This is a genomic window from Piscibacillus sp. B03, from assembly GCF_052246295.1.
In the GTDB taxonomy this organism is placed as follows: Bacteria; Bacillota; Bacilli; order Bacillales; family Alkalibacillaceae; genus Piscibacillus.
In genome coordinates this window covers 1-57021 of record NZ_JBQQCO010000016.1, presented here as the reverse complement: position 1 = coordinate 57021, position 57021 = coordinate 1, and the positions used below count along the sequence as shown (strand labels likewise).

The 57021-nt window shown below is 37.9% G+C and carries 67 protein-coding genes, 1 other RNA gene and 2 riboswitches (1 of these 70 only partly in view); of the genes, 56 read left to right on the top strand and 12 right to left on the bottom strand.

Annotated elements, in window-relative coordinates; translation table 11 throughout:
* Positions 1–1750 carry the 3' portion of a ribonuclease R gene (gene rnr / locus ACTWQB_RS11715; RefSeq protein ID WP_443139369.1) on the top strand. Its footprint begins 455 nt before the window's first position, so the window shows 1750 of its 2205 coding nt (coding positions 456–2205); its start codon lies beyond the left edge, outside the window; its stop codon occupies positions 1748–1750.
* 130 nt (positions 1751–1880) lie between these two features.
* Here the strand turns inward: rnr and ACTWQB_RS11710 are convergent, their stop codons facing one another.
* On the bottom strand, positions 1881–2744 hold the full coding sequence (locus ACTWQB_RS11710) for a GNAT family N-acetyltransferase (RefSeq protein ID WP_443139368.1): 864 nt from the start codon (positions 2742–2744) through the stop codon (positions 1881–1883).
* A gap of 134 nt (positions 2745–2878) precedes the next feature.
* Between ACTWQB_RS11710 and smpB the strand changes: the two genes are divergently transcribed.
* The 3 genes from smpB to ACTWQB_RS11695 all read left to right on the top strand — a co-directional run bounded on the left by smpB (position 2879) and on the right by ACTWQB_RS11695 (position 4693).
* Positions 2879–3340: an SsrA-binding protein SmpB gene (gene smpB, locus ACTWQB_RS11705; RefSeq protein WP_443139367.1), complete on the top strand. Its 462-nt coding sequence runs from the start codon at positions 2879–2881 to the stop codon at positions 3338–3340.
* Positions 3341–3415: 75 nt separating this feature from the next.
* Positions 3416–3775: a transfer-messenger RNA gene (ssrA, locus tag ACTWQB_RS11700) on the top strand.
* Between the two features lie 21 nt (positions 3776–3796).
* The gene (locus ACTWQB_RS11695) at positions 3797–4693 is read left to right on the top strand and encodes a TIGR03943 family putative permease subunit (RefSeq protein WP_443139366.1); all 897 of its coding nucleotides are present in this window, start codon (positions 3797–3799) and stop codon (positions 4691–4693) included.
* A gap of 62 nt (positions 4694–4755) precedes the next feature.
* Here the strand turns inward: ACTWQB_RS11695 and ACTWQB_RS11690 are convergent, their stop codons facing one another.
* Complete coding sequence (locus tag ACTWQB_RS11690; protein ID WP_443139365.1) at positions 4756–5001, bottom strand: hypothetical protein; 246 nt, start codon at positions 4999–5001, stop codon at positions 4756–4758.
* Between the two features lie 348 nt (positions 5002–5349).
* On the opposite strand from ACTWQB_RS11690, the gene ACTWQB_RS11685 reads away from it, so the two are divergent.
* The 4 genes from ACTWQB_RS11685 to ACTWQB_RS11670 all read left to right on the top strand — a co-directional run bounded on the left by ACTWQB_RS11685 (position 5350) and on the right by ACTWQB_RS11670 (position 7607).
* Positions 5350–5433 (top strand): YjcZ family sporulation protein, encoded by an 84-nt coding sequence (locus ACTWQB_RS11685; RefSeq protein ID WP_443139394.1) that lies wholly within the window; start codon positions 5350–5352, stop codon positions 5431–5433.
* 71 nt (positions 5434–5504) lie between these two features.
* Positions 5505–5612, top strand: coding sequence for a YjcZ family sporulation protein (locus ACTWQB_RS11680; RefSeq protein ID WP_443139364.1), 108 nt, complete (start codon positions 5505–5507; stop codon positions 5610–5612).
* 132 nt (positions 5613–5744) lie between these two features.
* Positions 5745–5834 carry a YjcZ family sporulation protein gene (locus ACTWQB_RS11675; protein WP_124223574.1) on the top strand — a complete coding sequence of 30 codons (90 nt, stop codon included), beginning with the start codon at positions 5745–5747 and terminating at the stop codon, positions 5832–5834.
* A 96-nt stretch (positions 5835–5930) separates the two neighbouring features.
* A complete protein-coding gene (locus ACTWQB_RS11670) occupies positions 5931–7607 on the top strand; it encodes an acyl-CoA dehydrogenase family protein (RefSeq protein ID WP_443139363.1) in 1677 nt (558 codons plus the stop codon).
* Between the two features lie 148 nt (positions 7608–7755).
* Here the strand turns inward: ACTWQB_RS11670 and ACTWQB_RS11665 are convergent, their stop codons facing one another.
* Positions 7756–8622 (bottom strand): DMT family transporter, encoded by an 867-nt coding sequence (locus ACTWQB_RS11665; protein WP_443139362.1) that lies wholly within the window; start codon positions 8620–8622, stop codon positions 7756–7758.
* Between the two features lie 117 nt (positions 8623–8739).
* Between ACTWQB_RS11665 and ACTWQB_RS11660 the strand changes: the two genes are divergently transcribed.
* Complete coding sequence (locus ACTWQB_RS11660) at positions 8740–9708, top strand: cation diffusion facilitator family transporter (RefSeq protein WP_443139361.1); 969 nt, start codon at positions 8740–8742, stop codon at positions 9706–9708.
* Between the two features lie 11 nt (positions 9709–9719).
* Here ACTWQB_RS11660 and ACTWQB_RS11655 read toward each other — a convergent pair whose 3' ends face one another.
* Positions 9720–10925: an MFS transporter gene (locus ACTWQB_RS11655; protein ID WP_443139360.1), complete on the bottom strand. Its 1206-nt coding sequence runs from the start codon at positions 10923–10925 to the stop codon at positions 9720–9722.
* A 121-nt stretch (positions 10926–11046) separates the two neighbouring features.
* On the opposite strand from ACTWQB_RS11655, the gene ACTWQB_RS11650 reads away from it, so the two are divergent.
* The 3 genes from ACTWQB_RS11650 to ftsW all read left to right on the top strand — a co-directional run bounded on the left by ACTWQB_RS11650 (position 11047) and on the right by ftsW (position 15151).
* Complete coding sequence (locus tag ACTWQB_RS11650; RefSeq protein ID WP_443139359.1) at positions 11047–12180, top strand: zinc-dependent alcohol dehydrogenase; 1134 nt, start codon at positions 11047–11049, stop codon at positions 12178–12180.
* A 74-nt stretch (positions 12181–12254) separates the two neighbouring features.
* Positions 12255–13865 carry an ABC-F family ATP-binding cassette domain-containing protein gene (locus tag ACTWQB_RS11645; protein ID WP_443139358.1) on the top strand — a complete coding sequence of 537 codons (1611 nt, stop codon included), beginning with the start codon at positions 12255–12257 and terminating at the stop codon, positions 13863–13865.
* 116 nt (positions 13866–13981) lie between these two features.
* Positions 13982–15151, top strand: a complete 1170-nt coding sequence (gene ftsW, locus ACTWQB_RS11640) for a putative lipid II flippase FtsW (RefSeq protein ID WP_443139357.1) — start codon at positions 13982–13984, stop codon at positions 15149–15151.
* 442 nt (positions 15152–15593) lie between these two features.
* On the opposite strand, the gene ACTWQB_RS11635 is transcribed toward ftsW, so the two are convergent.
* Genes ACTWQB_RS11635 through ACTWQB_RS11620 form a run of 4 tightly spaced genes read right to left on the bottom strand, consistent with a single transcriptional unit; the run spans position 15594 to position 18767 of the window.
* Complete coding sequence (locus ACTWQB_RS11635) at positions 15594–16004, bottom strand: Fur family transcriptional regulator (protein WP_443139356.1); 411 nt, start codon at positions 16002–16004, stop codon at positions 15594–15596.
* A complete protein-coding gene (locus ACTWQB_RS11630; RefSeq protein WP_443139393.1) occupies positions 15994–16860 on the bottom strand; it encodes a metal ABC transporter permease in 867 nt (288 codons plus the stop codon). Before ACTWQB_RS11630 ends, ACTWQB_RS11635 begins: the two co-directional genes overlap by 11 nt.
* Before the next feature lie 12 nt (positions 16861–16872).
* Entirely contained in the window at positions 16873–17628 is a 756-nt protein-coding gene (locus tag ACTWQB_RS11625; RefSeq protein WP_443139355.1) for a metal ABC transporter ATP-binding protein, read from the bottom strand.
* A gap of 11 nt (positions 17629–17639) precedes the next feature.
* Positions 17640–18767, bottom strand: coding sequence for a metal ABC transporter substrate-binding protein (locus ACTWQB_RS11620; RefSeq protein ID WP_443139354.1), 1128 nt, complete (start codon positions 18765–18767; stop codon positions 17640–17642).
* Positions 18768–18925: 158 nt separating this feature from the next.
* Between ACTWQB_RS11620 and ACTWQB_RS11615 the strand changes: the two genes are divergently transcribed.
* The 10 genes from ACTWQB_RS11615 to ACTWQB_RS11570 all read left to right on the top strand — a co-directional run bounded on the left by ACTWQB_RS11615 (position 18926) and on the right by ACTWQB_RS11570 (position 28350).
* Positions 18926–19318, top strand: coding sequence for a DUF302 domain-containing protein (locus ACTWQB_RS11615; RefSeq protein ID WP_443139353.1), 393 nt, complete (start codon positions 18926–18928; stop codon positions 19316–19318).
* Positions 19319–19752: 434 nt separating this feature from the next.
* Positions 19753–20670 (top strand): proline dehydrogenase family protein, encoded by a 918-nt coding sequence (locus tag ACTWQB_RS11610; RefSeq protein WP_443139392.1) that lies wholly within the window; start codon positions 19753–19755, stop codon positions 20668–20670.
* A 131-nt stretch (positions 20671–20801) separates the two neighbouring features.
* Positions 20802–23204 (top strand): 3-hydroxyacyl-CoA dehydrogenase NAD-binding domain-containing protein, encoded by a 2403-nt coding sequence (locus tag ACTWQB_RS11605; RefSeq protein WP_443139352.1) that lies wholly within the window; start codon positions 20802–20804, stop codon positions 23202–23204.
* A gap of 51 nt (positions 23205–23255) precedes the next feature.
* Complete coding sequence (locus ACTWQB_RS11600) at positions 23256–24431, top strand: acetyl-CoA C-acetyltransferase (protein WP_443139351.1); 1176 nt, start codon at positions 23256–23258, stop codon at positions 24429–24431.
* Between the two features lie 20 nt (positions 24432–24451).
* Positions 24452–26236, top strand: a complete 1785-nt coding sequence (locus tag ACTWQB_RS11595) for an acyl-CoA dehydrogenase family protein (RefSeq protein ID WP_443139350.1) — start codon at positions 24452–24454, stop codon at positions 26234–26236.
* A 142-nt stretch (positions 26237–26378) separates the two neighbouring features.
* Complete coding sequence (locus tag ACTWQB_RS11590) at positions 26379–26594, top strand: hypothetical protein (RefSeq protein ID WP_443139349.1); 216 nt, start codon at positions 26379–26381, stop codon at positions 26592–26594.
* Positions 26595–26715: 121 nt separating this feature from the next.
* On the top strand, positions 26716–27072 hold the full coding sequence (locus ACTWQB_RS11585) for an arsenate reductase family protein (RefSeq protein WP_443139348.1): 357 nt from the start codon (positions 26716–26718) through the stop codon (positions 27070–27072).
* Positions 27073–27152: 80 nt separating this feature from the next.
* Positions 27153–27536, top strand: a complete 384-nt coding sequence (gcvH, locus tag ACTWQB_RS11580; RefSeq protein WP_443139347.1) for a glycine cleavage system protein GcvH — start codon at positions 27153–27155, stop codon at positions 27534–27536.
* Between the two features lie 53 nt (positions 27537–27589).
* Positions 27590–28036: a toprim domain-containing protein gene (locus ACTWQB_RS11575; protein ID WP_443139346.1), complete on the top strand. Its 447-nt coding sequence runs from the start codon at positions 27590–27592 to the stop codon at positions 28034–28036.
* A 2-nt stretch (positions 28037–28038) separates the two neighbouring features.
* Entirely contained in the window at positions 28039–28350 is a 312-nt protein-coding gene (locus ACTWQB_RS11570; protein WP_443139345.1) for a thioredoxin family protein, read from the top strand.
* Here ACTWQB_RS11570 and ACTWQB_RS11565 read toward each other — a convergent pair.
* Positions 28347–28766, bottom strand: a complete 420-nt coding sequence (locus tag ACTWQB_RS11565) for a TlpA disulfide reductase family protein (RefSeq protein WP_443139344.1) — start codon at positions 28764–28766, stop codon at positions 28347–28349. The two genes, ACTWQB_RS11570 and ACTWQB_RS11565, sit on opposite strands and share 4 nt — an antisense overlap.
* An 86-nt stretch (positions 28767–28852) precedes the next feature.
* A riboswitch (SAM riboswitch) is annotated at positions 28853–28962 on the top strand.
* A gap of 123 nt (positions 28963–29085) precedes the next feature.
* A riboswitch (SAM riboswitch) is annotated at positions 29086–29193 on the top strand.
* A gap of 93 nt (positions 29194–29286) precedes the next feature.
* On the opposite strand from ACTWQB_RS11565, the gene ACTWQB_RS11560 reads away from it, so the two are divergent.
* From ACTWQB_RS11560 to sufB, 9 genes are all read left to right on the top strand, one after another.
* Positions 29287–30315, top strand: a complete 1029-nt coding sequence (locus ACTWQB_RS11560) for a methionine ABC transporter ATP-binding protein (RefSeq protein ID WP_443139343.1) — start codon at positions 29287–29289, stop codon at positions 30313–30315.
* Positions 30305–30973 carry a methionine ABC transporter permease gene (locus ACTWQB_RS11555; RefSeq protein WP_443139342.1) on the top strand — a complete coding sequence of 223 codons (669 nt, stop codon included), beginning with the start codon at positions 30305–30307 and terminating at the stop codon, positions 30971–30973. The genes ACTWQB_RS11560 and ACTWQB_RS11555 overlap by 11 nt, the downstream gene beginning before the upstream one ends.
* A gap of 56 nt (positions 30974–31029) precedes the next feature.
* Positions 31030–31854: a MetQ/NlpA family ABC transporter substrate-binding protein gene (locus ACTWQB_RS11550; protein WP_443139341.1), complete on the top strand. Its 825-nt coding sequence runs from the start codon at positions 31030–31032 to the stop codon at positions 31852–31854.
* A gap of 66 nt (positions 31855–31920) precedes the next feature.
* The gene (locus ACTWQB_RS11545) at positions 31921–32238 is read left to right on the top strand and encodes a hypothetical protein (RefSeq protein ID WP_443139340.1); all 318 of its coding nucleotides are present in this window, start codon (positions 31921–31923) and stop codon (positions 32236–32238) included.
* Between the two features lie 260 nt (positions 32239–32498).
* Positions 32499–33284: a Fe-S cluster assembly ATPase SufC gene (gene sufC / locus ACTWQB_RS11540; protein WP_443139339.1), complete on the top strand. Its 786-nt coding sequence runs from the start codon at positions 32499–32501 to the stop codon at positions 33282–33284.
* Positions 33285–33305: 21 nt separating this feature from the next.
* Entirely contained in the window at positions 33306–34613 is a 1308-nt protein-coding gene (sufD, locus tag ACTWQB_RS11535) for a Fe-S cluster assembly protein SufD (RefSeq protein ID WP_443139338.1), read from the top strand.
* Complete coding sequence (locus tag ACTWQB_RS11530; protein ID WP_443139337.1) at positions 34613–35833, top strand: cysteine desulfurase; 1221 nt, start codon at positions 34613–34615, stop codon at positions 35831–35833. Before sufD ends, ACTWQB_RS11530 begins: the two co-directional genes overlap by 1 nt.
* Positions 35823–36272: a Fe-S cluster assembly sulfur transfer protein SufU gene (gene sufU / locus ACTWQB_RS11525; RefSeq protein WP_443139336.1), complete on the top strand. Its 450-nt coding sequence runs from the start codon at positions 35823–35825 to the stop codon at positions 36270–36272. The genes ACTWQB_RS11530 and sufU overlap by 11 nt, the downstream gene beginning before the upstream one ends.
* 39 nt (positions 36273–36311) lie before the next feature.
* Positions 36312–37709 (top strand): Fe-S cluster assembly protein SufB, encoded by a 1398-nt coding sequence (sufB, locus tag ACTWQB_RS11520; protein ID WP_443139335.1) that lies wholly within the window; start codon positions 36312–36314, stop codon positions 37707–37709.
* Positions 37710–37775: 66 nt separating this feature from the next.
* Here the strand turns inward: sufB and ACTWQB_RS11515 are convergent, their stop codons facing one another.
* From ACTWQB_RS11515 to ACTWQB_RS11505, 3 genes are read right to left on the bottom strand one after another with little or no spacing between them, the layout of a single operon-like run.
* A complete protein-coding gene (locus ACTWQB_RS11515; protein WP_443139334.1) occupies positions 37776–38819 on the bottom strand; it encodes a tyrosine-type recombinase/integrase in 1044 nt (347 codons plus the stop codon).
* 15 nt (positions 38820–38834) lie between these two features.
* Entirely contained in the window at positions 38835–39296 is a 462-nt protein-coding gene (locus ACTWQB_RS11510; protein ID WP_443139333.1) for an ImmA/IrrE family metallo-endopeptidase, read from the bottom strand.
* Positions 39297–39307: 11 nt separating this feature from the next.
* Positions 39308–39919 (bottom strand): helix-turn-helix transcriptional regulator, encoded by a 612-nt coding sequence (locus tag ACTWQB_RS11505; protein WP_443139332.1) that lies wholly within the window; start codon positions 39917–39919, stop codon positions 39308–39310.
* A 268-nt stretch (positions 39920–40187) separates the two neighbouring features.
* Between ACTWQB_RS11505 and ACTWQB_RS11500 the strand changes: the two genes are divergently transcribed.
* The 25 genes from ACTWQB_RS11500 to ACTWQB_RS11380 form a co-directional block, all read left to right on the top strand.
* Entirely contained in the window at positions 40188–40385 is a 198-nt protein-coding gene (locus tag ACTWQB_RS11500) for a helix-turn-helix domain-containing protein (protein WP_443139331.1), read from the top strand.
* Between the two features lie 5 nt (positions 40386–40390).
* The gene (locus ACTWQB_RS11495; protein WP_443139330.1) at positions 40391–40591 is read left to right on the top strand and encodes a hypothetical protein; all 201 of its coding nucleotides are present in this window, start codon (positions 40391–40393) and stop codon (positions 40589–40591) included.
* A complete protein-coding gene (locus ACTWQB_RS11490; protein ID WP_443139329.1) occupies positions 40588–40803 on the top strand; it encodes a hypothetical protein in 216 nt (71 codons plus the stop codon). Before ACTWQB_RS11495 ends, ACTWQB_RS11490 begins: the two co-directional genes overlap by 4 nt.
* Positions 40804–40838: 35 nt before the next feature.
* Entirely contained in the window at positions 40839–41105 is a 267-nt protein-coding gene (locus ACTWQB_RS11485) for a hypothetical protein (RefSeq protein WP_443139328.1), read from the top strand.
* A gap of 15 nt (positions 41106–41120) precedes the next feature.
* Positions 41121–41345 carry a hypothetical protein gene (locus ACTWQB_RS11480; protein WP_443139327.1) on the top strand — a complete coding sequence of 75 codons (225 nt, stop codon included), beginning with the start codon at positions 41121–41123 and terminating at the stop codon, positions 41343–41345.
* A gap of 20 nt (positions 41346–41365) precedes the next feature.
* Positions 41366–41626 (top strand): hypothetical protein, encoded by a 261-nt coding sequence (locus tag ACTWQB_RS11475; protein ID WP_443139326.1) that lies wholly within the window; start codon positions 41366–41368, stop codon positions 41624–41626.
* Between the two features lie 106 nt (positions 41627–41732).
* Positions 41733–42110, top strand: coding sequence for a hypothetical protein (locus tag ACTWQB_RS11470; protein ID WP_443139325.1), 378 nt, complete (start codon positions 41733–41735; stop codon positions 42108–42110).
* Positions 42107–43282, top strand: coding sequence for a DUF2800 domain-containing protein (locus tag ACTWQB_RS11465; RefSeq protein ID WP_443139324.1), 1176 nt, complete (start codon positions 42107–42109; stop codon positions 43280–43282). The genes ACTWQB_RS11470 and ACTWQB_RS11465 overlap by 4 nt, the downstream gene beginning before the upstream one ends.
* A 23-nt stretch (positions 43283–43305) precedes the next feature.
* Positions 43306–43848 (top strand): DUF2815 family protein, encoded by a 543-nt coding sequence (locus tag ACTWQB_RS11460; protein WP_443139323.1) that lies wholly within the window; start codon positions 43306–43308, stop codon positions 43846–43848.
* Between the two features lie 54 nt (positions 43849–43902).
* The gene (locus ACTWQB_RS11455; RefSeq protein ID WP_443139322.1) at positions 43903–45888 is read left to right on the top strand and encodes a DNA polymerase; all 1986 of its coding nucleotides are present in this window, start codon (positions 43903–43905) and stop codon (positions 45886–45888) included.
* 12 nt (positions 45889–45900) lie between these two features.
* Positions 45901–46317: a hypothetical protein gene (locus ACTWQB_RS11450; RefSeq protein WP_443139321.1), complete on the top strand. Its 417-nt coding sequence runs from the start codon at positions 45901–45903 to the stop codon at positions 46315–46317.
* Between the two features lie 103 nt (positions 46318–46420).
* The gene (locus ACTWQB_RS11445; RefSeq protein WP_443139320.1) at positions 46421–46816 is read left to right on the top strand and encodes a hypothetical protein; all 396 of its coding nucleotides are present in this window, start codon (positions 46421–46423) and stop codon (positions 46814–46816) included.
* Between the two features lie 181 nt (positions 46817–46997).
* The gene (locus ACTWQB_RS11440; protein WP_443139319.1) at positions 46998–47411 is read left to right on the top strand and encodes a 3D domain-containing protein; all 414 of its coding nucleotides are present in this window, start codon (positions 46998–47000) and stop codon (positions 47409–47411) included.
* Positions 47408–47860: a class I SAM-dependent methyltransferase gene (locus ACTWQB_RS11435; protein WP_443139318.1), complete on the top strand. Its 453-nt coding sequence runs from the start codon at positions 47408–47410 to the stop codon at positions 47858–47860. The genes ACTWQB_RS11440 and ACTWQB_RS11435 overlap by 4 nt, the downstream gene beginning before the upstream one ends.
* A gap of 108 nt (positions 47861–47968) precedes the next feature.
* Positions 47969–48613: an HNH endonuclease gene (locus ACTWQB_RS11430; protein WP_443139317.1), complete on the top strand. Its 645-nt coding sequence runs from the start codon at positions 47969–47971 to the stop codon at positions 48611–48613.
* Positions 48614–48617: 4 nt separating this feature from the next.
* Entirely contained in the window at positions 48618–48938 is a 321-nt protein-coding gene (locus tag ACTWQB_RS11425) for a nucleoside triphosphate pyrophosphohydrolase family protein (RefSeq protein WP_443139316.1), read from the top strand.
* Positions 48931–49167 (top strand): hypothetical protein, encoded by a 237-nt coding sequence (locus ACTWQB_RS11420; RefSeq protein ID WP_443139315.1) that lies wholly within the window; start codon positions 48931–48933, stop codon positions 49165–49167. Before ACTWQB_RS11425 ends, ACTWQB_RS11420 begins: the two co-directional genes overlap by 8 nt.
* Before the next feature lie 23 nt (positions 49168–49190).
* Complete coding sequence (locus tag ACTWQB_RS11415; protein WP_443139314.1) at positions 49191–51635, top strand: VapE domain-containing protein; 2445 nt, start codon at positions 49191–49193, stop codon at positions 51633–51635.
* A gap of 311 nt (positions 51636–51946) precedes the next feature.
* On the top strand, positions 51947–52225 hold the full coding sequence (locus ACTWQB_RS11410) for a VRR-NUC domain-containing protein (protein WP_443139313.1): 279 nt from the start codon (positions 51947–51949) through the stop codon (positions 52223–52225).
* A 4-nt stretch (positions 52226–52229) separates the two neighbouring features.
* Positions 52230–53615: an SNF2-related protein gene (locus tag ACTWQB_RS11405; RefSeq protein ID WP_443139312.1), complete on the top strand. Its 1386-nt coding sequence runs from the start codon at positions 52230–52232 to the stop codon at positions 53613–53615.
* Positions 53616–54149, top strand: a complete 534-nt coding sequence (locus tag ACTWQB_RS11400) for a hypothetical protein (RefSeq protein WP_443139311.1) — start codon at positions 53616–53618, stop codon at positions 54147–54149.
* A gap of 239 nt (positions 54150–54388) precedes the next feature.
* Positions 54389–54787, top strand: a complete 399-nt coding sequence (locus tag ACTWQB_RS11395) for a hypothetical protein (protein WP_443139310.1) — start codon at positions 54389–54391, stop codon at positions 54785–54787.
* A gap of 67 nt (positions 54788–54854) precedes the next feature.
* Positions 54855–55199: an HNH endonuclease gene (locus ACTWQB_RS11390; RefSeq protein WP_443139391.1), complete on the top strand. Its 345-nt coding sequence runs from the start codon at positions 54855–54857 to the stop codon at positions 55197–55199.
* 107 nt (positions 55200–55306) lie between these two features.
* On the top strand, positions 55307–55636 hold the full coding sequence (locus ACTWQB_RS11385; protein WP_443139309.1) for a P27 family phage terminase small subunit: 330 nt from the start codon (positions 55307–55309) through the stop codon (positions 55634–55636).
* Position 55637: 1 nt separating this feature from the next.
* A partial coding sequence (locus ACTWQB_RS11380; protein ID WP_443139308.1) for a terminase large subunit domain-containing protein occupies positions 55638–57021 on the top strand: 1384 nt, incomplete at its 3' end.

Genomic DNA, 57021 nt, shown 5'->3' with positions numbered 1-57021 from the left:
CATTGCGGATGATAAGCGTATTCCAAATGATATTTTTATCCGTGAAGGAAACTCAGGTGGCGCTGTTGATGGTCATAAGGTAATTGTTAAAATTACAGAATATCCAGAAGGTCGCAAAAGCGCTGAGGGTGAAGTCATTAATATCTTAGGTCATAAAAATGATCCAGGTATCGAAATTTTATCGATTATTCATAAACATGGCATTAAAGCTGAGTTTGATCCAGAAACGATTAAGCATGCTAATGAAGTACCGGATCAAATCTCTGAAAGCGAAATTGAAAACCGCCGTGATTTACGTCAAGAACAGATTGTTACAATTGATGGTGCTGACGCGAAAGACTTAGACGATGCGGTTCGTGTTAAGAAACTTGAGAATGGTAACTATTTATTAGGTGTTTATATTGCGGATGTTTCTTATTATGTTGAGGAAGGTTCTCCAATTGATGAAGAGGCATTTGAACGTAGTACAAGTACTTATTTGACAGACCGTGTCGTTCCGATGATTCCGCACCGTTTATCGAACGGAATTTGTTCACTGAATCCACAGGTGGACAGGCTGACTCTAAGTTGTGAGATGGAAATTGACTCAAGTGGTGATATCGTTAGTCACGAGATTTTCCAAGCGGTGATTAATACAACAGAACGAATGACGTACGTTGATGTTAATAGTATTTTGGATGGCGATGAAGAACTAAATCAACGCTACGAGCCATTAGTGCCAATGTTTAAAGACATGCATGAGCTTGCTCATGTTTTACGAAAGAAGCGTATGGCTCGTGGGGCAATTGATTTTGATTTTAAAGAAGCGGAAGTTTTAGTGGATGAACAAGGCGACCCAATTGACGTTGTCTTACGTGAACGCGGAGAAGCTGAGAGAATTATCGAGGACTTTATGCTAGCAGCTAACGAAACAATCGCAGAGCATTTCCATTGGATGGAAGTACCATTTATTCACCGAATTCACGAAGATCCAGATCCAGGTAAACTACAAACGTTCTTTGAGTTTATTGCAAACCTTGGTTACCAAATTAAAGGATCTATCGATACCATTCATCCAAAAGCCTTACAAGGTGTACTTGATGAAATTAGAGGAAGCAAGGAAGACTTGATTGTCTCAAAACTAATGCTCCGCTCTATGCAGAAAGCACGCTATGCACCTGAGAGTATCGGCCACTTTGGGTTGGCGACGAAGTTTTACACACACTTCACGTCCCCAATTCGTCGTTACCCTGACTTAATCGTTCACCGATTAATTAGAAGGTACATTATTGAAGGTGATATCGGGTTAGATACTCAAGATGAATGGAAAAATAAGCTTCCTGATATTGCTCGTCACACGTCCGAAATGGAGCGTCGTTCGATTGACGCCGAACGTGAGACGGATGACCTTAAGAAAGCTCAGTTCATGAGCAATAAAATTGGTGAAGAATTTGACGGGATCATTAGCTCGATTACCAACTTCGGTATGTTTGTCGAGTTACCGAATACGATTGAAGGACTTGTTCACGTTAGCTACTTGACTGATGATTACTACCATTTTGATGACAAACATCATGTCATGATTGGTGAGCGAACAGGAAACATCTTTAGAATTGGTGATGAAGTTCGAGTACGTGTTGTCAGTACGAATATTGAAGAGCGCGTCATCGACTTTGAAATCGTTGGAATGGAACCTAAGAAGAAAGAAAAAGAAGACAAAGTCATTAAAGCAAAGAAATTAAATAAAAAGCCAAAGAAGAGTAAGAAATAAAAGAACGCCACAGCTCGCTGCTGTGGCGTTTCCAGTGATTTATGGGGAAAAATTCTATTTTATAGGGAATTTTTCTGATTTATGGGGAAATTTTTGATTATATGGGGAAAAAATTAATTTTATGGGGAAATCATACCCAAATCCCATGCAGCACCCATGGATCTTGAATCTCAAATGCGTCATCATGCGTATCTTTTCTAGAGACATCAGTTAAATCAGTTCTAATTTTTATATCTTCACCATATTTCTCTTTGAATAGCTCGTGTACTTCAAACACCGTCTCCCACAGGCCAGGTTGCTTGAACATATCATTCCATAGATAAACAACGTGCGCATAATCATATTTTTTCTGGTCGTAATAGACGATTAGCACTCGATCTTCATTAGGATTTTTATAGAAATACCAATTCTTAATTTCGTCATCTTTAAATAAGTTAGGTGACGCTGGGAATGGATAATAAGCCTGGTAAGGAAAAATAATATTAGAATCATTTTCGATGCTAGAAACCCATTCACGTTTTTCTTCAAGAGATGTTACAGGTGTCCAGGAAGCACCGGGTGTGTTGTTAAGTCTTTCTGGATTGACTAACGTTGATGCGTGTAATGCTTTTAGTGGTGGAAGCTGAACCTTTTCCAACACTCTTAAAGCAGAAAAGTTGTGCCTCTGTGTGTTAGCTCCAATCCATTTAATCTCAGGCATTTTCTTAATCTGTTCAATCACATATTGAATGAGTTGTGTTGCATAGCCTTTACCTGTGTAACGTAGGTCACTTCTTAATCGGCCAAGCATGGCGTACTGTTCAGCAAAAATTGTATATCCAGCTATGGATACTAAATCGTTTTCTACAAAAAGGCCATACACTTGATGTTCGTCACTTGTGATGAGGCGGTCGAAAATACGTATAATATAATCATCTTTAATACCTGTTTGCATCTTTTTATATAAGTCTAAATCACTCATTGTTAACGGTCGAATTTGAATGGTGTCAATCACATTGCATCCCCCTATCTTACATTTCCTAATTACTAATAGTGCCATATTCATTTTGTACTTGTCTATTAAAAAGATTAGTTTGAATCACCGTTTGTTTTTGGTAAAATAACGTTATGCAGTGAGGAGGAAGTAAGATGGCGAAAAAAGATTCGAATGCCATTGCAACAAACCGAAAAGCTAGTCATGATTTCTTTATTGAAGAAACGTATGAAGCAGGCATGGTTCTAAAAGGAACTGAGATTAAGTCCATTCGCGCAGGTCGGGTTAATTTAAAAGATGCCTTCGCTAGGATCTCAAATGGTGAGGCCTACGTTCATAATATGCATATATCACCGTATGAACAGGGGAACCAATTTAACCATGAGCCGACACGTGCTAGAAAACTTTTACTTCATAAAAGTGAAATCAATAAATTAATTGGTAAGACGCAACAAAAAGGGTACTCACTTGTGCCTTTAAAGATTTATATTAAAAATGGAGTTGCTAAGTTACTCATAGGATTAGGTAAGGGTAAGAAAAAATACGACAAACGTGAAGATCTAAAACAAAAAGCGATGAAACGTGATGTCGAGCGCGCTTTAAAGGACAATTACTAAACAAGTATTTCCATTTTCAAATGTGTATGAGCGTGTTATAATGAGTATACAAACGAATAAAGATTCATTTTATCCGGGGACGTTCCGGATTCGACAGGGATAGGTCGAGCTTAAGTAGCGAGCCGAGGTGACGACTCGTTAAACGTCATTCAGTTAATAATAACTGGCAAACAAAACGATTTCGCTGTAGCTGCGTAAGCAGATTCTACAGGATCCTTCCTGCCATCGCCCGTGTGGCAGATTGAAGGGTCTCAAACTAAGCGGGCTACGCTAAAGGCCACCGTCTGAGGTCTTTAGAAGAGATTAATCAGACTAGCCACTCGGAAGCCTGTCGGTAGGCTGAAGAGTCGGCGAATGATAATATACCGACTACGCTCGTAGAAGCTTAAGTGTCGTTATCCTTGGACGTGGGTTCGATTCCCACCGTCTCCATATAAAAAGCACCGAAACGATTCGGTGCTTTTTTGTGCTTCATTAAATTTCCATCCCTTGGAGTTACTAAATTACACAGGCGAAATTGCTAGGTTTATTAACCCTAAATATGCTCTAATGAGTCAAATTGCAGCTGGGATCTTTATTCTGCTGTTTTTGGTTCAGTTAAGTAGGGTTTGGCAAGACACCAAGCATAATCATGATCATTGTGGCCACGATTGCGGACATGACCACGGCGAGCATGATCCATTTCCTAAAAAGGCTATTAGTTATTTAATTATCATATTTCCGTTATTAACGGGGTTCGCTTTACCGCCTGCTGTTCTTGATTCATCAATTGCCGCTAACAAGGGTAGTGTGTTATCCAAAGCAGCAAACAGTCAAGAGAATACCGTATCAGAACCTCAGGAAACGAATGATGAACCGGACTTAGAGGATGAAATAAATACACCAGATGAAGTGCCCGACGACTTTGACAACTCAGAGGAACATGGCGAAAAAGTTTACAATGATAATTATTTATCTCAAAAGGAATTTGACAAGAAAATGAACCAATTAAAAGATTCAGGTTTAATTGATATGACTGATGATATTTACTCACCGTATTATGAGGAAATCTCAGAAACAATAAAGCTGTTTGGTTTTGTTTATAAAGAGGATGGTTTTAACGAAGATCAATTAGTGGTTTCTAGATTCTTAATCACTCATTGTGTTGCAGACGCAAGTATTGTTGGCTTTCTCAGTGAATTTGATGAAGCATCTACATTTGAAGAAGATACTTGGGTAGAAATTGAAGGAACGCTTGATGTGGCAACTTATAACGATTTAGAGCTACCAATGGTAAAGGTAGATCAAATAAAAGAAGTAGGAGAGCCGGATGAGCCGTATATTTTTCCAGTTAGAATCCAAGCAGTTGAATAACAAATGAAGTAGAAGCCGAACCTTAGGTTATCCTAGAGTTCGGCTTATTTAAATCGTCGATATTATACTACCTTAATAAGTTTTTTCTTAACAATAATATATAAAACATAAACAATAATAAATATAGCCATTACTATAGCTACCAATGTTATGATTGGATACTCACCTACACGTTTCACTGCCACACCAACAAAAGCCCAAGCATAAACTAGAGGATAAATTAAGTCTTGCATTTTAATAGAGAGCCACACTGCAAAAATGGCTAATAAAACTAGTAGCAATAATGTCCACTGTATTTCATAGTTCACATAAAATGAGTTTGTCCGTTAATAGGCAAAGCAACTGATAAATAGTTAACATATAACACGATGGCTAACGCAATACCATTTAATATAACTAATTTCCTCATTCAAGTCCCCCTTCTTATACTTGTCCTAATTTAACAGTATGAAAATTTTGTGGAAAATTATATATAATTAGTTCCTTTATAGGTACGTGCATAATTACATTCGTGATGTACACCTTCACTCATAGGTTATCTCACCAATTCAATGTCCCTAGATGATAGTTGTCTATACAATTTTAGTTTAATTGACATAAAGGTAAGTAGACAGAGAAATAAAGTTCTCTGATCCGAGTGTGAGAGGGGGATTATAATGGGCTATAACTATGGTGGAAACTTTGCGTTGATTGTTGTGTTGTTTATCCTGTTAGTTATTGTTGGCGCTGCTTGGTACTAAGCCAAATTAGAACTTTGGCCCGTTTCAATTCAAAATCATCTCCATAAGTTAACATTGAAGGGGGTTAGATCGTGAGTAACTGCGGTTTTGGAGGATACAGAAGAGGTTATAACGATTTTACGTTATATCTTGTACTGTTTATTTTACTAGTCATAGTTGGAGCAACTTTCTATTGCTAAAATAAATGCCTTATCAACACTAGTTGGTAAGGCATTTATAATAAAATAGACTTAAACCTGTGCGTTCGCCTTATCAATGTTGTTAACGAAACATATATTGTTATTGAAAATCGAAAAAAGGGGGATTTACTCATGTCAGGAGGACACGGATACGGCAGTGGCTTTGCGTTAGTTGTCGTGTTATTTATCTTATTAATTATCGTAGGTGCTGCTTGGTACTAAGATGAGGAAAGAAAAGGCTGCGAGGATTCGCAGCCTTTTTTATGTACATAAATGTTATAATAATAGTATGAATTTTTAGATAAAAGGGGTGGCTAAATGAGTGCTAACTTTTATACAGAAGACGTATTGTTACAACGGATTCTTAAAAAATTATTAAACCCTAGCTTGTTCGACTATGCGAACCGAGAGTTGTCTAAGTTTGGTGAACGTGTTGCGACAGACATAGATGATCGGGCGAAGCACACGGATCGAGAAGGGCAGCCTCGGCTTATTAAGTATGACAAAATGGGAGAAGATGTCTCCCACGTATGGGTGAACGAAGGTTATAAAAAAACCGTTGAGGAAACGTACAACACTGGTATTGTTGCTTATCCGCATAAAGACATTCCAGATCTAAGTGAAAAAGGTAATTACATATACTCTTATGCCCAAGGTTATTTACTGTCACAGTCCGAGCCTGGCTTTTATTGTCCTGTTACGCTAACGATGGCGACAGCCTATTTAATCGATCATTATGCAGATGATGAACTGAAGGAGCAGTTTCTCCCACATGTCTTATCAACTGGTGATGTAGAACTGTATGAAGGGGCCACTTTTTTAACTGAACGGCAGGGAGGTTCGGATGTAGGAGCAAACGTCGTTGAAGCGGTTCAAGAAGGAGAGCAATATCGTTTGTATGGTGAGAAGTATTTTGCCAGTAATGCTGGGATGTGCGGTATTGCGATGGTGTTAGCACGTATGGCAGGGGCGCCAAGTGGTACTAAAGGGCTGAGTTTATTTTTGGTGCCATGGGAAGAGAATCGTCGGGAACAAAAGTTAAGTATTCGTCGGCTAAAAGATAAGCTAGGTGTAAAAGCTGTTCCGTCAGCTGAAGTTGAATTTCATGGCGCTAAGGCCTATTTAGTTGGAGACCCTAAGCAAGGATTTAAATATATGATGGAGGCTTTAAACTTATCTCGAGTCTGTAATGCGATTGCGTCTGTTGGAATAATGAGACGGGCATATGTTGAGGCGAGAGATTATGCAGAGGATCGAGCGGCGTTTGGCAATAAGCTGACTCAGTACCCAATGGTGAAGGAGTCACTCGCTAAACTGGTGACTAAATTAGAGGTTGAGACTTATGCCACGTTTGAAGTAGTTCGGCTATTTGATCGTGTGATAGCGAATGCGAACGCAACAGAACCGGAGAAGGCTTTGTTACGTTTGTATATTGCCATTATGAAAAAAGAAACAGCTGAGCAGGCGATTAAGTTCTCTCATGAGGCCATTGAAATGCATGGAGGAAACGGTTATATCGAAGACTTTGTCATGCCACGGCTATTACGAGATGCTCAAGTGCTTACCGTCTGGGAAGGTACCGCCAATATTTTAGGCTTGGAAGTTTTACGGTTGTTAGAAAAATATCATGTGCATGAGTTGTTTTTAGAAGACCTTGATAATCGATTGTCACAGATAAACTCTCGAGCGAAGAATTTAAAAAATGTCGTGAAGAATAAAATGAACGATTTAGAGAGAGCCGTCTATAAACTTTCGCAGGCAAGCGATGAAGTCAAACTCATGTATCCGAAAAAGCTAGCAAAAGAGATGGGCGATTTATTTGAAGCGGTCGTCGCTCTTGAGCAAATTGAAGAAGGCGAAACTTTTGATCGTGATTACGCTTTAGCTGAACTGTTCATACAGCAAACATATCATTCGGAACAATATGAAGAGGATCCACTTGCACTAAAGTATTTTGACTTATTAGTGAAACATAACAACCCTGTGTCCATTTAAGGCACAGGGTTTGTTGTTAAAAAGTTCGATAAATTTGATTTAGGGGTAGATAAAAACGCGGTTTTTACTTCGTCGACAAATTTCGCGGTAGATATTTTTGAAAATGGGGTAGATAAATCGCAAAAAAGGGTAGATAAATAAACAAAATCTACCCCCTTCTGTAGCGACCCGTAATATAAATCCCGATAAAAATAAATAACATTCCTGACACCAAATTCACGGTAATCGGTTCGTTTAAAATGAAAAAGCTCGCTATAATCGCGGTAATAGGTATAATATAAGCAACCGTCGCGGCGAATTCGGGTGTCCCGTTAATAATCATGTAATACAGCAACAAGTGGGCCAGGCCGGATCCTATCGCACCTAGCGCTAACACAATCAAAGTCGTTTCTAAATTAAAAGTCGAAAAACTTGGCAAATCGTTCATAGCACCCCCAACAAGGAGCCCAACGATTGATGCCACAAATAAGGAGACAGTAATCGTGATCACTAAGTCTTCTCTTTGGAGGTGCTTTTTTAAATACTGAGAGCCAAAAGCATAAAAAATCGTTGCTAATGTCATCGTTCCAATACCAATAAAATGGCTTCCAAACAGTTGATGAATTTGAAATTCAGTTAACACAACAATACCAAAAAAACCTATTAAAATGCCTAGCCACTGTCGTTTCAATAGATGCTTCTTAAAAAATAAAAAGCCTATTAATGCTGTAAATAAAGGCGTTAATGCATTAATGACAGAAGTTGTATTGCTATTAATGACTGTTTCGCTCCATGCCAAAAATCCCCACGGAATTCCAGCGTTAATCACTCCTAGGATGATTAAATGTTTATATGGAATAGGAGTTTCCCTAGAACGTAATTTAAATAAAAAAACAGGCAACAAAAATAATGCGCCAATGAAACATCTTAAAAAGACCATTCCCCAAACGCCAGTATTCTCGACTGTCATTTTTATAAAAATAAAAGTCAAACCCCAAATAACGCTCAAACTAATTAATGCTAAGTATACTCGCATGTTATTCACCTATATTTAATATATTGCTGCAACATCGAAGCGTGCCTGAACATGGAGTATCAAATCGGCGGTATTGAGAAAAATAACACTAATACTTAGAAAAGAAGGGATTCAATTATGTGGGAATTACTGAAAAAGGGGAATAAATCATCAGGAGTTTCGGCCTTAGGAAATGTAGGACTGGCTACGATTAAATGGATTGCAGCTGTTATTAGTGGGAGTGGGGCGATGCTAGCGACTGCGATTCATTCTACGGCTGACGCCTTGAATCAAGGGATGGTGTATTTTGGAAGCGCCCTAGCTGAAAAAGAGCCAACAAAACGGTTTCCGACTGGCTTTAACCGGGTGGTGAACTTATTTGTTCTACTAGCCGTTATTGTTGTTTCTATTATGGCTTATGAAACAATCCATAAAGGGTGGGAGATAATTCAACATCCTCAAGAATCTAAAAACTTTTGGCTGAATGTGGGCATATTAATTACGTCGATTGCAATAGATGGAGCCGTTCTGTTCAAAGTTATGAAAGAGGTTGTGGCGGAGTCAGAAGTTGATACATCTAAAGATGGGTTTATGAAAAGTGTATTCAAGAATATTAAGTACTCCGCTCCACCAACCCGACTAGTATTTTATGAAGATATCGTAGCAACATTTGGTGCTTTAGTGGCTTTAATAGCGGTGGTCATCGCACATTATACAGGTAACTATTTAGTCGATGGGATTGGTACAATTCTAATTGGTGTCCTACTTATAGGCATCGCCATAAAGATTGGATACGAAAATACGATTGGCTTAGTGGGTGTAGCGGCTCCTAAGAGAGTTAAGAATCGAGTGGCTGAGATTATTTTAAAACATTCAAAAGTAGTAGATATTCATAAATTACGTGTATTACAAGAAGGAAGACAATATCATGTTGAAAGCTATATTGAATTAGAAAAAGGATTGTCGTTAGCAGATGCCGATGATATCAAGTTTGAAGTTGTTGAGATGTTACTTGAAGATAAGGACATAGATGACGCTACGTTAGGTGTGATCGAATCGAATGATCAACAGGATTTCAAGTTAGAAAAAGAAGATGAGGGAGAGTAGCCCTCATCTTTTTAGCTATTACCTGGTGCTTTGATAAAAACAAAGACGCAGATTAATATTCCGAATGCTAAAATCCCAGCTATAATTGAAGTTATTTGTAGACCATCTGACATGGAAATCGAAATTAATGGTGGTCCTAATGCCACACCGATAAAACGTGCTGAACTGTAAATTGATGTAATGGTACCACGTTCTCCCTTGTCGATATTTTCTGTGATCATTGCATCAAGAGTGGGGAGTAAGGCACCAATGGCAAGCCCAACCGCACTTGTAATCAGGAGTAACACTCTAACGTTTTGTTCAAAAAATCCGACGAACGGAACTAAAGCCCCCATCACAATTAATCCTACAATTAAAATCATTCTCATCGTATTTAAATTACCCTTAATTGAATTACCAGCCATGAGTGAGGCGATACATAACACTAAAAGCGGTATGGCTAAAATAATCCCTTTTTTAACTCCTTCTATGTCATGTTGTTTTTCTAATATATCCGATAGATAAAAAAGAATCGCAAATAAAACAAGCATGGTGTAAATTCCAATACCAAATACGACATATAACCAGTTGCCTTCCCGTCTAAATGTTTCTTTCGTATTTTGAAAAAAAGTCTTAAAGTCAACTTGCGGATCTTTGTCTTTTGGCACCTTAATAAACATAAAAACAAACACTAATGAAATAAGACTGAATACAGAAATAGCGAAAAATGGAACATGCCAGATCCAAGCTGCTAAGGCTGCCCCGACGATAGGACTTAAAACTTTCCCGAACGTATTAGACGTCTCAATAATGCCTAAACAGGAGCTCGCCTTTTCATCATCATCTTTATATAAATCTCCAACGAGAGGTAAAACAATGGGAGCTGCCCCAGCTGCGCCAAAGCCTTGTAAAACACGTCCGAGCATAATCCAAAGAAATGGGTTATCAGACCAAATGGAGGCTAGACCTGCAACAAGTCCACCAATCAAAGTCAGGATTAGACTAGGGACAATTACTTTCTTACGGCCAATCCTGTCTGATAAGTACCCAGCAATTGGGATTAAAAGAATAGCAGCAATCGAATAAACCGTAATAATTAAACTCGATTGAAATGAACTAATATTCAATTCTTTTTCAAAAATAGGTAATACCGGAATAAGCATCGAATTTCCTAAAGTCATGACTAAAGGGATCGATGCCATGGATACAATACACCAAACACTGACTTGTTTATTCATGTTGTTTTCCCTCATTAAATTTTACATTTACTATTTAATCTGCTCATTTCAAGATTTTATATAAAAGGGATAAAAAGGAATTATTACTGGCAAACTACAAGAAAAAATGGAGTTGAGTTTGATGAAAGCCGTTACTTATCGAATGCCATACAAGGTGGCTGTTACTGAAGAAGATGATCCAAAATTAGAAAAGAAGGACGACATCATTGTCAAAATTACATCAACGGCCATATGTGGATCTGACTTACACTTATATCAAGGCAACATGCCACTTCCAAAAGGATATATGATTGGGCACGAGCCAATGGGCATTGTTGAAGAGGTAGGGCCTGAAGTAACAAAGGTGAAAAAGGGTGACCGGGTAATTATTCCGTTTAACGTTGCTTGTGGGAGATGTTCTTATTGTGATCAAGGTATTACAAGCCAGTGTGATCATTCGAATCCTCATTATGATTCAGGAGGATATTTTGGTTATACCGAAAAATTTGGTAACCATCCTGGAGGTCAAGCAGAGTATTTAAGAGTGCCGTTTGGGAATTATACACCATTTGTCGTACCTGAAGATAATGAAATGGAAGACGAAAGATTATTATTCCTTTCAGATGTGTTGCCAACTGCGTATTGGAGTGTTGAACACGCAGGGGTCAAAGAAGGAGATACGGTGATTGTATTAGGGTGTGGACCAGTAGGATTGATGGCGCAAAAATTTGCTTGGCTTAAAGGGGCAGAACGAGTCATCGCCATTGATTATTTGGACTACCGGATGGACCATGCCAAACGTACTAATCATGTTGAGGTTTTTGAGTTTACGAAGTACCCAGACATGGGTGAGCACCTAAAAGAGATCACTAGAGGCGGTGCAGATGTCGTGATTGACTGTGTAGGAATGGATGGAAAGAAGTCGCCTCTTGAATTTTTAGAACAAAAGTTGAAGCTTCAAGGTGGAACACTGGGCCCGATTCAGATATCTACTAAAGCGGTTAAAAAAGCTGGTACGGTACAGCTAACAGGTGTTTACGGCAGTAATTATAATGTTTTCCCATTAGGTGCGTTTTTCTCAAGAAACGTCACGTTGAAGATGGGCCAAGCTCCAGTTATTCCGATAATGCCAAAATTATATGACATGATTATCGATGAAAAAATTGATCCAACAGAGATTATCACTCACACGTTGCCGTTAGAAGAAGCGGCACATGGGTATAAAATTTTTAATGGACGTGAAGACGATTGTATTAAGGTTGTATTAAAGCCTTAGTTAAAATTCGTCAAACCCTCCACATAGATGCTATAATGATAAAGGTTAACTTTATTTTGTGGAGGACTTTTATTATGCTACAAGCAACAAACGTCAGTTTACGCTTTCCAAGTCGTAAACTATTTGAAAATGTATCAATAAAATTTACAAACGGAAATTGTTACGGTTTAATCGGTGCAAACGGTGCTGGTAAATCAACGTTTTTAAAAATATTATCTGGTGAAATTGAACCTCAAGAAGGTCATGTTTCAGTCGGGAAAGATGAGCGTATTGCTGTTTTAAAACAGGATCACTATGCTTATGAAGATGAAACGGTGCTTGATGTTGTCGTTATGGGACACACACGCCTACATGAAATCATGAAAGAAAAAGATGAGATCTATTCAAAAGGCGAGTTTACTGAAGAAGATGGTATGCGCGCAGCCGAGCTTGAAGGTGAATTTGCTGAATTAAACGGTTGGGAAGCTGAAGGCGATGCTGCAACATTATTACGTGGTTTAGGCGTAACTGATGAAGTGCACGATAAGAAAATGTCAGAGCTATCTGAATCAGATCGTGTAAAAGTCTTACTTGCTCAAGCTTTATTCGGTAATCCAGATATCTTACTTTTAGACGAGCCGACAAACGGACTTGATATTCAAGCGATTCGTTGGTTAGAAGAGTTTTTAATTAACTTTGAAAATACGGTTATTGTTGTCTCGCACGACCGTAATTTCTTAAACAACGTCTGTACTCATATTGCAGACTTAGACTTTGAAAAAATTACGCTATATGTCGGGAACTATGATTTCTGGTACGAATCAAGCCAGTTAGCACTTAAGATGCAACAGGAACAAAACAAGAAAAAAGAAGAAAAAGTAAAAGAACTAAAAGAATTTATTGCGCGTTTCAGTGCAAATGCCTCGAAATCGCGCCAGGCAACATCGCGTAAGAAGCTTTTAGACAAAATTGAAATTGACGATATTAAACCATCATCAAGAAAATATCCTTATATCGCGTTCACGCCTGAACGTGAGATTGGAAATGACCTACTAGAGGTTAAAAACTTAAGCAAAACAATCGACGGCAAAAAAGTGTTAAATAATGTGACGTTCAGACTTGAAAAAGATGATAAAGTCGCGTTATTAGGTGACGATTTAGCCGTGACCACGCTCATGAAGATCATCATGGGTGAAATGGAGCCGGATGAAGGTGAATACAAATGGGGTGTCACGACATCTCAATCGTACTTCCCTAAAGACAACTCAGAATTCTTCGAAGGCTCTGACAAGAACTTAATCAATTGGTTACGTCAATACGCGCCAGAAGATGAGACAGAAACATTTATGCGTAGCTTCTTAGGTCGTATGCTATTCTCTGGTGATGACGTATTTAAGAAAGCCAGCGTCTTATCCGGTGGAGAAAAAGTACGTTGTATGCTGTCACGTATGATGTTAAGCAATGCCAACGTCCTAATTTTAGATGATCCGACAAACCACTTAGACCTAGAGTCCATTCAATCGTTAAACAACGGTCTGATTAAGTTTAAAGGGTCGGTCATCTTTAGTTCACACGACCACCAATTCATTCAAACCATCGCGAACCGCATTATCGAAATTAAGGATGAAGGCATCATCGACAAGTCTATGACGTACGAAGAATACCTAGATGATGTTAAGAAAATTAATACACAACCAAGTGTGTAATATTAAAGAAGCTATTCAGGTCATTAATCTGAATAGCTTTTCTTACATAACGAGTAAAATATCCTATTCTGTTTGCATCGTTTTTCAGTTATGATAAGTATAGGACGGTGTTACGATTGAAAAAACATTTAAAAAATATGGATTATCCATTATTAGTGATTATATTAATACTTTCATTGTTTGGACTAGTTATGGTATATAGTGCTAGCTTTGTTGAAGCTGGTTTAGATCCAAGCATAAACGACTCAGGTTATTATTTCCGTAGACAAAGAACGTGGCTCATACTGGGGCTCGTTATCTTTTTCTTTGCGAGTATGTTTTCCTATCGTTCATTAAGAAAATTAACTAAGATCGCATTTTTTGTAACCGTGATTTTATTATTTCTAGTTATAGCCGGTATGGGACATACGGTTAACGGTGCGACACGTTGGTTAGATTTCAAGGTGTTCTTATTTCAACCATCTGAATTAGCAAAAATTACAATGGTTCTGTATTTTGCGCATATATTAACGAGAAAGCAAGATCGACTAGACAATTTCTTTCAAGGTCTATTGCCACCGATTTTGCTTTTGGGATTAGTGTTTGGATTGATTATCCTGCAGCCTGACTTAGGTACAGCAACATCCATTCTTATGGCATGCGGAATCGTCTTATTGTTTTCGGGAGCAAGGTTCACACATATTTTTGCACTTGGCGGAGCCGCTTTAGGCCTAGTCATCTTATTGATTTTTGGAGCTGGCTATCGGCGTGACCGATTTACATCATTCTTAAATCCATTCGAAGATCCAGCGGGTGAGGGTTACCAACTCGTCCAATCACTCATTGCGATCGCTTCAGGAAAGGTCAATGGTGTAGGGTTAGGAAGTGGCGTTCAAAAGGCAGGCTTCTTACCTGAAGCCCACACTGATTTCATTTTATCTGTCATTGCAGAAGAGCTTGGATTATTTGGTGTTCTCTTTGTCATCATTACCTTTATGGTGTTTATGTACAAAGGCGTTTTGATTGCCAAACGTGCTCCAGATCATTTTGGCAGATTATTAGCATTAGGAATCACATTCCAGATTATAAGTCAGGTTATTATTAATCTAGGCGCTGTATCTGGAAGTATGCCGATTACAGGTATTACGTTACCATTAATCAGTTATGGTGGTTCGTCGTTATTAATTACATTCGCGACACTCGGGGTTCTCATGAACATTGCGATTAAAGGTAACATGAAACGCGGTTATGTAGAAGAGAGTGAAGAAGACACACCAACTCAACGCCCGTTGCGTTCGGTAAAATAAAAATTAGCTGATCCAATTCGTTTTGGGTCAGCTTTTTTTGTAACATAAGTAAAATGTCGTTATAATCGGGTGAAATGATTATGAAAAGGGAAGATATGTCGTTGAAAACAAGAGAAGTGCACGCGAAATCAGACAAAGTAGCGTTGAAATTGAGTAGAGTGCACGTGAGGATAGTAGTGGCTTGATCTAATATTTTTACTTGATTGGCGAAACAAACCTTCATTTTAGCGAAAGTTTGCCATACTTTGGCGAAACCTTGCGTCATTCTGGCGAAACCAGCATGAACTTTGGCGAAACCTTGCGTCGTTCTGGCAAAACCAACAAGGACTTTAGCGAAACCTCGAGTCATTCTGGAGAAACAAACCGTCATTTTAGCGAAACCCAATTCAACATTTATAGAGTCACAATAAAAACCGTTCTAACTTGAGTTAGAACGGTTCCTTTAATTACAGCTCGGACATAGTCCGTATATTTCAAATTTATGATTTTCGATTAAATAGCCCTTAAAATCAACATTTAAAAGATTCATAGGACAAGACTTGATTGCCTTTGTTTTTCCACAAGACTTACAAATAAAATGATGGTGGTGCTCTTCATGACCACACGATAAACGGAAATGTTTCTCTCCGTTTAATTCAGTCGATTCAAGTATATTCAACTCACTAAAAAGATGTAAATTACGATAGATCGTGTCAAAACTAATGCCATCATATTTTTGATTTAAATGATTCAATAAATCATTAGCCGTACGGTATCCATCCTCCTGATTAAAGAAGTTTAAGATATCCTCACGTTTCTCAGTATATTTATAACCTTCATCTTTTAAGATTGATAGAGCTTGATTAAGTTGCATAACCATCATCCTTTTTTTGAGCTCGTGACACCCTCACCTTATTAAAAAGCAATGTGAAGCCTAATAATAAAGCAGAAGTGATTACAATTGTACCACCTGGTGGGATTTCGAAATAATACCCTGTAATAAGTCCAATTATAACAGCAACCTCACCATAAATAATACTATAAAAAATCGTTTGTTTAAAACTTTTTGCTAGTCTCATAGCTGTCGCAACTGGGAGTGTCATTAATGCTGAAACAAGTAATACCCCAACAATTCGAATCGAAGCTGAGATGACTAGTGCCGTCATAAGAATAAAAACAAAGTTAAGTGTCTTAGCTTTAACACCTGAGACAATCGCAAACTCCGAATCAAATGATAAGGCAAATAAATCCCTATAAGTTAAAAAGATAAATATAATAACAATCCATGATATAAATAAAATTAATTTTAAATCATCTCCACTAATAGCAGCAATCGAACCGAATAAATACGTGTAAATATCCGTGTTAATTCCATCTGCTAAAGCAATGAACACAATACTCAAGCCAACACCGACGGATAATATGATTGGAATCGCAATTTCTTGAAAAGCTTTATAAACATCGCGTAAATTTTCAATAATGAGCGCTCCAATAATAGAAAACAGAATACCCGTATGAAATGGGGTGAAGATGAGTAGAGTGTATTTTTTCTGCATTAGTAGTCCAAAAGCTAATCCTGCTAAGGTGACATGTGATAAACCATCTGCAATCATTGATTGGCGTCTAACCACAATGAATGCACCTAGTAAAGGGGCAATTAGGCCGACAAGTAATCCTGTATAAAATGTATTTCTGAGTAGTTCGTATTGAAAAAGTGCTTCTAACAACATCATCGCCCCTTTCTAGTGATTGTGTGTAATCGTATTAATGTTGTGTCCGTAAAGCTTAGAGCGTTGTTCATCTGACATATTTTCAAAATCATTAGGGTTCCCATGGTAGTGAATTGATCGATTTAAACATAATAAATCAGTCACATAAGTGGTAATGGCCCCAATGTCATGTGATACCAAGACAAGTGTAATACCAAGTTCTTGATTTAATTTAGCTAATAGTTGATAGAACTGTTCAACGTTTTGTGAGTCGACCCCAACAGTTGGCTCATCTAAAATTAAAAGTTTCGGTTTGTTAACAATAGCTCTGGCGATGAACACACGCTGCTGTTGTCCACCAGATAAATCTCCAATATTACGGTTCAAATATTGTTCCATGTTCACCTGTTTAAGTGCATCTTTCACAAGTTCAAGATTGTTTTTTTGATTCGGTAAAAGTGGATTCCGATTATTAATAATTCCCATGGATACGACTTCTTTTACAGTAGCAGGAAAACCGCGACCAAAGGAATTAGCTTTTTGAGAAACGTAACTAATTCGCCCTTTATTTTTAAACTTTTGAATAGGTTGACCAAAGGCAGTAATCTGACCGCGCTGTAATTTTTCCACACCAAGTAATAACTTAATTAGCGTTGTTTTACCAGAACCGTTGGGGCCAACAAGCCCAACAAACGATCCTTCTTCAACTTCAAAATTTATATCTTCTAAAACCGGTTGTTGTTCATAACGATGATGAACGTTACCGACCGATAATATTGGGTTAGTCATTTAAATCACCCTTATTGATAAATTTCCTTTAGAACATTTAAGTTCTCAATCATAATATCATAATAGTCTTTCTCATCCTGTACTTCTTCTTCAGTACGCGTGGATAAATTACTTAACTTGTATTGTTTCAAACCAAGTTCATCGGCAATCGTTTGAGCTAATCGGTCATCAGAATTTGTTTCTAAAATCATGTGTTCAATTTGTAACTCATTAATTTGATCAAATAACTGTTGCAATTCTTTTTGAGATGGCTCTTGAGCTGATGAAATCCCTCTGATTGAATACTGCTTAACTGGATAACGTTGTTCAATATAAGAGAATGATTTGTGAGTAACTAAGATATTAATCTCTTGATCAAAACCATTTTGATATTGTTCATCTAAATCTTTCATATTAGTTTTAAAGGCTTCATAGTTTTGTTTAAATGCATCTTCTTGTTCAGGATACATTGTAATTAATTGTTCTAAAACGACATCACCGGCATCAATCATACGAATAGGATCTAACCAGAAATGTGGGTCAAAATCACCGTGATCATGGTCTGCGTGTTCATCTTCAGCATGCTCACCTTCATGTTCCTCATGCTCATTTTCTTCATGTTCAGCGTGGTCATGTTCTTCATGCTCATCTTCTTCATGTTCATGATCTTCTTCATGTTCGCTTTCATGATCGTGCTCATGACTGTCTTCATTTTCATGCTCATGGCTTTCATCTTCATGATCATCTTCATCATGCTCCACAGCATTGACATCAATTTGATCACCTTCATTAAACTCTTCAAATAGCTCTTCATATTCAGCTAGTTTTAAAGTCTCGACGCCTTCACCTTTAACAGATTCCGCCATCGTTTCTGAAAAGCTTTCCATACCTTCACCAATGAAGAAAAAGCCATCAGAAGAAGATAACTCCATCATTGTTTTAGTTGAAGGTTCGTATGAGTGAGCATCAGCTCCAGCTGGTACAATGGTTTCAACGTCTACATAATCTCCAGCAATCTCAGAGACTATGTACTCTATAGGGTAGATAGATGTCACGATTTTTCGATCTTCATCATTGGTTTCAGATTCATTTGTATTGGAACAAGCAAATAAAGTTAATAAACTAATAAATATAACACTAAATAATTTCACTAATTTCATAGGTTTCTCCTCCAAAAATGTTTATCTTTAATGTGCCTTTTATAGTTTATCGTAATGATTACGATTTGTAAATAGGAATGTTTACGATTTGCGAGAAAGTTTTGTTAAGGTTCGTTTTTGGGTATGATGACTATAGATGATTATAGGAGGGATTTAGTATGTTTGATTATACTGTGGCCACAAACAAGTCAGTTGATGAAGCCGTTGAAGCATTAACTAATTCATTAAAGGAAGTGAAGTTCGGAGTATTATGGGACTTTGATGTGAAAGAGACACTACACAATAAGGGTTTTGAAGACTTTACTCAGACATTTAGAATTTTAGAAGTGTGTAACCCGAAAGCAGCAAGTGAAGTATTAGAAATGGAAGAGAAGGTCAGTTACTTCTTACCATGTAAAGTGGTTGTTTATTCAAGTAAGGATGGCGGTACTAAAATTGGCATGCCTAGGCCGACTGTATTAATGGAAAACATTGATCAGAACGACGTAAAAGAATTCGCGAAAGACATAGAGAAGACAATGATTAAAGCCATTGACGAAGCTGCTAAGTAAACATTTCCCTCTAATAAGCTTAACGCTTATAGGGGGGATTTTTGTATTTAACGTTTATTATCTAATTTCGAGTTTTATTATCAAAATGAGAGGTTTATTATCTAAAATGAGAGGTTTATTATCTAATTTCGAGTTTTATTATCTAAAATGAAAGATTTATTATCTAATTTCGAATTTTATTATCTAAAATGAATGTTTTATTATCTAATATTGCAATTTATTATCTAAAATTAAAAATCATGGCGCTGAAAGCTGAAGCCGTGCCTGCGGTAAGCGTCCACCAATGGCGAAGCAAAAACAATATTTAAATCTTATTAGCGACTAGTACAATCCTCATAGTTTTCCCAAAATTTTAATTATCTTTTTTGTCTAAAAAGTGATAAAATAGAAACCGGTTTCACATATAAAGAAAGCAATTGGGGGGAAACATCATGATTGAGAAATTGATGCGTAAATTTTTCTTATTCCTATCTAATAATAAGTTTTTCACAAAACTAGCCAAAAAGTATGGCTTTAAAATGTTCGCTTCACGTTTTGTGGCTGGTGAAACAGTAGAAGAAGCCGCTGATGCAATTCGTGAACTAAATCACAAAAATATGATAGTTACACTCGACCATTTAGGGGAGTTTGTCAACGATGAGCAAGAAGCTCGTGATCGTACAGATGAATGTGTACGAGCTATTGAAACAATTGCCAATCAAAAACTAGATTCACAGCTTTCATTAAAGATGACATCTATGGGGTTAGATATTTCCAAGGAACTAGTTATGGAGAACATGCGTAAAATATTAGAAGCAGGGAAGAAGCATGGTGTCTTCGTAACCATTGATATGGAAGATTACGAGCGTTGTCAGCTCACATTAGATATATTTGAAGAGTTAAAGCAGGAGTACGATGGTCTAGGAACCGTACTTCAGGCTTACCTATATAGAACTGTTGAAGATTTAGAGAAACTCGACCAATATAATCCAAATCTACGTCTAGTAAAAGGGGCTTATAAAGAGTCTCCAAAAGTAGCTTATCCAGATAAAAAAGACGTAGATGAAAACTTTAAAAAGATTATTAAAATGCACTTATTGAATGGTAATTATACAGCTGTCGCAACTCACGATGATGCGATGATTGATTATACAAAAGAATTAGTTAAAGAACATGGAATTTCTAATGATCAATTTGAATTCCAAATGTTATATGGTATTAGACAAGAACTACAAGAGAAGCTAGTTAAAGAAGGGTACACGATGCGCGTTTATGTTCCTTATGGGAATGACTGGTTTGGTTATAACATGAGGCGTTTGGCGGAGAGACCAGCTAACGTAGCATTCGTTTTAAAAGGAATTTTCAAAAAATAATGATAAAGTATTTGCGAAATGTCTGAAAATATTTTATAGTTAAATTAGATGATTATTGGATAGTTTAACCTATCCAATTCTTTTTACGACAAAAATGAATGAGTATTCATTCAAGAATGGGGGAACATGTCATGAACCGTAAAATCAAGCGCGCAGCAGTATTGGGCTCAGGTGTTATGGGTTCTGGTATTGCAGCTCACTTGGCAAACGTTGGAATCCCGACAATTATGTTGGATATCGTGCCTCGTGAACTAACTGAAGCGGAAAAGAAAAAAGGCTTAACGTTAGAAGATGCGGCGGTACGTAATCGTATTGCAGCAAGTAATAAGGAGAAGTTGAAAAAACAAAAGCCATCTCCAATTACGAGTAAGAAAAGCCTAGATTTAATTCAAGTAGGTAACTTTGATGATCATATGGAACAACTTAAAGATGTTGACTGGATTATTGAAGTAGTTGTTGAAAACTTAGATATTAAGAAAAAAGTATATGAACAAGTTGAAGCAAACCGTAAAGAAGGGTCAATCGTATCATCGAATACATCTGGTATTTCGATTAATGCGATGGCAGAAGGTCGTTCAGAAGACTTTAAGAATCATTTCTTAGGAACGCACTTCTTTAACCCACCACGCTACTTAAAACTATTAGAAGTGATTCCAAATAAAGATACGGACCCAGAAGTTCTAGACTTTATGAAAGGCTTTGGTGAAGATGTCTTAGGTAAAGGTGTTGTAGAAGCTAAAGATACGCCAAACTTCATCGCGAACCGTATTGGAACATATGGTTTACTAATCACGGTTAAAGAAATGTTAAAAGGTGGCTACACAATCGGAGAAGTAGACTCAGTCACAGGTCCAATGATTGGTCGTCCGAAAAGTGCCACATTCCGTACATTAGACGTTGTTGGATTAGATACATTTGTTCATGTTGCAAAAAACGTTTACGACAATGTTGAAGGTGAAGAGAAAGAAGCATTTGTCATACCAGAGTTTATGCAGCAAATGAATGAAAAGGGCTGGTTAGGTGCTAAGTCTGGCCAAGGTTTTTTCTTGAAGAAAAAAGGAAAAGACGGAAGTCAAATTCTAGAATTAAACCCTGAAACATTAGAATATGAAGAACGCAAGAAATTGAAAACTCAAGCAACTGAAATGGCAAAACAAGAAAAAGGATCGAAGCGTAAAGTTCGCGCCATTGTCAATGCAAAAGGCGATCGTGCCGGAGATTTAGTGTGGAGCATTTCGAAGCCAACACTGATTTACTCTGCAGAACTTGTTGGTGAAATCGCGGATGACATCAATGCCATTGACGAAGCTATGAAATGGGGCTTCGGTTGGGAACTTGGTCCTTTTGAAATGTGGGATGCGATTGGAGTTCAGCAATCAGTTGAGCGCATGAAAGAAGAAGGCGCTACAGTTCCTGCATGGGTTGAAGAAATGCTTGAAAAAGGCATTGAGACGTTTTATAAAACTGAAAATGGTAAGGTCTACTTCTACCATAACGGTGAATATGTAGAAAAAGAAGTTAACCCTAAAGAAATCAACCTTAAGCTTCATAAGCAAGCAAACGGTGTGATTAAGAAAAACGCTGGTGCTAGCTTAATAGACTTAGGTAATGATGTTGCTTTACTAGAATTCCATTCGCAAAGTAACGCAATTGGATTAGATACGATTCAAATGATCAACCAGTCGCTTGAAGAAGTGAATAAGAACTATAAGGGTCTAGTGATCGGGAACCAAGGTAAGAACTTCTGTGTTGGTGCAAACCTTGGCATGATGTTGATGGAAGCTCAAGACTTCAATTTCCCAGAGCTAGACATGGTGGTTAGACAATTCCAGCAAGCGATGATGAACATTAAATATAACGAAAAACCAGTTGTCGCAGCACCATTCGGTATGACACTAGGTGGCGGTACAGAAGTTTGCTTACCAGCTCATAGTGTTCAGGCTTCACAAGAAACGTACATGGGTCTTGTAGAAGTTGGTGTTGGTCTAATTCCTGGTGGTGGCGGTAACAAAGAATACTACATTCAGCAGTTAAAAGGGCTTCCTGAAGGTGTTGATTTTGACCTTCAAAAAGTTACGAATGATGTATTTGAAAAAATCGCTATGGCGAAGGTTTCAACATCTGCAGCTGAAGCATTTGAGAGCGGTTTACTAGATGAAAGAACAGATAGTATTAGCGTCAACGGAGATCACTTAATCCACGATGCGAAGCAAAAAGTCATCAGCCTACATGATGCTGGATTCACGCCACCGAAACGTGAAAAAGTACCAGTAGTAGGTGAAGCGGGTTATGCAACGATGTTATTAGGTGCTAAAGGTCTTGCAAATAGTGGCTATGCTTCTGAACATGACCTTAAGATTGCTGAAAAACTAGCATTTGTGTTAGCAGGTGGTCGTTTGAAATACGGTACGTTAGTAGATGAAGACTACTTACTAGATTTAGAGCGTGAAGCATTCTTAAGCCTAATTGGTGAAGCAAAAACACAACAACGTATGCAACACATGTTATTAAAAGGAAAACCACTACGTAACTAAGTCGAATGTTCGTTGAAGAGTTAAAACTCTAACAGAAGAGGGGGAACCATTTTGAGAGAAGCAGTAATTGTAGCAGGTGCTAGAACACCTGTAGGTAAAGCGAAAAAAGGAACACTTGCTAACTCACGCCCAGATGATTTAGCAGCGCTTACTGTGAAAGAGACGTTGAAACGAGCTAATAACTATGATGGCCCGATTGATGATGTCATCATGGGTTGTGCAATGCCAGAAGCTGAACAAGGAATGAATATGGCACGTAATATCGCGGGCCTTGCGGGATTACCAAATGATGTTCCTGGTATTACGATTAACCGTTATTGTTCTTCAGGTCTTCAAAGTATCGCTTATGCCGCTGAGCGTATTATGGTTGGCGGAAGTGAAGCGATTATCGCAGGTGGAGCTGAATCCATGAGCTTAATCCCAATGGGAGGTCACGTGATTAAGCCGAACCTTGAGTTAGTCCAAAACGCTCCTGGATACTACATGTCAATGGGTCACACAGCCGAGGAAGTGGCTCAACGCTTTGGCGTATCACGTGATGATCAAGATGCATTTGCGGTACGCAGTCATGAGCGCGCAGCAAAAGCACTTGAAGAAGGTAAGTTCGATGACGAAATCGTTCCAGTTGAAGTGACGAATCGTGAGGTAGGTCCGGATAACAAAGTTAAAGAAACAACCATTATATTAGAGCGTGACGAAGGTGTCCGTGCAGGAACGACAAAAGAGATTCTAGGAAAGTTAAAACCTGCATTTAATGTAAAAGGAAGCGTTACTGCAGGTAACTCATCACAAATGAGTGATGGTGCAGCATCTGTTTTAGTCATGGATCGTGAAAAAGCTGAAAAAGAAGGCTTAACGCCAATCTTAAAATTCCGCTCATTCACCGTTGCAGGTGTAGAGCCTGAAATTATGGGTGTCGGTCCTGTAAAAGCCATACCAAAAGCTGTAGAACAAGCAGGTTTAACACTAGATGACATTGGCTTATTCGAATTAAACGAAGCGTTCGCCTCTCAGTCGTTACAAGTTATTCGTGAGCTTGGCTTAAACGAAGATATTGTTAACGTCAATGGTGGTGCAATTGCTTTAGGTCACCCACTAGGTTGTACGGGTACCAAACTAACCATTTCACTTATGAACGAAATGAAGCGTCGTGATGTGAAATATGGTGTCGTAACAATGTGTATTGGTGGCGGAATGGGCGCTGCTGGAGTATTTGAATTACTTTAATTTCCAAGGGGGATTTTAAAATGAGTGAAACAACTGAAAAAGTATTTAAGGGTGGCGGCTTCTTAGTCGAAGATGTGAAGGCTGAAGATATTTTAACGCCAGAAGATTTTACTGAAGAACATAAAATGATTGCTAGAACTACTGAAGAGTATGTTAAGAATGAAGTTTGGCCAGTCATTGACAATTTAGAAAACCATGAGTTCGATAAATCTGTTGACCTTCTTAAAAAAGCTGGTGAGCTAGGGTTATTAGGTGCAGATGTACCTGAAGAATACGGTGGACTTGAGCTTGATAAGATCGCATCTTCATTAATTACGGAAAAAATGTCATTAGCTGGTGGTTTCTCGATTTCACACGGTGCACACGTGGGAATTGGGTCACTTCCAATCGTATTTTTCGGTAATGAAGAGCAAAAACAAAAATACTTACCAGCATTAGCGACTGGTGAAAAGTTAGCAGCTTATGCGTTAACTGAGCCAGGCTCTGGATCTGACGCATTAGGTGCGAAAACGACTGCTAAGCTAAACGAAGCTGGTACTCACTACGTACTAAATGGTGAAAAGCAATGGATCACAAACTCAGCATTCGCTGATGTGTTCGTTGTTTATGCAAAAATTGATGGCGACAAGTTCACAGCGTTTATCGTTGAGCGTGACTTCCCAGGCGTATCAACAGGTGCTGAAGAGAAGAAAATGGGTATCAAATCATCTTCTACTCGTACATTAATTTTAGAGGATGCTGAAGTACCAGTTGAGAATGTGTTAGGTGAAATTGGCCGTGGACACGTAATTGCATTTAACATCCTAAACGTTGGTCGTTACAAGCTAGCCATCGGTGGTGTTGGTGGTGCCAAGCACGCAATTGAAGTTGCAACAAAATACGCAAATGAACGTAAGCAGTTCAACACACCTATTTCTAAATTCCGTCTAATTCAAGAAAAATTAGCAAGCGTTGCGGCTAATACGTACGCAAATGAAAGTGCTGTTTACCGTACAGTTGGCCTATTTGAGCAACGTCTAGGTGGATTAACGAAAGAACAACAAAATGAAGGAAATGAAGTAGCGAAGAGTATCGCTGAATACGCGATTGAGTGCTCAATGAACAAATACATGGCTACTGAATTATTAGACTTTGCAGTGGATGAAGCAGTACAGATCCACGGTGGTTATGGTTTCATGCAAGAGTATGAAGTTGAGCGTATGTACCGCGATTCTCGTATCAACCGTATCTTTGAAGGTACAAACGAAATCAACCGTATGATCGTTCCTGGCACATTCATGAAGAAAGCTATGAAAGGCGAACTTCCATTATTACAAAAAGCTCAAGGACTACAAGAAGAGCTTATGACAATGATGCCAGAACCAGTTGGCGATGAGCCATTAGAGCAAGAATACTACCTACTTAAAAATGCTAAGAAAATTGGCTTACTAGTAGCAGGTGTTGCGGCTCAGAAATATGGTGAAAAGCTTGAGCAAGAACAAGAATTACTAGTGAACATTGCAGACGTTGCAGCTGAAATCTATAACATGGAATCAGCGATTTTACGTACTCAAAAATCATTAGACAACGTAGGAGTTGAGAAGAGCCAGCAAAAGCTAAGCTTAACTCAAGTTTACGTACAAGAAGCGTTCAACCGCATTGAAGCACACGCGAAAGAGACATTAATCGCAAGTGACGAAGGTGACAGCTTACGCATGATGCTAGGTGCCCTTCGCAAGCTTACTCGTCACGATCCAGTTAACGTGATCGAGAAGAAACGCGACATCGCAGCAGCAATCATCGAAGCAGAAAAATATGTCGTTTAATTGATAAGGAAAACAGCCGGACGCGCCCGGCTGTTTTTTTATGAACAGTCGACAGTCTACACGGGTGTGTGCTTGTAACCTGAAATCTTACGTTCATAAATTGGAATTAACGTTTATAAGAGGTGAAGTTACGTTCAAAAAAGTGAAAAACCCGTTCATAAATAGGGAAAACCCGTTCATAAATAGAGAAAACCCGTTCATAAATAGGGAAAACCCGTTCATAAATAGGGAAAACCCGTTCATAAATAGGGAAAACCCGTTCATAAATGGGGAAAACCCGTTCATAAATGGGGAAAACCCGTTCATAACAGGTAAAAATAAAGCAATAAGCAACGCACTTGGTAGGTTAACCTACTAAAATTGTCACAATTTATAAGCGAACGCACACTGCCCTAATAGGGGTGAGACATTATCTGCAAAATGCTAAATTATCCGAAGAAAGAACTTTTTATGTTAATATAAACTTAGGAGGTGCTTGTATGAGTTTAACAGTCTATCAGTACCCTAAATGTGGGACTTGTCGCAAAGCATTAAAGTGGTTAGATGAAAATGAAGTTGAGTATGAATCAGTACATATTGTGGACAATCCTCCTTCACAGTCGGAATTAAAGGATTTGATCCAGAAAAGTGAACTTCCTGCGAAGAAGTTTTTTAACACATCAGGTAAGAAGTACAGAGAGCTTGGTCTTAAAGACAAATTAAAAGATATGTCTGAAGACGAGATGACAGAGCTACTCGCGACCGATGGAATGTTAATTAAACGCCCGATTGCAACAGATGGCAATAAGGTCACAGTTGGTTTCAAAGAGGAAACTTTTGAACAAACATGGAAATAAGTTGTGTTTGATTGTGTAAATTATCAGTATTTTGTTGTATCATTAATTTTAGATATATGAAAAGTTGGAGGGTTAAAGATATGAGCTTACCGAAAGAATATCGTTATTCTAAAGAACACGAATGGGTAAAAGTTGAAGGAGACAAAGTTAGAATTGGGATTACAGAATTCGCACAAGACGAACTAGGCGACATCGTATTCGTTGAACTACCAGAAGTGGGTGACGAATTAGAATTAGATGAGCCGTTCGGTAGCGTTGAATCTGTAAAGACAGTTTCAGAACTTTACGCTCCAGTATCAGGTAAAATTGTGGAGATTAACGAAGAGCTTGAAGATAGCCCTGAGTTAGTTAATGAATCACCATTTGAAAAAGCATGGATGGTTGTCGTTGAACTTAGCGACGAATCTCAGCTTGAAGATTTAATGGATGCAGACGCATATCAAGAAATGACTGATTCTGAGTAATGTCTAGAAAAGGCTGATCCGTGTTGGGTCGGCTTTTCTTATTTTAGAGTTAAATGACTAGTTTAAATAAAATGGTGGGAATATATATAGTAATTAAGGGAACGTTTAATCGTTCATATTATGGTATAGATGGTGATGACATGGATGAAATGTCGAGAGTGTTAATTGTTGAGGGGAAACAGGATCGTAAGAAAATCCAAAAAATCTTAGACGATGAAGACGTCTTCATACTATGCACATTTGGAACATTAGGCATTGATGCGTTAGAAGAGTTAGTTGACGACTATCATTTATTCGATCGTGATGTTTTTATATTTACTGACACAGATGAACCTGGGGAAAAACTAAGAAAAATGTTAAACCAAGAGTTATCTCATGCGGAAAATATATATATCGATAAAAAATATCGAGAGGTTGAGGATGCTCCTGAGCATGTGTTAGCATCTTTATTGCTATCAGCTAATATGAGAGTTAAAGTGGAGTACTTGAAAGGATTTTAACAGTGATCGAAATCAATCAAAAGCAAGCCTATTTTCTAACACAAAAAAAGGACTATCACATCATTTTTGTGAATAGTCCTTTTTGTGGCACATGCAAGGTAGCCAGGCGCATGTTGGAATACATAGAAGAAACGTTAGGCAAAGAAATCTTCTACGAATTGAATGTAACACTAGCACCTAATTGGGTTCAGGAACATGAAGTTACCAGTGTTCCGTGTTTAATGGTTTTTAAAAAAGGCGATAATCTTGATCGTTTATATACATTCCATTCCGTTCCCTACCTGTTAAAAGAGATGGGGCCATACTTAGTTTAGAGCGCCTCACTTAGCTTATGAATGACTTCAACAAAGTCGGCTTGGTCACCAAAATGGCCGATGATTTCACCTTCACGGTTAATCACAACGGTCGTTGGGACGCCTGTACAATCATATAAGTCATAAATCTCACGCCCTCGATCTTTTAAGACAGGTTGTGTTAAAAATTGGTCTTGATATTTTAACGCTTCTTCATCACCATGTTCACGGTCTGTTACATTAATCGTAACCATTTCAAGCTCATCATTTCGAGATGTTTTGAAAAACTGTTCTTTTTTTGGAAGGTCACGGGCACAATCTGGGCACCATGATACCCAGAAGGTTAATACGACGACTTTTTCGCCAATGACATCTTCTAATCGAAATGTTTCGTCTGGATTATCTAAGTAAGGAAGTTCAAATAATGGTGCTTTCATGGTTGGATCATCCTTTTATAATTTTTTATTGACTTGTCTACATTACTATGCTAACATAATAATCATCGAAAATAACATAACTTAATTTCTTATCCAGAGAGGCGGAGGGACTGGCCCTGCGAAGCCCGGCAACCATTAGGATTTTTCCTAACAGGTGCTAATTCCAGCAATGAGGTTGATCATTGCAAGATAAGGAAAGTGACGACGTATTCGACTCTTTTCTTGTGCTTGCAAGAAAAGAGTTTTTTAATTATTTTAGAAACGATCTGCCAAGATTTTTCACTAAAACGATTGATTTATAAAAATATACAAATAATAACTCTTATCCAGAGAGGTGGAGGGACTGGCCCGACGAAGCCCAGCAACCATCAGGTCAAACCTGACAGGTGCTAATTCCTGCAAAGCGCAAAGCTTTGAGAGATGAGAGAACGGATTGTACCTTTCTGTTCTCTTGTGAATGGAAAGGTATTTTTATTAGTTAAATCATTAATGATTAAAAGGGTTAAAGGGAGATTTATATATGATTACAATCAAAGGATTGTCAAAAGTTTTTAAAACAAAACACCAAGAAGTTAAAGCTGTCGATGATGTTTCAATAAACATTAATAAGGGTGAAATATTCGGGGTTATCGGTTACAGTGGTGCGGGGAAAAGTACATTTATCCGCTTAATCAATCGACTTGAAGAGCCAACAAGTGGTGATGTGGTGATTAATAATACGAACATTACTGACTTAAGCATTGGAAAGTTGCGTCGCGAACGCCAAAAGGTCGGCATGATCTTCCAGCATTTCAACTTACTATGGTCGAGAACGGTTTTTGAAAATATTGCATTTCCTCTTGAAATTGCAGGTATACCGAAAGCAGAACGTCGTGAGAAAGTGCTCGAGCTTATTGAACTTGTTGGATTAAAAGGGCGAGAAAATTCCTACCCTTCTCAACTAAGTGGTGGACAGAAGCAACGTGTTGGAATCGCCCGTGCTTTAGCAAACGACCCTGATGTCCTACTTTGTGATGAAGCAACGTCAGCTTTAGACCCTGAGACAACAGACGATATTTTGGACTTGCTCGTTTCGATTAATAAAAAGCTTAACTTAACGATCATCATGATTACACACGAAATGCATGTCATTCAGAAGATTTGTCATCGCGTGGCTGTAATGGATCAAGGAAAGGTTGTTGAACAAGGGGATGTCTTAAACGTTTTCGTCAAACCACAATCAAAGACGGCAAAACGTTTTGTGCAACAGCTCAGTCCTCTAGAGCATCTACAAGGAGACTTAAAGCGTTTCATTACAAATGACCCGAATACAGAAGTGGTCAAACTCCACTTTATCGGAAATGATGCTAAACGCGCTTTAATCTCTGATGTTATAAGAAAGTTCTCTGTCGACATCAACATATTACAAGGTTCTATATCACCTACTCAAGAAGGGGCTTACGGTACGCTATATGTTGAAATAAGCGGTGAAGAGAAATTAATCACCGAAACGATCGACTACATTCAGTCATCAGGTGTGGAAGTCGAGGTGATTCAAGATGTTAAATGAGTTATTCCCGAATTTAAAAATGGAAGAGATGTGGGTGGCAACCTATGAAACGTTATACATGACGGTGATTTCAGTCATAGGCACGATCATTCTTGGAATCTTATTAGGTTTATTATTATTTTTAACAGAAAAAGGAAACCTTTGGCAGAACTATTTGTTAAATATAATCACAGCCTCGGCTGTTAACATATTCCGAGCCATCCCATTTATCATATTAATTCTATTGTTATTCCCTTTTACTGATTTTTTAATGGGAACGATTAGGGGGCCAAAAGCGGCGTTACCGGCACTAATTATTGGCGCGGCACCATTCTATGCTAGGCTAGTCGAAATTGCTTTTAAAGAAGTTGATAAAGGTGTCATTGAAGCAGCCAAATCAATGGGTGCTAAAACTCATACGATCATTTTTAAAGTACTGCTACCTGAGTCAATGCCAGCCTTAATCTCAGGAATTACGGTTACAGCTATTGCATTAATCAGTTATACGGCAATGGCAGGTGTCATTGGAGCTGGAGGATTAGGTGACCTAGCTTATATGAAAGGGTTCCAACGTAGAGATTTTGATGTTGTGTTTGCGTGTACTATCTTCATTGTCATTATCGTATTTATTTTCCAATTTATTGGAGATACGTTATCTAGAAAACTAGACAAAAGATAAGTTATTAGCAGCAATGAGCTGTTAACTATATAAAAGATTTGAAGGGAGATTTACAAATGAAAAAAATCAATGCATTAATCGTATTAACTTTATTATCCTTAGTATTAGTTGCTTGTGGAACATCGGGTGGTTCTGGAGATGAAGATTCCAATGAGATCACTGTAGGTGCAACTAGTGTTCCGCATGCTGAAGTTTTAGAAGAAGCTAAACCACTTCTTGAAGAGGAAGGTATTACACTAAACATCGAAACGTACCAAGATTATGTTTTACCAAATGAAGATTTAGATAATGGCACGTTAGATGCGAACTATTTTCAACACATTCCTTATTTAGAAGATCAAATTTCTGAGTTTGGTTATGATTTTGCTAACCTTGGTGGTATTCACATCGAGCCAATGGGAATTTATTCTCAAAACATCACAAATATTAATGAAATTGAGGATGGAACAGAAGTCATAATGAGTCGTTCTGTTACTGATCATGGACGTATTTTATCATTACTTCAAGAAAATGATTTAATTAAACTTAATGAAGATGTTGATCCAGTATCAGCGACATTAGAAGATATAGAGGAAAACCCACATAATTTAGAATTTGATGCAAGCATTGAAGCGGGACTACTACCAGAGTTTTATGAGCGTGAAGAAAATGCTTTAGTTGCGATTAACACGAACTATGCCATTGAAGCAGGGTTAGTTCCTGCAGATGATGCAATTATCTTAGAAGGTTCTGAATCACCTTACGTGAACGTTATTGCCGCACGTAGTGAAGATGAGGATAACGAAAACCTACAAAAACTTGTAGAAGTATTACGTTCTGAAGAAATTCAAACGTTTATTGAAGAAAAATATGAAGGCGCAGTTGTCCCAGTTAGTGAATAAAATATAATATTTTGACTATTTGATACTAAGAAAGAGGATTTAATCCAAATTATAAAGGGTAAGGATATGAGTAAGGGTAAACCACTCATATCCTTTTTTATTAAGAAGAATCAGGATATATCGAGTTTTGGTATAAAAATTACCCGTGGTATTATAATATTTGTAAACAAAAGAAAGGATGATTTAGTCATTTTAAACGACAATGAGATTGATCTGACGTACACAAGCGAAATGGAGAAAGCAATGCACCAATCACATGGTGTAGGCTACACGGAGTATGGTCAGAAACTTGAAAAACGTTTGCAAATTGAAAAAGAACGTGAGAAAAATTATAGAGAGAGTCGACGCTTAGTATCAGAAGTCGACCGTCAAATACATCGATAAAATATGAAATGCCCCTTTAATTAACTAAAGGGGCATTTTTCTGTTTTAAGTGAGAATCAGTGAATCACCACAACTAAAAACATCAAAGATGCCTTTTTCGTTTAAATCTGACAAAATTTCTTATATAATGGTATAGGTATGAATCGTGTGGTTATTCTTATTGTAAGTGTTGAATATAAATTGTAAATGTTATAAACTGAGAATGAGAATAAATTGAGAATGACCATCAATTTTTTAATATAGAAAATGGAGGTATTCAAATGGCAGGATCAACTTTAGAAATCAAAGATCTTCATGTCGAAATTGAAGGACAAGAAATCTTAAAAGGAGTTAACTTAACCATTAAAGGTGGAGAGTTCCACGCAGTTATGGGGCCAAACGGTACTGGTAAATCAACATTAGCTAGTGCAATTATGGGACACCCTAAATACGAAATCACTAAAGGTCAAGTTTTATTAGACGGTGAAGACGTATTAGAAATGGAAGTTGACGAACGTGCTCAAGCAGGTTTATTCCTAGCTATGCAGTACCCAAGTGAAATCAGTGGTGTAACAAACTCTGACTTCTTACGTTCTTCTATTAACGCTCAGCGTGAAGAAGGCGATGAAATTCCATTAATGCAATTCATCAAGAAGATGGATGATACAATGGATTACTTAGAAATTGATAAAAACATGGCACAACGTTATCTAAATGAAGGTTTCTCTGGCGGTGAGAAGAAGCGTAACGAAATCCTTCAGTTAATGATGTTAGAGCCGGCAATCGCAATATTAGATGAGATTGACTCTGGTTTAGATATCGACGCATTAAAAGTTGTATCTAAAGGGATCAACAAAATGCGTAACGAAGATTTTGGTTGCTTAATCATTACTCACTATCAACGTCTACTAGACTACATTACTCCAGATAAAGTACACGTTATGATGCAAGGTCGCGTTGTTAAATCTGGTGGCCCGGAATTAGCACAGCGCCTAGAAGCTGAAGGTTATGACTGGATTAAAGAAGAACTAGGAATCGAAGACGAAACTGTAGGCCAAAACGCGTAACTTGAGATAGGAGGTAAAAGGATGACAGTGGAAACACAGCTACCTTATGATAAAGAATATATCACGCAATATTCCGAGCGTCGTAACGAGCCTCAATGGTTCCGCGATACTCGTCTTAAAGCAGCAGACTTAGCTGAAGATTTAGCTATGCCTAAGCTAGAAAAAACACGTATCCGTGACTGGAACTTCACGAACTTCAAGCATGATGTTTCAGGTAAGAAAATCGAAAAATTCGAAGATCTACCTGAGAAAATTCGTGTTTTACTTGGTGAAAAATCAACTAGCGATAACTTAATCATTGTTCGTAATAATGATGTAGCTTACGCTAGTTTATCAAAAGAATTAGAAGATCAAGGTGTTGTTTTTAAAGATATTTTCACTGCAATGAGTGAAAACGAAGACCTTGTCAAACAATATTTCATGCAAGAAGGCGTTTCTGTTGATGAAAACAAATTAACAGCTCGTCATGCAGCATTATTAAATAGTGGTGTGTTCTTATACGTTCCTAAAAACGTTCAAGTAGAACAACCAATTCAAGTGGTTTTCTGGCAAGAGGACCCAGAAGCAGCACTTTTCAACCACGTGTTATTAGTTGCGGATCAAAACAGTGAAGTCACTTATGTTGAAAACTATGTTTCTCAGAACAAAACAGAACAATCAGTTGCGAATATCGTAAGTGAAGTGTTTGTATTAGATAACGCAAAAGTATCTTACGGTGCAGTTGATAACTTTGAAAAAGGTACGACAACTTACGTGAACCGTCGTGGTCGCGTTGGTCGTGACGCAAGACTTGAGTGGGCATTAGGCCAAATGAACGATGGAAATACAATTTCTGAAAACCTAACTCACTTATTAGGTGATAACGGAATTTGTAATGCTAAATCAGTTTCTGTTGGCCGTGGTGACCAGAAACAAGACTTTACAGCTAAAATCGTTAACCATGGCAAGGAAACTGACGCTTATATCCTACAACATGGTGTTATGAAAGATAAGGCTGCATCGATTTTTAATGGAATTGGTAAAATTGAGCATGGTGGTACGAAGGCGAACGCTGAACAGGAATCACGCGTTCTTATGTTAAGCGAAGGCGCACGTGGTGATGCGAACCCAATTCTTTTAATTGATGAAGATGATGTAACTGCAGGTCACGCAGCATCAGTAGGTCGTGTTGATCCAATCCAGTTATTCTATCTAATGAGCCGTGGTATTTCACAACAAGAAGCAGAGCGCTTAGTGATTCATGGTTTCTTAAGCCCTGTTGTTAACGACATTCCAATTGAAACGGTTCAAAATCAGCTACGTGAGGTAATCGAAGGGAAAGTTTATTAATGTTAAATGAAACAGTTCGCAAACAATTCCCAATTCTAGCGCAGGAAGTTAACGAACATTCATTAGTATATTTAGACAGTGCAGCAACTTCTCAAAAGCCTCAATCAGTGATTAATGCGGTGACAGAGTATTACGAGCAGTATAACTCAAACGTTCACCGAGGGGTTCATACCCTTGGCTCAAGAGCAACTGAAGGCTATGAAGGTTCACGTGAAAAAGTTAAATCTTTTATCAATGCGAATAGCATTAAAGAAGTCATTTTCATGCGTGGTACCACAACAGCGATTAACACAGTCGCTCACAGTTATGGTCGCGAGAAACTTTCTGAAGGCGATGAAATTGTTTTAACTAAAATGGAGCACCATAGTAATATCATCCCTTGGCAACAAGTGGCTAAAGTTACTGGAGCGACATTAAAATACCTTCCACTTCAAGAGGATGGAACGATCTCATTAGATGATGTCCGTGAAATGGTAACAGATCGAACTAAAATCGTTGCGATGACACAAGTTTCTAATGTATTAGGTACCATTAATCCAATTAAAGAAGTGGCTAAGATCGCTCATGAGAAAGGTGCTGTCATCGTTGTTGACGGTGCGCAAAGCGTTCCACACATGAGTGTAGACGTTCAAGACTTAGACGTTGACTTCTTTGCATTCTCTGCTCATAAAATGTGTGGCCCAACAGGTGTTGGTGTTTTATACGGTAAGGAAGAGCTTTTGGAAAACATGGAACCTGTTGAATTTGGTGGTGAAATGATTGATTTCGTTAACCTGTATGATTCGACTTGGAAAGAGTTACCGTGGAAATTCGAAGGCGGAACACCTATTATTGCCGGTGCCATTGGGTTAGGCGTTGCGATTGACTTCTTAAACGAAGTTGGAATGGAAGCCGTTGAAGCACATGAGCAAGAGTTAGCAAACTATGCGTTAGAACAAATGGAACAAATAGATGGCATCACAATCTACGGTCCTAGAGAAAGAGCTGGCTTAGTAACATTTAACTTAGATGATGTTCACCCTCACGATACAGCAACAGCTCTTGATTCATTAGGTATAGCGGTACGTGCCGGTCACCACTGCGCACAGCCCCTAATGAAAGAGTTACAAGTTACAGCTACTGCAAGAGCTAGCTTTTATCTGTATAATAGTAAGCAGGATGTGGATCAACTAGTAGATGGATTACGCAAAACAAAGGAGTATTTCGGTGATGTCTTTTAATAACTTAGATACACTTTACAGACAAGTGATTATGGATCACTATAAGAATCCGCGTAACCGTGGAAAAATTGAAGGTGACCATATTACAATAGAAATGAATAACCCAACATGTGGTGATCGTATTGATCTGCAACTTAAGGTTGAAGATGGTCTGGTTGAAGATGCTAAGTTCGAAGGTGAAGGGTGTTCAATTTCAATGTCATCAGCTTCCATGATGACGCAAGTAATTATCGGGAAAAAAGTAGAAGATGCGATTAAAATCTCTAAAATGTTCTCCGATATGATGCTTGGTGAAGAAGTGAATACAGATGATTATAAATTAGAGGATTTAGGAGATATTCAAGCTCTACAAGGCGTTTCTAAATTCCCAGCAAGAATCAAATGTGCAACATTAGCTTGGAAAGCAATGGAACAAGGTGTTGAAAAGGAAGACCAGTAAGCTGGTTTGGCACCTAATTATTCAAAGGAGGGGTACTACATGGCTAAAAAGGCACCAGAAGTAGGCGATTATAAGTATGGTTTCCATGACCGTGACGTGTCTATTTTCCGTACTGAGCGTGGTCTAACGGAAAACGTTGTTCGTGAAATCTCGGCAAGAAAAGATGAACCTGAATGGATGTTAGAGTATCGTCTAAAAGCTTTAGAAAAATTCTATAGCAAGCCAATGCCTCAATGGGGCGGCGACTTAAACGAGTTAGACTTTGACGAAATCACGTACTATGTAAAACCATCTGAACGTACTCAACGTTCATGGGATGAAGTACCTGATGAAATCAAGCAGACGTTTGATCGTTTAGGTATTCCTGAAGCAGAGCAAAAGTATCTAGCAGGTGTATCTGCACAGTACGAATCAGAAGTTGTATACCACAACATGGAGAAAGAATTAGAAGAGATGGGTGTTGTATTCAAAGATACAGACACAGCACTTAAAGAAAACGAAGATCTTTTCAAAGAGTACTTCGGTAAGCTAATTCCAGCTTCTGATAATAAGTTCTCAGCACTTAACACAGCTGTTTGGTCAGGTGGATCATTCATCTATGTACCGAAGAACACAAAGGTTGAAACGCCTTTACAAGCGTACTTCCGTATTAACTCTGAGAACATGGGTCAGTTTGAACGTACGTTAATCATTGTTGATGAAGGAGCTTCTGTACACTACGTAGAAGGTTGTACAGCACCAGTTTACTCATCAAACTCACTACACAGTGCTGTAGTAGAAATTTTTGTTAAGAAAGATGCTTATTGCCGTTATACAACAATCCAGAACTGGGCAAACAACGTTTACAACCTAGTAACAAAGCGTGCGTCTGCTGATGCAAACGCAACAATGGAATGGGTTGACGGTAACTTAGGTTCTAAATTAACAATGAAATATCCAGCAGTTCTTCTTAAAGGTGAAGGCGCACGCGGTATGACATTATCCATCGCGTTAGCTGGTAAAGGTCAGCACCAAGATGCTGGTGCGAAAATGCACCACCTAGCACCAAACACGTCTTCTACAATCGTTTCGAAATCCATCTCTAAACAAGGTGGTAAAGTAACATACCGTGGAATCGTACACTTTGGTAAAAATGCTGACGGTGCACGCTCTAACATCGAGTGTGACACATTAATCTTAGATAACGAATCAACATCAGATACAATTCCTTACAACGAAGTTCTAAATGAAAATATTTCATTAGAGCACGAAGCGAAAGTATCGAAAGTATCTGAAGAACAATTATTCTATCTCATGAGCCGCGGCATTTCTGAAGAAGAAGCAACAGAAATGATCGTCATGGGCTTCATCGAGCCATTTACAAAAGAACTTCCAATGGAATATGCGGTTGAAATGAACCGTCTAATTAAATTCGAAATGGAAGGTTCAATTGGTTAATCTTAGTTGTTGATATAATAGGATTTTGAGTGCGAGGAATAAGCTTATGATAACGCAGTGATAACGTTATTGATTTAAAAAGCTTATTGCCTCGTGCTTTTTTTCTTTATATAGATGCCCGTAGGTGTTAATGGTTTCCTGGATGTTATCATGTCTCATAAGAGATTTAAGGACGAATATATCGACACCTTGGTTAGCTAAGTAGGAAGCAAAACTATGACGTAAATCATGAGGAGTAAATTCAGGGAATACTTTCTTAAACGCTTTATGAAAGACAGCATAAGATATAGGTCTTAACCCACCAAATACCTGGTAATTTTCATTAAAACCGTAATAGCCACTACGTTGCTCTTTTTTAATTTCTATTAACATATCAATTAAAAAGTCAGCCAACGGAACAATATCTTCACTGGATGTCGTTTTAGGTGGACCGAACTCTTTCTTATAAAAGTCGAGTGTTTTATTCACATCTGCTTCTTTTGAATCGAGGTCAACATCCACCCATTGTAATGCGGCTGCTTCTCCTACTCGCAAGCCTGTAAAAAACATAAAAATACACATTTGTTTAAATACTGGGTTTTCAAAGTCCTTCACTCGGTTTTCTAGGTCTGATCTTCTAATATACTTATGCTTTCTTTTTGGTCTTTTAATTGGAGGGACTCCTTTTGCTGGATCTCTTTCTAAGTCAAAATATTTAATCGCATGGTTTATAACGATTTTAAAACCTGAATATACAGTCCGAGCAGATTCACTTGAATTTAACTGTTCCAATAAATAGTGTTTAAAATCTAAACATTGTTGAGTTGTAATATCCTTCATTTTTAATTGGCCAAACTTACCTTTCATGTGTCGGTTATATTCATTTATCCTTCTGCGCTCAGTTTTAGGTTTAAGCTCGCTATGTTTAATGTTATGGTAAAAAACATGTTCAAAAGTGGCATCAGGAGACGAGCCGTTTTTGTGCTCAACTATAAATTCTGCTTCAGCAAGTTTAGCATCTTTTTCTTTTTTAAACCCCCTTTTCATTTTCTGCTTAGGTCTCCCGTAAATATCTTTATACCAAACAATAAAATAATAGGTGCCTCGTTTTTCATCTTTATATACCGGCATAAAAATCATCTCCTCTCACTCAAAAGAAATATAAATAGACAACGGGTTAAAGTACATCACATGATGATCACCCACTTTCATTTTTTCTCCGTATTTTTGTTTATAAGCTTGAATGCAATTTTCTAAAAACTCTTCAGTAACTTCTAGATATTCAGCAACCTCATATCTTGATTTACACCCATGCAAAAAAGCATCTAGCAACTTTTCTGGAGGCACTAATCTATTATAAGCCCATAGTCTCGCTAACTTTTCTTGCTTAACATTGGTCGTCTGTGATTGATCTAAGATGTCGCCAGCAGTTGTAAAGTGGTGGCCGAGTTCTTCAGCCAATACACAAGTTTTTTCAATCGAAGTTTCGATTTTACTATTTAGCCATATGACGTTATCTCCGTATAATCCTTTAATTTTCCCTTTTATAGGTGTTTCTTTTAATAGAATGTTATTTTCTTCGATTTCTTGTAATAAAAGCTCGTACACAGGCGAACCTCCTAGTCGTGATTTCTTTTTGATTTTAAGAATTCTTTGAAGCGTTCAATCTCTTCAAGTTCCTCCTCAGTCCAGTTGTCGCTATCGTGATGAGCTGCGATTGTCTCTACTTTATAAGATTGTTTAGTTTCAGCCGCCATATCATTAAGTTCAGCTTTTTTAAACTCTAAGTATTTATCAACATCACCTTTAAAATGTTCAGGTATTTCTTCATTCCAAAGTTCATACTCAACCAGAAATTCAGGAACCGACATTTGAAAGAGACTAACAATGTCCTCTAGTGTTTCTGTTGTTAGTGGGAATTCGTCTAACTCATACTTTTTCAAAATATCTGGAGCTATTTTTATTGCTTCAGACATTTCCTCTAGAGTTATTCCTTGTCGTTCCCTTTCTTCTTTTATCGCCCAACCAGTATTAAATATGTCTCCTCTGCCTACGATGTCGTCCAGTCTTACTCTAAAATAGTTTGCAACACGTTGAAGCTTGTCCACTGATGGGGAGTTTTTATCCCATCTGTAAACAGATCCTCTACTTAAACCTAATTCCTTTTCTAACATAGGTACAGATATTCCATTTTTTCTGCATAGCAACTGGATATTCTCCACTATTGACATAGCTTTATAAAACCTCCTAAAAAATTTTAACTGTAAATTTGTGAATAACCAGTTGACAAACTGCAAATATGCAGTTAATATTAGTCATATCAGCTTAGTTATTCGCAAAAAAGGCAACAAAAAAACTGAGGTTCATTGAACCCTAACTGAAAATCGTCCCCCAACGATTACTATTTAGTTTGCCTTCTTGTTAATAGTAGAATATTTTCAGTCAACAGTCAATAACTAAGCTGAAAATTTTACAATAAATGAAAGTGGGTGATTGTAAATGTCTAACTATACAGAGTTCGGTGCTGAAGCTAGAAAGATAATGTTGCTAAAAGGGATTACCATGACTGAACTCGCAAACGAATTAGGTGTATCTACAACTTACGTGTCTGAGATTTTTAAAGGTACTAGAAATGGTACGAAGTACAAAGAGCGAATAGCGGAATTTTTGGGTATGCATCAAGTTAACGGGAGGTGACCCTGTTGAAACATTTTTATAACGCTGATGATATAGCGGACTTATTACAATGTTCACAACGAACAGCATATTACCGCATACAGCAGATGAACAAAGAATTGGAACAAAAGGGCTATTACATTGAACAAGGCAAAATACCGATTCTTTATTTTCATGAGAAATATCCTTATATACCTAAAACAGAAAGCGAGGTGAAATCTTTATGAGTTCAGTAACCGCAAAAATGACTTGGGCAGAATGGATAAGGTTAGACAATCGGATTGAAGACATTTTATCGATGGACAGTGATCAGATGAAATTAGAACGTTTCGAGCTATTAAAACGTGACCTGGAAGAAGCTTATGACCTTAAAAATGATGTAAGAGCTAAACGTATGTACAACCGTGTTAAATCATTGACCCCGAAAGTGGTGGGTTAGTTAAATTGCATATTTCAATAGGGAGAGTGATTTTATTGTCACAATCGCATTTTTCTCTAGAAGAACAACTGGAACGTCAAATGGCCGGTATGAAATATTTGTTAGATCGCGCTAGCATTGCTCAGCGTTACAAAGATTACGAGCAGGCTAAGGGGTTTATGAAAGTGCTGCACAAATCGTTTCATGAAGCTATGGATTTACAAGCCAAAATTGAGGTCAGTCATCAATTGGAACAGTTTGCTGAAGAGATGAAAGCGCAAGGTGTCCAAGCGCACCATTTGATGTATCGCGTGAATAAGTAGAAAGGGTGGGTCGCTATGACAAAAGAGTTAGAGCATCCAGATGTCACAAAAGTACGTGACAAAGGATATGTTGAAAAACGTGAAATCTACGGTACCGATCTGCTCGGTAATGAAGTTTTTATGGATGAGGAGATTTATATATTAGGCAATGATGAATTTGTGGGAGCTCACAATTTAAGTGAAGATGCTCGAGAAATCTTAGAATATATCGGCGCTATGAAACTAGACGCAAAAGATTAATTTGAAAGGGCGTGAGGTCATTGAAACAAACAGAGCTGAATCAGTTGGAAGTAGATGCAAAAGACACCTTAGATATTATATCTGAAATTAATAAACTAAAAGAAAATCTTGAGTGTATTAATCAGGTAGATGTTGTTAAGTTTCAAACTTGGAACAACGAAGTCATTTTTAAATCAACAACTGGAAATCTAACAGATGCTATGAAAACTTTGTATGTTCAAGAAACACAGACCAAAATTAAACATCTTGAAAGAAAACTTCAAGAATTATGGACCAAATAAAAAACCCACTTTCTAAGCGGCAACTTAGATAGCGGGCATTAGAAAAAACCTATTTAAGAAACAGTTTATCCTAAAATCAATTTTTTAACAAGAAAGGGAGAGATAAATGGATATTAAATTAACGATTGAAGCGCCAGATTTAGCTTCAGCCATTAACCGTTTAGCTGAAAGTCTTGAAAATCAATCCATTCCTACGTCAGTTAGTTCTACTGAAGAATCGGCTAAGCCTGAACCAACAACTAAAACTAAAAAAGAGGACAAGCCAAAAAAATCCTCCTCTAAAAATAAGAAAGAGGATAAGCCTAAATCACAATATAGCTTAGATACTGTAACGACTAAAACGCGTGAATTCATTCAAGCTGATAAAGAAAATAGACAGTTACTTAAATCGTTCTTAGATGAAAAAGGTGTATCTAAAGTGAGTGAATTACCAGAAGAGCACTATGACGAATATATGAAGTTTGTTGAGGAGAACTTGTCATGAGTGTCAATCATGCTGAACGTGATCACGCCATCCTCTCTGCATCTGGAGCTCATCGTTGGCTGGTTTGTACAGCTGCTCCATCTGCAGAGAAAGGCATTGAGGATAAAACAAGTGTTTATGCAGAAGAGGGAACATTCGCTCATGAATTGTCTGAATTACACTTTGCCCACCTCTACCAAGGGATGTCGAAGCGTAAGTTCAATATTGAACTGAAGAAGATGAAAGAGAATGAATATTACTCTGATGAATTGCACGACTACGTTAAAGAGTACGTTGAATTAGTCCAGGAACGTATAAATGAAGCAAAAGCAAGGGCTGAAACCCAGCCAACTTTAATGTTTGAAGAGAGGTTAGACCTTAGCGATTACGTTCCAGAATCATTTGGGACGGGTGATGTAGTAACGTTTAATGGTGGCGTTCTTGAAATTATCGATTTGAAATTCGGAAAAGGGATTGAGGTTTCAGCAGTTGGAAATCCGCAACTAAGATTATACGCACTTGGTGCCTTATCCATATTCGACATGATTGAAGATGTTAAAGAGGTCATTATGACCATCATTCAACCTCGTCTAAACAACGTATCTTCAGATCACATGTCAGTAGAAGAATTAAAGCAGTGGGGTGAAAACTACGTTAAGCCTCGGGCTGAAAAAGCCTGGAATGGCGAAGGTGAGTTTGTTCCCGGAGAGCATTGTCGTTTTTGTAAAATCAAACATACCTGCCGTGCGAGGGCAGAAGCTAACTTGAACATCCCAAATAAATTTAAGGATCCTCATTTATTATCTAAAGAAGAGATTTCAGAAGTGTTGTTCCAAGCAGATGAGCTACAAAAATGGGCAAAAGATGTTCAAGATTGGGCTTTAAGTAAAGCAACAGACGGTGCTGAGTTTGACGGTTGGAAGCTAGTAGAGGGACGAAGCAATCGTAAATATACCGATGAAGATAAGATTAAAGAAATTCTTGAACAGGATTACCCTAAAGATAAATTTGTAGTTGAAAAAGTTCTACCGATTTCTAAGCTTGAAAAAGCCATAGGTAAGAAAACAGTGGAAGAGATACTGAGTGATTATATTGTTAAACCGCCAGGAAAACCAACATTAGTACCTGAGTCGGATAAACGCCCGGCTCTAGCAGTTAAAGCTGAAGATGAGTTTGATGAAATTAAAAACTAATTTATAAAGGGAGAGATTTTTCTATGAAACGAGATGGAACAAAGGTTATTACAGGTAAAGTACGTGCAAGCTATGTCAATATTTTTGAACCGAAGGCGATCAATGATGGAGATGATGAGAAATATTCCATGTCAATCATCATTCCAAAGTCTGACACTAAAACGATTAAATTAATTGAAGAAGCGATTGAAGAGGCTAAAGAGGAAGGTAAAGCTAAATTTGGTGGTAAAATCCCTAAAAACCTTAAAACGCCATTACGTGATGGGGATGAAGAGCGTGATGATGAGGCGTATGCCGACAGCTATTTTATTAATGCAACAAGCAAACAAGCACCAGGCGTTGTCGATCAAAACAAAATAAAGGTTACAGATTCTACGGTTGTATATAGCGGATGTTATGTTCGTGTATCTATTAATTTCTATGCTTTTAATGTTAATGGAAATAAAGGTATTGCTGCAGGTTTAAATAACGTTCAAAAGTGGGCTGATGGTGAGTTCCTAGGTGGCCGTGCTGCAGCTGAAGATGAATTCGACGAACTCGAAACCGAAGAAGACGATTTAATTTAACAGAGCATGGGGGCTTTAATGAGTCCCCTTTGCTTTACCTGAAAGGTTGATTGAATGCCAAAAACATTAAGTATAGATATCGAAACCTATTGTGAATTGGATCTTAAAAAAGTAGGTGCTTATCGTTACGCCGAACATGAAAGTTTTGAAATATTAATGATTGCTTTTGCAGTTGATGATGAGCCAGTCAGAATTATAGATATGACTCTTAGAGACCAGCCTGAATTTGAAGATTCAGATATGGGAGATGATTATTACTTTCTACTTAAAGCGTTAACAGATCCAAACATCATCAAAACAGCCCACAATGCTAACTTCGAACGTGTTTGTTTAATGAGTTATTTCAATATTAATGCTGACCCAAAACAGTGGCGTTGTACAATGGTTGATTCTACACGAATCGGATTGCCTGCTGCACTCGGACAAGTAGCAGAAGTGTTAAAGCTTGACGAGCAAAAAGATACAGCGGGTACCCATTTAATAAACTATTTCTCAAAACCTTGTAAACCAACAAAGGCTAACGGTGGGCGAACAAGAAACCTACCTGAACATGATCCGGAACGTTGGGAACAGTTTATGAACTACTGTATTCAAGACGTTGATACGGAGAGAGCGATTCGTAAAGTCATTGATAATTTCGAAGTTCCTGATCATGAACAAGAACTTTGGTCTATAGATCAACAGATTAATGATCGAGGCGTTGCGCTAGACGTAAAGTTGATGGACGGTGCTGTCCAGTGTGATAAGGAAACTAAAGAGTCCATCATGCAAAAGGCCGTTAACATTACCGGTTTAGAGAACCCAAACAGTCCTTCGCAATTACTCGAATGGCTGAATCAACAAGGTGCCAACATGCCTAACCTCCAAAAGGCAACTGTTGAAGCTCAACTTGATCATTATAAAGAAGGACCAATCCATGAAGCCTTGAAGTGTCGCCAAGAATTGTCTAAAAGCAGTGTCAAAAAATATAGCAAAATGAAAGACATGGTATGTTCTGACGGTCGTGTTAGAGGGATTTTACAGTTTTACGGTGCATCTAAAACGGGCCGATGGGCAGGACGAGGTGTTCAGGTTCAAAACCTGACTAAAAATAAAATGAGTTTAAAACGTATAGGTGTTGCTCGTGAATTGATTAAGAATCATGATTTTGAAGGCCTTGATTTAATCTATTCAGAATCACGTCAAAATATCCTCAGTCAATTAGTTAGAACATGTTTTATTCCGTCACCAGGATATAAATTTATTGTCTCAGATTTCTCAGCAATTGAGGCTCGAGTTATTGCCTGGTATGCAGCCGAAAAGTGGCGACTCAATGTTTTTGAAACTCATGGAAAGATTTATGAAGCATCTGCTAGTCAGATGTTCAAGATTCCAATTGAACAGATTACCAAAGGATCAGATGAAAGACAGAGAGGTAAAGTAGCAGAATTAGCATTAGGTTATCAAGGTGGTCCTGGTGCCCTCATTAGTATGGGCGCTTTAGATATGGGAATGGATGAAAGTGAATTACGGCCACTAGTAGATAAATGGCGTGAAGCTAACCCTAATATCGTGAAGTTTTGGTACGCCTGTGATGATGCAGCACTTAGAGCTGTCAGGGATAAAAAAATTGTTAAAACGCACGGGTTAACATTTCGGAGGGACCGAGGTTTTTTATTTATCGATTTACCGAGTGGACGAAGCCTAGCTTACGCTAAACCTCACATCAAAGAAAATAAATTCGGGCGACCAGCAGTTGCGCATTACGGATTGAATGAAAAGAATAAGTGGGCACGTGTTGAAAGTTATGGAGGTAAATGGGTGGAGAATATTGTACAGGCTACAGCTCGAGATATCCTAGCCATTTCAATGAAACGTCTTGAACTCGAAGGTTATAAAGTGGTGATGCACGTGCATGATGAAGTTGTCGTAGAAGTACCTCAAGACGACGATAACGCATTAGAAGATGTTGAACGGATCATGAGTCTCCCGCTCGATTGGGCTGAAGGCTTACCGCTTAACAGTGACGGGTTTGAATCTGAATTCTATATGAAAGATTAGAGGTGTTATAGATTGCTTGAAATTGTTGAAGGGTCGTTAGATGAGTCTAAAGAAGAAATGAAACTTTTGTTAAAACAAATACGGTCAAGGTTATCTCAGTTTAGAAAGGGTACCCATCATTCTAAGAGAACGGATCAGCAGCAATCATACCTAGATAAATGGGATGCGTTTTTAGACCGTTTTAAAGTATCACAGATGGCTCCAGTTAAAGTTGGCCATATCATTATAAATTATAAAGTCTATGGACAACTCATCAAAAAGTTAAAAGGTTTTTCAGTTCAATGTGAACTTCAGGATCGCTGCCTGGTAATCTATTATGAAAAACCATCGGTAAAAGGTGAGATGAGATTGTTTGATATCTCTCATTTAACGAAGGAAATCGTAGAGAATAAAGACTTTTTTCCACGTGCGGAAATTATAGATTATTAGAGTCGGAAAGGAGTTTCTAGCATGTTACTAGCAATAGCAAGTGTAGCGGTTCTGATAGGGACGTGTTTATACCTACAGAGACCTAAGAAATAGGAGGGAAGACATGGAAGATAAAGAACGGTTGGAAGGAATTAAAAATCGAGTTCTTATAAATCAAGATGGTATTACAGATGAATTAATCAGCTATGAATTGTCGCCTGAAGATTATTGGGAATTAGTCCGACAAGCTGAACGTGTTGAGGAATTAGAAACACTAGTCCAAAAGTTAGATGAGCAACGTCAAAAGATGGGTGGAAGTCATCAAGAAACGATTCGAGATTGTGGGAAGTTGCTAGAACAAAACCAACGCTATCGTGAAGCTCTAGAGTTTTATGCTGATAAAAAAACTTATCAATTGGGTGTAAATATATCAATGGGAGCAGCGCACCCAAGACACGAACCTATCAAATATGATAGTGGCGAAAAAGCACGTCAAGCTTTAGATGGTGATCATCAATGAATACTAAATCATTCCTTGCCCAATGTTGCAACATTGTTGTAGAAGTGAGCAGTAATGAATCAATTGATTATTTATTACATTGCCCGAAATGTAGACAATCAGACAATGTTATGGAACTTTTTTATAACTTTGAAGAAAAAATAATCAAGAATGAGAAACAAAGAAAGCAGTGATCAATAATATGACTCTAGCATTAGCTCTAATGATTATGAATCCTACTACGAATGAAGCTGTGATACCAACACCACTGAGACCAGAGCCTATTATTCAAGTATCACATGAAGAACCGAGATGGATGGACTTTAAAGCAACTGCCTATACGTCCACTTGTGAGGGATGTACTGGTAGAACGTACACGGGTTTTGATGTACGTAGCTCGATTTACAAAGACGGTCAAAGAATTATCGCGGTGGATCCAGATGTAATTCCTCTTCATAGCAAAGTAGAAATAGACACTGGTAATAGATTAATAGAAGCTGTGGCGTTGGACATTGGCGGAGCGATACAAGGCAACAAAATTGATTTGCTGGTTGAGACAGAAGATGAAGCTTACCAATGGGGTGTAAGAGACGTGAAAGTGAGGGTGATTGAGTGAAAAGAGTTTTGGATGCATGTTGCGGTTCTAAAATGTTCTGGTTCGATAAGGAGCATGAGGACGCTTTATATATGGATAACCGAGAGCTAACAGATGTTTTATGTGATGGTCGAACATTGAATGTTAATCCTGATATAATCGCTGATTTCAGAAACATGCCTTTTGAAGATGAAACATTCTATTTAGTTGTATTTGATCCACCACATTTACTAAAGGCTGGAGAAGATTCATGGTTGGCAAAAAAATACGGAAAACTAGACGATCTTTGGCAATTTGATATACAGCAAGGGTTTAACGAATGTATGAGAGTTCTAAAGAAGAACGGTACACTAATTTTTAAATGGAATGAAGATCAAGTCTCATTGCAAGAGGTTTTGAGTGCGATTGATTACAAACCCTTGTTTGGTAACAGAAGATCAAAAACGCATTGGTTAGTATTTATGAAATAGAGTGAGGGTGATTAAATGCTTTATTTATATGATCCAAAAACCAATATATTAACACCCACAGATTACACATCGCTTGAAGGAATAACGGGCTCCAGTAGATCCACTTTAATGAAAGCTAAATCGAAAGGCGGAAAGTTGCGCACAATCGATTGCTATATTGTCGATGAGGATATCACAAGACAACAACGTTACGAGTGGTATAGCCAGGTCACTTTTCCAGACGAATACTGGAAAGTGATTGACGGTTCTGATAATCATTTCAAAGTTTCCAATTATGGCCGGGTTAAGAGAATATATAAACGCGGCGCTGAACGGTATATGATGCCGTATCCTCGTAAACAAGCTAATAATTTGTTACACGTTAAGTGCCGATTTCAAGGTAAATATAAAGATCACGCTATTCATCGATTAGTAGCTCATCATTTTATCGGTCCTTGTCCTGAAGGTATGAGAGTTTACCACAAAAACAATATTAAAACCGATAATTACGCTGGTAATCTAACTTATATTACGCCTGTTGAATTAGGGAAAAAGACTGGATTTAGATCCTCTAGCCGTCCAGTAGCAAAATTGGACCCTACTACAGGTGAAGTGATTGAAGAATACCGTTCAGCACGTGAAGCGGGACGTAAAAATTTTTTAAGTTATTCTGCTGTTCTTGACAGTTGTCATAATAGGTGGAAAATTTACGATTTCAAATTTGCTTTCGTGGATGAAATTGAATTATCAAAAGAAATAGAAGGGGCGACATAAACTTATGAAACTGTCAGAATATCAAAAACAGGCAGAACGGACGATTAATAATTATAGTTTAGAAGAGTTCGCAATGGGCTTAGCAGGTGAAACAGGTGAAGTTGTCGATGGGCTGAAAAAAGTTTTATATCATGGTCACAAGCTCAACCATGAAGAGATTTCAAAGGAGTTAGGAGACGTCCTTTGGTATGTATCAGCTATTGCCACAACACTTGAGTTGGATTTAGATCAAATAGCCATTAAAAACATTGAAAAGCTTCGGAGACGTTACCCAAATGGTTTTGAACAGGAACGATCTGTACATCGAGGTGAAGACAATGGTTAAAGTAACAAGCATATCCAGAGATGTTAAGACCTTATATGCTGGTAGCGATATTGTTGATGTTAAGGTATCTAATTACATCTACTTTATCCATTTTATTATTGTTCTGGAAGGTCGAAAAACAGACCATAAATTAACAGTAGAAACTACTGAACACATAACATTTGAACGCGCTGAAGAGATGGTGATGGAACAGTTGCAGCTAATAATTGATATGTTCAACAAGATGTAATCATGTGAAAGTAAGGTGAAACTATGCTTGAACACGTTAGAGATGTACAGCGAATTAAATATGACGGAGATATAAGCTTATCAACCGCTGATCATCGTATGTCGATGAATTGGACGAATCGAGAAATGACTTGGTCCGATTTTCTTAAACGAATAAGTGAAACCGTACGAACGAAAGAAACAGCAGACGAATACCGCCAAATGACTAAGAAGCGTCAAGATGAAATAAAAGACGTCGGTGGTTTTGTCGGTGGTCGATTAAAGAATGGACGGCGTAAAGCTGATAAGGTGTTTAATCGCTCCATGTTAACGCTAGACATTGATTATGGGGAAGAGGGGATGGCCGACATAGTTGATATGTTATTTGGTCATGCTTACGCTCTTTATTCGACTCATAAGCACCAAAAGAAACAGCCTCGTTTACGTTTTGTCGTTCCACTATCTCGACCAGTTACAGCTGAAGAATATGTGGCAGTGGGTAAGAAGGTGGCTGAACAGATAGGGATTGACTATTTTGACGATACAACGTACCAACCTCATCGACTGATGTATTGGCCGAGTACGAGCGCAGATGCTGAGTTTTATTTCACTTACACAGATACGGAATGGTTGGATCCAGATACGGTTCTTCAAAAGTACGTTGATTGGCGAGATCCAATAGAATGGCCAAGTTCATCTAGACAGCAACGAGATTATAAAAAGTTGGCTGATAAACAAGGTGATCCATATGAAAAACCTGGTTTAGTTGGAGCCTTTTGTCGTGCTTATAGCATCCCAGAAGCAATTGAAAAATTCCTACCGGATAAATACGAACAGTATCAAGAAGGTCGCTACACCTATAAAGAAGGTAGTACAGCTGGTGGATTGGTTTTATATGATGAAGGGAAATTTGCTTATTCTCACCACGGGACCGATCCAACAAGTAACCAACTCGTTAACAGTTTTGATTTAGTTCGAATTCATTTATTCGGTGAGCGTGATGAAGATGAAGCGCCAGATAAACCGGTGAATAAGTTACCATCTTATACAGCTATGCGTGAGTTTGCCCAAAAAGATGAGGGTGTTAAGGAGTTAGCAGCTAAAGAACGACTCAGTGCTGCACAAGATGAATTTGAAGAAATCGAAGTGGATCCCGAAGAACAGAAAAACCTAAAGAAGTGGACCAAGAAACTCAAACTCGATAAACAGGGTGAGGTTGAAGCTAGTGTCCCTAATATTGTACTCATTCTAGAAAACGATCCTTTTCTGAAAGGGAAAATTGCCACGAATGAGTTTAGTAATCGTCTTATGATTTTAGGTAACATGCCCTGGAGAAAATCCAAAGGTGACACCTGGACAGATGGGGATGATGCCGGATTACGAGATTACTTAGAAAAGTTCTACGGGATCTATAACAAAAGTAAGACGGAAGATGCGGTCAAAGTTATCTCAGAACGTCATAAGTTCCATCCCATTCGAGAGTATTTAAATAAGTTAGAGTGGGACGGGACAAAACGTCTAGACACATTATTCATCGATTATTTAGGCGCAGAAGATAATGAGTTAAACCGAGCTGTAACGAGAAAAGCTTTTTCAGCTGCAGTTGCACGTGTCATGGAACCAGGCATTAAATTTGATTATATGGTGACGTTATATGGTGCTCAAGGGATTGGTAAATCGATGTTGATTAACCGAATGGGGAAAAATTGGTTTAGCGATTCTCTTACAACCATGAGTGGGAAAGAAGCTTTTGAAGCACTACAAGGGGCTTGGATTATCGAATTAGGTGAGTTATCGGCTACAAGAAAAACAGATGTGGAGTCCATTAAGCATTTCATCTCAAAACGTGAGGACCGTTTTAGAGTTGCTTATGGACGCCACACGGAGGAGTTCCCTCGTCAATGTATATTCTTTGGAACGACCAATGATGATAACTTTTTAAAGGATAAAACAGGCGGTCGCCGTTTTTGGCCAATTACGGTAAAAGCTGAACGACGTAAACATAGGTGGTCAGATTTGACCGATGAGGAAATTGATCAGTTATGGGCAGAAGCGAAGCATTATTATGAAGAAGGAGAACCGCTTTATCTGAGTGATCGTTTAGAAGCAGAGATGCGACTTATTCAAGAAGCTCATACGGAGGAATCGCCATGGTACGGTTTAGTAGAGGAATACCTGGACACTTTATTACCAGAGGACTGGGAAGATATGGACTTAGCTGAACGTCGTATGTTTTTAAACGATGATTTTGGAGAGTCAAAAGGAACCGTTAAGCGAGATCGTGTTTGTGCCTTAGAAGTTTGGTGCGAATGTTTAGGGAATGATATTAAACAGTTTAAAGCAGTAGAGCGTAGAGAAATTAATGACATCTTACGGAGAATGGAAGGTTGGAAAAAGTATGACGACAACAAAAAGGGAACGTTGAGATTTGGAAAAATATATGGTGTTCAACGAGCTTATATTCGAGAAGATGATAACGATTTAATCTAAAAACAGGTGTGGGCGTATTCAAGTTTTAGTGTGGGCAGAGTTAAAAAAGTGTGGGCGTAATAAAATAATAAGCGTGGGCGTTGTGGTTGGAAATTAAGATACGCCCACACCTCACGCCCACACCTTAAAAGCGCACTATATAAGGGTTTATATCTAAGTGTATGCCATGTTAACCATTTTTAATATATAAATAAATAATAATACACAGGGAGTATATACGTACCCCTATACGCCTAATCACGTAAATATAGTATGCGTGTAAAAAAACGCCCACTTTGCCCACACATAAAAATTGGAAGGTGAAAAACGACATGCGAGAAAGAGATGTTGAGAGATACTTAAAAACAAAAATTGAGTCGCTTGGAGGGTTATGTTTAAAGTTTGAATCTCCAGGTTATTCAGGAGTGCCTGATCGCCTTTGCCTCTTACCAAAAGGGAAGCTATTTTTCGTCGAGGTTAAAAGACCAGGTGAGACATTACGAAAGCTCCAGGAAAAACGCAGAAAAGACTTTCAAGCTTTAGGGCATCAAGTTTACGTTGTTGATAGCAAGGAATCTATTAATCAACTAATTCAAGCAAACGGGGAGTGAGTTAATGCCGCAGGAATTTATCCCTTACGAGTATCAAAAATACGCCATCGAACAGATCATTAATCATGAAAGGTATGCATTGTTTCTGGATATGGGTTTAGGTAAGACGGTTTCAACACTAACAGCTGTAGAACAATTAATTTACGACCATCTAGAAATTGAGAAGGTGTTAGTGGTGGCACCGTTACGAGTGGCCAAGCATACCTGGGACCAAGAAATTTTTAAATGGACCCATTTGAACCATTTACGTGTCTCTAAAATACTTGGCAATGAAAAGCAACGTAGACAATCCCTTATGAAGGATGCTGATATCTACATCATTAACGTTGATAATCTCGTATGGTTGATTAACCATTTTCAAAATAGAAAACAGGATTTGCCTTTTGATATGTTGGTGGTCGACGAGCTTTCTGGATTCAAAGATCCAGACTCAGAACGGTTTAAGCATTTACGAAAAGTAAGCCCTTTGTTTCGACGATTTGTAGGTTTGACTGGAACACCATCACCTAATGGTCTACTAGACTTATGGAGTCAGATTTATTTGATTGACCGTGGTGAACGGTTAGGTCAAACACAAGGATATTATAAAATGCGCTACTTTTATCCTATTCAAAATGGAAGAGGTTATCACAAAAAGTACGTGTTAAGACCTGAAGCTGAGAAAAATATATATGAGTTAATTAGCGACATATGTGTCAGCATGAAATCTGAAGATTATCTAGATTTACCTGAACGAATCGACAACATTGTAACCGTCCAGTTATCTAATAAAGAACGAGCTTTATATAATCAGCTTCAAAAAGAAAAAATTCTTGAATTCGATGAAGGGGATATTGTAGCAGATAATGCAGGAGCGTTGACTCAGAAGCTTTTACAGTTGGCTAACGGGGCGAGTTACAACGAAGATCAAGGCGTACAAAAAATTCATAATCGAAAATTAAAAGCCCTAGAAACGATTGTCGAAGAAGCACAGGGGCAGTCAATATTAGTATTTTATAGTTTCCAACACGACCGTGATCGAATCAAGAAGAAATTTAAAAATGCCGTACAAATAGATGATCACGATGATGTTATCGCAGATTGGAACAAAGGAAATATTCAAATGTTATTAGCTCATCCTGCATCAGCCGGACACGGTTTAAATTTACAAGAAGGTGGCCATATCATGGTGTGGTTTGGCCTACCGTGGTCTTTAGAGCTATACCAACAGGCTAATGCAAGATTAGACAGACAAGGCCAAACAGAAACGGTGATCGTTCATCACATTTTAGCCGAGAATACGATTGATCAGCGAGTCCTGAAAGTCCTTCAAGGAAAAGAAAAAGGGCAAAATGATCTGATCGATGCGGTTAAAGCCGAGATAGATAAAGTTAAAAGTGAGGTGTCTTGAATGCATATTACTGAAAAACAATTGAAACTAATAACAGAAACAGCCTCTCAAGAAGCCATTAAAGCTTACCGAGAACATGAATCTAAACAACAGAAAGAGAAGCATGATCGTCGACTCAGAAACATCAAATTATTACTTAGAAACTATCGCATGTTTATCTTACATTGTCGTGATGTTAAACAAGATTTAATAGAATTAGAGAGACCCAAGGATATTATCGAAGAGCTTGAAGCGGATGAACGTGCTATTGAAGCTATTAAACGCAGCAAAGAGCGAACCTTAATTATGGTGAACTTCATTAATGAGATGTTGGCCGTTTATAAACTAATTTGCGAGCGTTCAATTAAGCCAGAAGTCAAACGTCGCTATGATATCATCCACCAGCTGTATGTCTCTGATGAGGAAAAGACGGCAAAAGAAATTGCGACATGTCACTTTATCGATGAAAGAACCGTTTATCGTGATGTAAATAAAGCTTGTGAGACCTTGTCAGCTTTGATGTTTGGCGTTGACAGTATTAAGTTTAACAGCTAGCAATCCATGTCATAAACGTGTCAGTTACATGTCAGTTAAAAGGTGTTACTATAGTAGTATCAAATAATTATGACAACATATTTATTTGCAAATTTTCTTGATGAATTCCCCCAAAACTAACTGTTACAGCCTTCAGTTAGTTCATTTGACACCTACGTTAGTGTGGGTGTTTTGTTTTTATAAAGAAGGAAATATATCCCTTTTTGTCGAAAATTATATGAAAAAGGGGGTGTATTGAAATGAATAGTAAAACAACTTATATTAATTCGTTAGAAATAGCTACATCTGCTGTAAATGAATTTAATTATAATAAAGATATAGGTTATTTAACTTTCGTAACTCCAATTGGTTATATCAGTGGTAAATTTTTCGAACTTAAAGAAATAGACCTTTCATCAGAATTAGGCATAGAAAAGGAATTAAAGAAGCAAATTGACGAACAAGGAAAGTTTGACATTGATGTTTTCTCTATAGCTAATGGAGTGTATGAGAGTATAAAATCTAAAGATAACAAGTATGGTTCATGTGCTATTGTACTTGAAGATGTAACTATTAGCAGTCAAACAGGGAATTATCATTCCAACCAATTTGTAATTTTTACTGATCAAATAATTGGAGTCATACCGGCAAAACTTTAAATTATATAAATTCAAATATTTCATTTCAGACATCTCTTAATGAGGTGTCTTTTTTGTGGTGATGAATATGCCTGAATATAAAACTAGAGAACAGAAACGTAAGTTCTATGATAGTAAAGCATGGAAGTTATTACGCGAAGATATTAAGAAACGTGATAACTATGAGTGCCAGGAATGCAAACGACAAGGACGAGTTACAATCGACACAAATGAATACAGTGAGTCTGCTAAACGCAAGAAGATCATGTTGGTTGTTGACCATATTAAAGAGTTAGAAGATTATCCAGAGCTAGCGTTAGATCCTGATAACCTAGAAACTAAGTGCGTTAAGTGTCATAACAAAAAGCATGGAAGGTACATTCATTATTCAAAGTGGAGAAAGAAACCAAAGTGGGATGATGAATGGTGGTAGACCCCCGCCCAAAAAGTTTCGCGATTTTTTCGATCGGGGGCACCGGTGCAGGGGGCTCGATTAACCAACTTTTTTCCGAAAATTTCACGTGAGGGGGGTGGGCATGTGTGACGAACAAATTAAGAATCGATGTGAGCACCGATAAAATCAAGGATCATTTGATGTCTAGGATCGATACATCCGATCCTGTTGAAGTCGAAAAAGTTGGTAGGTACTTAAAGAATATTGAGATGTATAGACGGATGGCCAAAACCGTCAAAGAAGAGGGTGTGTCAATCACGATCAAAAACGCTAGTCAATCATTTGTAAAATCCCACCCTCTAATTAGCGAGATGAACAAAGTAAATGCTGCCATAATCAATATCGAACGAACGTTCAATTTTATCGATGGGGACGAAAATAAAAATAAACAGTATTCAGCAAGCGATTTGATCTAACATGAAACTGAAAAATAAACACGTTGAGTTTTATATGAACCAATACAAGACTGGCAAGATTAAAGTCAGTCAGTATTTGGTTCTTTTATTTTCATATCTGAAAAATCATGTCCTCAATCGAAACGATCTTTACTTTGATGAAGTTACTCATGAACGTTATATCGCTTTTACAGAAAAAAACTATTTTAAGCTACAGCCATTCCAAAAATTTATAACAGCATTTGTCTTTTTATATTACAAAGAGGGACATCATCCATTTTTTGAACAGTTCTTTTTGTATATGGCAAGAGGTGCTGGTAAAAATGGTTTGATTTCATCATTAACGCATTTTTTTATAAGCGATCTTCATGGTATTGAAAATTATAATGTATCAATTGTGGCCAATAGCGAGGACCAAGCGAAAACGTCTCATAAAGAAGTATTTGATGTTATTGAACGTGATGGTAAGAATGGTGTGTTACAATCTCTGTTTCGCCATACCAGGTCAGAAATTGAAAGCAAGACAAATGGAAGCATTTTAAAATTTCATACATCTAATGCCAAAACAAAAGATAGTTTACGTGATGGCTGTGTTATTTATGATGAGGTTCATGAATATGAAGATTCAGCTATCGTTGATGTGTTTTCTTCTGGTTTAGGTAAGGTCAAACATGCCAGAGAATTCTTTATCACAACGGACGGGTTTGTTCGTGGTGGTTATTTAGACGATCTAAAAGAACGAGCTATTCGTGTCCTTAAGGGTGAAGCACCAGAAGATCATATATTTGTATTTATGGCTTGTTTAGATAATGAAAAAGAGTTGGATGATGAATCATGTTGGCAAAAAGCTAATCCAATGTTTCATCCTCCATTGGGTGAATACGCTCAAGAATTATTTAGAACCGTTAAACGTCAATATATTTCGCTCGGAAACTCAAAACCCTCAGCAAGAATTCGTTTTATGACAAAGCGAATGAATACACCAGCTACGGATCTAACCACTTCCGTTGCTACTTGGGAGGAAATCGAAGCTACTAACCGACCATTCCCAGAGTTAAAACATCGTACAGCTGTTGGGGGTCTAGATTTCGCCTCTATTCGAGATTTTGCTGCTGTTGGACTGTTGTTTAAAGTTGGTGATGATTATGTTTGGAAAACACATTCTTTTATTCGAAAAGGATTTTTAGATGCTGTTGAATTAAATCCACCGATATACGATTGGGAAAAAGAGGGTTTATTAACAATCATTGATGAACCGGTCATTAATATTAAACACATTGTTGATTGGTTTGTGGAAATGCGTGAACATTACGGGGTTAACAGAATCGTGGCCGATACATTTAGGCTGGATTTGGTCAAAACCGCATTAGAAGCGGAAGGGTTTGAACTGATTTATATTCGAAATC

What these genes read in the sequence shown, in the direction of transcription:
- ACTWQB_RS11685 (WP_443139394.1), top strand. Translation starts at nt 5,350, where the DNA reads ATGGGCTATAACTATGGTGGAAACTTTGCGTTGATTGTTGTGTTGTTT.
- ACTWQB_RS11530 (WP_443139337.1), top strand. Translation starts at nt 34,613, where the DNA reads ATGTTAAATGAAACAGTTCGCAAACAATTCCCAATTCTAGCGCAGGAA.
- ACTWQB_RS11630 (WP_443139393.1), bottom strand. Translation starts at nt 16,860, where the DNA reads ATGTTGTTAGAAGCACTTTTTCAATACGAACTACTCAGAAATACATTT.
- ACTWQB_RS11425 (WP_443139316.1), top strand. Translation starts at nt 48,618, where the DNA reads ATGAAACTGTCAGAATATCAAAAACAGGCAGAACGGACGATTAATAAT.
- ACTWQB_RS11455 (WP_443139322.1), top strand. Translation starts at nt 43,903, where the DNA reads ATGCCAAAAACATTAAGTATAGATATCGAAACCTATTGTGAATTGGAT.
- ACTWQB_RS11650 (WP_443139359.1), top strand. Translation starts at nt 11,047, where the DNA reads ATGAAAGCCGTTACTTATCGAATGCCATACAAGGTGGCTGTTACTGAA.
- ACTWQB_RS11410 (WP_443139313.1), top strand. Translation starts at nt 51,947, where the DNA reads ATGCGAGAAAGAGATGTTGAGAGATACTTAAAAACAAAAATTGAGTCG.
- sufD (WP_443139338.1), top strand. Translation starts at nt 33,306, where the DNA reads ATGACAGTGGAAACACAGCTACCTTATGATAAAGAATATATCACGCAA.
- ACTWQB_RS11560 (WP_443139343.1), top strand. Translation starts at nt 29,287, where the DNA reads ATGATTACAATCAAAGGATTGTCAAAAGTTTTTAAAACAAAACACCAA.
- ACTWQB_RS11400 (WP_443139311.1), top strand. Translation starts at nt 53,616, where the DNA reads ATGCATATTACTGAAAAACAATTGAAACTAATAACAGAAACAGCCTCT.
- ACTWQB_RS11390 (WP_443139391.1), top strand. Translation starts at nt 54,855, where the DNA reads ATGCCTGAATATAAAACTAGAGAACAGAAACGTAAGTTCTATGATAGT.
- ACTWQB_RS11585 (WP_443139348.1), top strand. Translation starts at nt 26,716, where the DNA reads ATGAGTTTAACAGTCTATCAGTACCCTAAATGTGGGACTTGTCGCAAA.
- ACTWQB_RS11565 (WP_443139344.1), bottom strand. Translation starts at nt 28,766, where the DNA reads ATGAAAGCACCATTATTTGAACTTCCTTACTTAGATAATCCAGACGAA.
- ACTWQB_RS11605 (WP_443139352.1), top strand. Translation starts at nt 20,802, where the DNA reads ATGAACCGTAAAATCAAGCGCGCAGCAGTATTGGGCTCAGGTGTTATG.
- ACTWQB_RS11595 (WP_443139350.1), top strand. Translation starts at nt 24,452, where the DNA reads ATGAGTGAAACAACTGAAAAAGTATTTAAGGGTGGCGGCTTCTTAGTC.
- ACTWQB_RS11465 (WP_443139324.1), top strand. Translation starts at nt 42,107, where the DNA reads ATGAGTGTCAATCATGCTGAACGTGATCACGCCATCCTCTCTGCATCT.
- ACTWQB_RS11655 (WP_443139360.1), bottom strand. Translation starts at nt 10,925, where the DNA reads ATGAATAAACAAGTCAGTGTTTGGTGTATTGTATCCATGGCATCGATC.
- ACTWQB_RS11665 (WP_443139362.1), bottom strand. Translation starts at nt 8,622, where the DNA reads ATGCGAGTATACTTAGCATTAATTAGTTTGAGCGTTATTTGGGGTTTG.
- smpB (WP_443139367.1), top strand. Translation starts at nt 2,879, where the DNA reads ATGGCGAAAAAAGATTCGAATGCCATTGCAACAAACCGAAAAGCTAGT.
- ACTWQB_RS11575 (WP_443139346.1), top strand. Translation starts at nt 27,590, where the DNA reads ATGACTAGTTTAAATAAAATGGTGGGAATATATATAGTAATTAAGGGA.
- ACTWQB_RS11635 (WP_443139356.1), bottom strand. Translation starts at nt 16,004, where the DNA reads ATGCAACTTAATCAAGCTCTATCAATCTTAAAAGATGAAGGTTATAAA.
- ACTWQB_RS11415 (WP_443139314.1), top strand. Translation starts at nt 49,191, where the DNA reads ATGCTTGAACACGTTAGAGATGTACAGCGAATTAAATATGACGGAGAT.
- ACTWQB_RS11675 (WP_124223574.1), top strand. Translation starts at nt 5,745, where the DNA reads ATGTCAGGAGGACACGGATACGGCAGTGGCTTTGCGTTAGTTGTCGTG.
- ACTWQB_RS11470 (WP_443139325.1), top strand. Translation starts at nt 41,733, where the DNA reads ATGGATATTAAATTAACGATTGAAGCGCCAGATTTAGCTTCAGCCATT.
- ACTWQB_RS11660 (WP_443139361.1), top strand. Translation starts at nt 8,740, where the DNA reads ATGTGGGAATTACTGAAAAAGGGGAATAAATCATCAGGAGTTTCGGCC.
- sufB (WP_443139335.1), top strand. Translation starts at nt 36,312, where the DNA reads ATGGCTAAAAAGGCACCAGAAGTAGGCGATTATAAGTATGGTTTCCAT.
- ACTWQB_RS11395 (WP_443139310.1), top strand. Translation starts at nt 54,389, where the DNA reads ATGAATAGTAAAACAACTTATATTAATTCGTTAGAAATAGCTACATCT.
- ACTWQB_RS11625 (WP_443139355.1), bottom strand. Translation starts at nt 17,628, where the DNA reads ATGACTAACCCAATATTATCGGTCGGTAACGTTCATCATCGTTATGAA.
- ACTWQB_RS11445 (WP_443139320.1), top strand. Translation starts at nt 46,421, where the DNA reads ATGGAAGATAAAGAACGGTTGGAAGGAATTAAAAATCGAGTTCTTATA.
- ACTWQB_RS11490 (WP_443139329.1), top strand. Translation starts at nt 40,588, where the DNA reads ATGAGTTCAGTAACCGCAAAAATGACTTGGGCAGAATGGATAAGGTTA.
- ACTWQB_RS11500 (WP_443139331.1), top strand. Translation starts at nt 40,188, where the DNA reads ATGTCTAACTATACAGAGTTCGGTGCTGAAGCTAGAAAGATAATGTTG.
- ACTWQB_RS11645 (WP_443139358.1), top strand. Translation starts at nt 12,255, where the DNA reads ATGCTACAAGCAACAAACGTCAGTTTACGCTTTCCAAGTCGTAAACTA.
- ACTWQB_RS11550 (WP_443139341.1), top strand. Translation starts at nt 31,030, where the DNA reads ATGAAAAAAATCAATGCATTAATCGTATTAACTTTATTATCCTTAGTA.
- ACTWQB_RS11620 (WP_443139354.1), bottom strand. Translation starts at nt 18,767, where the DNA reads ATGAAATTAGTGAAATTATTTAGTGTTATATTTATTAGTTTATTAACT.
- ACTWQB_RS11505 (WP_443139332.1), bottom strand. Translation starts at nt 39,919, where the DNA reads ATGTCAATAGTGGAGAATATCCAGTTGCTATGCAGAAAAAATGGAATA.
- ACTWQB_RS11555 (WP_443139342.1), top strand. Translation starts at nt 30,305, where the DNA reads ATGTTAAATGAGTTATTCCCGAATTTAAAAATGGAAGAGATGTGGGTG.
- ACTWQB_RS11405 (WP_443139312.1), top strand. Translation starts at nt 52,230, where the DNA reads ATGCCGCAGGAATTTATCCCTTACGAGTATCAAAAATACGCCATCGAA.
- ACTWQB_RS11420 (WP_443139315.1), top strand. Translation starts at nt 48,931, where the DNA reads ATGGTTAAAGTAACAAGCATATCCAGAGATGTTAAGACCTTATATGCT.
- ACTWQB_RS11545 (WP_443139340.1), top strand. Translation starts at nt 31,921, where the DNA reads ATGAGTAAGGGTAAACCACTCATATCCTTTTTTATTAAGAAGAATCAG.
- sufC (WP_443139339.1), top strand. Translation starts at nt 32,499, where the DNA reads ATGGCAGGATCAACTTTAGAAATCAAAGATCTTCATGTCGAAATTGAA.
- ACTWQB_RS11440 (WP_443139319.1), top strand. Translation starts at nt 46,998, where the DNA reads ATGACTCTAGCATTAGCTCTAATGATTATGAATCCTACTACGAATGAA.
- ACTWQB_RS11515 (WP_443139334.1), bottom strand. Translation starts at nt 38,819, where the DNA reads ATGCCGGTATATAAAGATGAAAAACGAGGCACCTATTATTTTATTGTT.
- gcvH (WP_443139347.1), top strand. Translation starts at nt 27,153, where the DNA reads ATGAGCTTACCGAAAGAATATCGTTATTCTAAAGAACACGAATGGGTA.
- ACTWQB_RS11670 (WP_443139363.1), top strand. Translation starts at nt 5,931, where the DNA reads ATGAGTGCTAACTTTTATACAGAAGACGTATTGTTACAACGGATTCTT.
- ACTWQB_RS11460 (WP_443139323.1), top strand. Translation starts at nt 43,306, where the DNA reads ATGAAACGAGATGGAACAAAGGTTATTACAGGTAAAGTACGTGCAAGC.
- ACTWQB_RS11430 (WP_443139317.1), top strand. Translation starts at nt 47,969, where the DNA reads ATGAAAGCTAAATCGAAAGGCGGAAAGTTGCGCACAATCGATTGCTAT.
- ACTWQB_RS11480 (WP_443139327.1), top strand. Translation starts at nt 41,121, where the DNA reads ATGACAAAAGAGTTAGAGCATCCAGATGTCACAAAAGTACGTGACAAA.
- sufU (WP_443139336.1), top strand. Translation starts at nt 35,823, where the DNA reads ATGTCTTTTAATAACTTAGATACACTTTACAGACAAGTGATTATGGAT.
- ACTWQB_RS11615 (WP_443139353.1), top strand. Translation starts at nt 18,926, where the DNA reads ATGTTTGATTATACTGTGGCCACAAACAAGTCAGTTGATGAAGCCGTT.